We start from the raw sequence: 55430 nt of genomic DNA, 5'->3' as shown, positions 1-55430 counted from the left end.
GTGCCGGCCCGCGCCCACCGGGTCGGCGACCGTGATCACCTTGTCCGGGTCGCCGGTCAGCCGGACCGACAGCTCGATCTCGCCCCGCCCTGAGGCGTCCAGCGCCAGGTCCACGGGGCAGGGGAGGTCCGCGCCGACCACCTCTCTCGACGGCTCGGCATGCCGCAACAGCACCTGCCCCACATGATCGAATCTCTGCCGGAACAGACGCCCCCCGCCGACGCCCCACCCGCTCCCAGCCGACTGATGCAAGACCCTATTGCGGCCCAGGCCGAGTACGGGCCGGCGTGGCCAGCTCTGAGGGATCTGGCCGGTGCCCTCAAAACAGCGGCGGCGCAAACACAAGACCCAGAGGAAGCCGACGGCAGCGCCTCGTTCGTCTATACCTCCGGCACCCCCGCCGCCGCCGACGCTCACCAGGATCTTCCGACCTGGCCATTCGAGACCGAGCAGCCCTCGTTCCCTCCCTGGCCGGACGGTCAGCCTCCCTAGGAGCAGCCCACGCCTCCGAGCGCTCCTGGTATGACCAGGCCTCCGGCGGCGGTCACAACCTCGCGCACCCCGGGGCGCCTAGATCACCGCGCTCAGCGGCTCAGGCCAGGCCCGCGGTCGACGCCGCGCACAGGCGGCGGCCGGTAGGGCTGCTGGCGAGCGCGTTCGCTCTGCCGGCCGACGGCCGGGCGCACGGGGCCATCGCCGTAGCCGGAGGCCTCGCGCTGACGTTGGGCGTGGTCGGCGCGGGCGGCACACTCGATATCGCGCCGGTCGGGCGGCAGGCCGGTACGGCGTCGGCGTTCGTCGTGCACGGCGGCCAGTTCGGCCTGGGCAGCCTGGTGCGCCTGCCGGGCCCGCCCGGCGCGCTGAGCGGCGTCGTCAACGTCGCGTGCTCGTGCCCCGCGCCGAACATCTTCCAGATCGCGCTCGAGGTCCAGGTGGTGGTGCCAGATCAGCGGCCAGGTGGTGACCGGCGGGGCCAAGGCGGCGGCCTGCTCGGCGGCCGCCTCCAGCGCCGGGCTCTGCTGCAGCAGCAGGGCCACGCGCTCGCGCGCGGCGGCCAGCTCCTCGCACAGCTGGGGTAGCGCGATCTCCAACTCGCGGCGCCGGGCCCTGTGGGAGGGGCGCAGGTGGCCCAGCCCGTCCAACTCGTGCTGCAGGCGGTTCTCGCGCTGGACCAGCCGGCGGATCTGCTCGCGGCCGTCGGCCACGTCCTGGCGGGCCTGCTGTAGTCGGCGGGCGGCCTGCTCGGCGGCCTGGACCTGGCGCGCCTGCTCGACCAGGCGGGCCCGCTTCAGCAGCGCGGCCTGCTCGGCAGGTCCGCCGCCGTCGCGGGCGTAGAGGCGCGCCTCTTGCTCTGCGGCCTGTATGGCGGCGGCCGCCGCCGTGACGCGCTCGCCCAGCGAACGCTGGCGGGCGGCGAGCTGGCCGTCGGTGAGCAGACCAACCCCGTAAGGGCTGCGGGTCAGCGCCAGCAGCGCACCGGCTCGGCGGACGGCGGCCATCGCCTCACGCTCGGCGTCGGCCAGCTCTCGACGGGCCTGTCGCAGGTCCTCGCCATCTGGGTCGGCAACCACCGCAGGAGGCTCGACGCCATGCTCGATCTCGTCGCCGCGCTCGGATGCGGCGCGTTCTGCGTGATGGCGGGCGATCGGCTCGGGCTCAGCGGTGATCAGCCGGTCGGCGCGGTCACCGCGCAGGGTGGCGGCATAGGCGGCGACGGCGCGCTGCAGCTCGACCTCATGCCCTTCCGGCTCGCCGAGGCGGGCCCGGTCGGCGTCGCTCTCCAGCAGCTCGCGCGGCAGATACAGGCAGGCAGCCTCACGATCGCGGCTCATCGCCGCGTACAGGCTGTGCGGGTCCAGCCCGTACCCGTAGACCAGGGCTCGGTCGAGGGTGGCGCCCTGGGTGGCGGCCACCGTCATGGCGGTGCTGTACCCGAGCCCGCCGGCGGCGATGAAGCCGGGGTCGAGCCACTGCTGTTCCAGGCGTGGTCCGTCGGCGTGCGGGGCGCGCCATTCGACCAGTACCCGCCGCTCGTCGTCGATGGCCAGCACCCGGCCGCGGTAGCCGTTGAGCACGTCGGCGCCTTGGCCGCGCCGGGCCCGGTAGTCGTTCTTGTGGACCCGCACATGATCGCCTACCGCCAGGGCGAGGGTGCGGCCGCCGGCCGCCGGCCTGCCGGTAGCACATGTCCGGGCCGGTGATCTCACCGGCGGCGCGCCGGACCGCGCGGGCCGCGCCGTTCAGCCGGTCGACGTCGGCGTTGCCGCCGGCCAGCAGCGCCAGGTCGGCCAGCTCGGCGTGCACGTCGCCGGCGTACGCGGCGCGGGCCTGCTGCCAGTCGGCCAGCATCGCGGCCAGGGTGTCCTCAGCTGTGCGCCCGGCGTGCACGCGCCCGGTAGCCCTCCAGGTGTGCAGGGCCTGCTCGCGCTGCCCGGCCCGCCACAGCCGCAGGGCGGCCCGCTCGCCGTCGTCACGCTGGCGCCGGTTCTCCTCCAGCACCGCTCCGCCGACCTGGCGGTGGATCGCGGCGAACGCCCCGCCCACGCCGACGGCGCGTAGCTGGACCGGGTCGCCGATCAGCACCACCTTGGTGGCCGTGCGTCTGGCCTCGCTCAGCAGGGCGGCCAGCTGCCGGTCATCGACGATCGCGCCCTCGTCGACCACCAGGACGTCCACGCCGTCCAGGCCGGGCCCGCCGGTGATGCGCCGCAGCCAGGTGGCGACCGTGCCGGAGCCGATGCCGGACTCGGCGGCCAGCCCCAGCGCGGCCACCGCGGCGGTGGCCGCGCCGGCGACCACCAGGCCGCGGCTCTCCCACGCCGAACGGGCGGCCGCCATGATGGTCGTCTTTCCGTCGCCGGCCACGCCGATCACCGCCTCGACCGCGTGCCCGCCGCGCACCAGCCGTTCCAGCACCGCCCGCTGCGACGGCGACAACGGCAGGCCGGTGCCGGCCTCGAAGGCGCCCAGCGCGAGCTCGGCGGCCGTCTCGTCCACCACGGCCAGGCCTGCGCCGTACCCGTCCCGGGCGGCCTGCAGGGCCACCTGCTCGGCGCCGGTGACATCGAGGGAGGTGTAGCGGGCGCCGTTGGTCAACGTGGCCGCGCCGGCCGCGATGCCCAGCGGCACCACGGGGCCGTGCTGCAGCACCCGGTCGGTCAGCGCGTCGGCGTCGGTCAGATCGGCCACGCCGTCGGGTAACGCCTCCAGCACCTCGGCCAGCACGTCGGCCCGGGTCACGATCTTGGTGTGGCCGGTCAGCCCGTCATCCGGCCGCCAGATCCACTGCGCGATCTCCTCCGGCGAAGGCCGCTGCGGTAACTCCGCCGCGGCGCCCACGCAGGCGGCGGTCAGCCGGGCCAGCTCGACACCGGCGGCGCGTGCCTGCCGCCGCCAGGACATGCGCGCGTCCACCGCCCCGGCCGGGGCGCGGACGCTGCCCTTGTCCTCACGGGTCTTGGCGCCTGCCGTCTTGCGCTGCGCGGTACTCGCCGCCGCGACGTCCTGGACACCCATCGCGTCCAGCAACTCGGCGGCGGCCTGGTCGCCGCGCTTGGAGAACAGCGCGCGCAGCTCGGCGCCAATACCGGATATCTCCCACGCGCCGGTGTGCGCGTCGCGCTTCCACACGGTGCCGTATCGCTCGGTCAGCAACCGGCGCAGCCGGGCCTGCACCAGCGTGCCCGCGGCCTTGTCATGGCGGTACAGGTCCCGGCCCCCGTCGCCGAACACGCCCCACTTGCCATCGACGCCGCGCACCATGTTGGCCAGCACCACATGCGCGTGCAGATGCGGGTCGCCGACCTGCCCGCGCACCGGCCGGGCCGACCGATGCCACATCACCCAGCCCATCAACCCGGTGCCCTCGACCCGCTCGCCGAGCGCGCCCTCGCCCTTGTGCCCGCGGATGCCGTAACCGGCCCATTCCTCGACCGCGGCCACCGTGTCGGCCACCGCCTGGGCGAAGGCGTCCTCGATCCCGCGGGCGAGCTCGTCGTCGGCCAGCCCGTACAGCACCGACACGCTCTTGGGCAGGTCCAGCGTCAGGTCATAGCCGCGGTTGCCGACCTGCACCCGCGAGTGGCGGTGCGCCCGCGCGGCCTGCAGCCGGTCGGCGTCATAGAGCGCCTCCAGGTCGAGGCCGGCCACCGTGGCCAGCCGCTCGGCGTCGCCGATCGGGATCCGGTGCGCCTCACGCTGCCGCTCCACCCCGCGCTGCAGCCGGCCCGCCCGCGCCACCGCCCACTTCACTCTCGCCAGCAGCTCCGCCACGGTGACGCTGGCGTCGCCTGCGGCCTGCTGCAGCGCTTCCAGCAACGGCATCGCGGCCAGCTGCGACAGCGGGTCGGTGGCCTTCTTCGGCTCCACCAGCCGCTCGCCGGTACCCGGGTGGCAGCCGTCCATCAACGCCCGGGCCGCCAGGTGCTGCTGGGCGGTCAACGGTGCGCCCGCCGCCATGCCCTCCACCCCGAACTGGGCCAGCCCGGCGCCGATCCACGTCAGGCCGCGCCCGGCCTCCTGCTCACCGGTGAGCTCGTCTCCCGTGCCGTCGTCGGCCAGCCGGTAGCCGACCTGATCGCATCCGGCGCCCTCGCGAAGCCGGTAGTCGATCTGCGCCGGGGATGGGCCCAGCACGGTGACCCACGCCATGCCGGATCACCCCCTGCGCCCTGACATGCAGGTTCTCGGACTTGCGTATCGCGCCGGCGATACCTGGATTCTTACATCGATCTTGGCTCTGATTTGATGATGACCCTTGTGGGTCAGAAAGTGGCAATCCTGAATGTCCGATGTGTTGAGCGACGAGTTTCTGTCAGTGGAAACGACAGGTTCTTCAGTGGCTCGCGACAAGTAGATGTCAGTGAGGGTGATACTCGGTCACTGCGCGCCTGGAGGCGAAACCGGGTGGCGTGCTGTCCGGAAGCCGCCTCGCGATGCGTGGGTGTCGGCCGACGCGCTGGGCCGGTGGTCAAGACTGAAACGAACATCGCCGTCCAGGCTGACGCGGTGCGGCCCGTGTTGCGCGACAAGCTTTTGTCAGTGACCGCGACACGTTAATGAGGTGGCTCCCGCCCAGTTTGTGTCAGTCGTACGGGTTGAGGTCCACACTGCCGCCGTTGCCCAAGTCCACCGCACCGTACGGCTGGGCGGTCGGTGTCCAGCTGGGGTTTCGGGTGAGCCCGACCGGAGGGGGGATCTGGCGCTGCGGTGGCTCGGTCTGATCCCAGCGCCGGATGCGGCGCGGTAACGCCTCCAGCTCCAGCAGGGGGCCGGCCGGCCGGTGGTCGAGTCTGGACGAGTCCGTCCGAGTCCCTGTTGGACGCCTCGGCTGCATGGCTTAGCTGACTCGCATGGCGGCCAACCGGCCCCGATACCAGGCAGGAGCCATGGTTTCAGAAGCTCAGCCGCTGGATGCCAGCGGCTGGAGAGAGGAGTTCATGTGCGTTCTCACCTACGCGCGACCATAGTCGTGGCGGCGTTCGCCACGCTAGCCACGGGTGTCTCGGTGGCTCCGGCAGCCGCTGACGGTGTGCGGACCGACCGGGCGGGTGTCTTTGGTGCGGCCCGCGTGGTCGGTGAGTGCACCGATCCAGGATTCGTTGGTGCCATTCGCTTCCGCAACCCGCTGGGACTGTACGACGTGGACTGCATCCGGCCCGAGAGCGTCCGCTATCCCGGGCCAGTCTTCGTCACGCACTGCAAACCCACCAACGGCGGACGACTCAACCTGCACATGCCCGGCGGCGAGGTGCTCGAATGTCCCGCCACCGTCTACCGGGACGCCATCGGGTACAGCGCCTGGGCCTGACCGGGCTCCATGCCGCCCACCCGCCAGGCATGGGAGGCGCTCCTGGCGCTGCCCAAGGCGGGCGCCACCCTGAAGTTCTGGAAGTCCGACCGGTGGGGCCGCTCAGCGGGGCACGTGCTGACCACGGTCAACGAGCTGCGCGACTGCGGCATCACCGTGGTGTCGCTGACGGAGAACTTTGATCTGGCCTCCAAAGGAGGGCCGTTTCATGTTCGCGGTCTTGGCCGCGGCCGGAGCCGCCGAGGTCCTCGCCCTCAACGTCGAGGACCTCGACCTGGAGCACCGGCACGCCCCGTCCGCTCCAAGGGCCGCTCGCGCAGGTAGTCGATACTTTCGGCGATGTCTGCGGCATTCCGGCAAAGGTGCGGTGAGCGCCCGGCACCGTCAGAGGCGATTCCAGGCAACTTTGTGACGACAATGACACCCTAAGTAGCTGAACGGGTGAAGCGCGTCGCTCTTAGAGAGCGACAGTTAAGGGGAACCGATATGCGAAAGATCATCGCCGTCGCCGCTGCCGTCGTAGCGGTGGCCGGAGGGCTTGCCGTAGGAAGTGCCGCGCACGCCGACGAGTGGGAAGGTCCGATCGATGCCTGGACCAGGTGGCCCATCGAGCGCGCCTATGCCATCTGCGACAGCACCGGCAGGATCGGTGTGCAGAACGGCGTCTACCGCACCTACAAGTGCGAAGAGGACGGCTTCTTCACCGTCTACCTGTACGTGCACCGCCGATAGGGGCGCGCCCGACTCGTCGCCGGCCTGCCCCGACACGGGCGGGGACGCGACAACGCCAGGCCGAGAACAGCGGTCCGTGCGTGCGCGCGCAGCCGTCGGGCAGGCGCAGCAGGTGGGCGGTGCCGGAGTCCCAGTAGACCCATTGGACGGCGCCCGGACCGCCACGGTGATCGTCAAAGGTCAGGACCGGGACATCCCCGCCGACCTCGGCGAGGGTCTGCGCGGTGGACGGCGGTGCGGCGCCGGCACGAGACCGGCCGGGCGGTGCTGGAGACGATCGAGACCAACGGCGGCCTGACCGGCCTGGTGGCTGAGCACGAGGCGCTGGCCGCCTTCCACGGTGATAACCATGCGATGGCGGACGCGCCGCTGATCCCGCCCGAGGCGGCGATCCTGGCGCACGCCTCCTCCTGCTCGGCCGGGCCGAGGTCGTCGCGGCGCAGCAGTTCCCGCAGCCGGTCGCTGTCCGGGCCGCTCTGGTGCAGCGAGATCAGGACGGGCAGGCCGTACACGCCTTCGCGCAGGTCGGTGCCGGGCCGCTTGCCGAGGGCCGACTGCGGCGCGATGACGTCGAGGGTGTCGTCGGCGGCCTGGAAGGCAAGGCCGAGCGCCCTGCCGCAGTGGCCGAGCGCGTCCACGTCCTGGGGCGGCGCGCCCGCGAGGCGGGCCCCGGCGCGGCAGGAGAGCTCGAACAGGGCGGCGTGTTCGCCGACGCCGTCGGCCTGTCGCCCAAGCGCTACCCGAACTGCTCAGCGTCCCGGACATTCGGCATCGCGACCGGAACCGGCGTGATCACGGCCACCCCAACGTCGTGGGCATCGGCTTCGGCCCGCCGACGCGCGGCGGCGAGGTGCAGGACACGCCATCCCTGCCCTGGCCCGTCGTGTTCGGCACCGGCCGCCCCAGCCGGACCTGGCGCCCAGCGGGCCCGCGCAGGTGGCGCCCACGGACGAACGCATCGAACGCGTCCGCAAAGCCCTCGCCCTCGGTCGCGCCGGCGGCCCCCACTGGGCCGATCTGGCCACGGCCACCGGCTACTACGACCAGTCCCACATGACGGCCGAGTTCCGTACGTTGATGGGCGTCACCCCGGCGCTTTCTTCCAGGGCCGCCTGCCCGCTCTCCAGCCCTGCTGACACACCGGCGCTCTCCGCCCTGGCGGGTGTGGCCGGCGGACCTGCGCTCACGGCCGCAGTTGCCCTTCCAGGGCCGACTGCAGCCGCGCGACCTGTTCCGGTGTGGCGCGTGGGGGCCCAAGGCTCCTGATCAAGGTGCGCACGGAGGCGCGGGAGTGGGTGTCACAGCCCGGCGTTGATCGAGCGCGAGTCCACGGGACCCGTACGCCTACTCTGACGCGCACCGGCCGATGGGACCGTTGTTCTCCAGCGCCCCGGGGACAGCGTCGATCTGCCGGCGCCGCGTCGGGCGCTGCCCGGCGGGTCGGCCCGGCGGCTCAGGGTCGGGAACGCCGGAACGCAGCGGGGTCTCGCGGACCAGACAGGCAAGGGCGAGGACGGCCGCACCGAGAACGACGGTGCCGAGAAGCATGGCGTGCAGGCCGTCGGTGACGGCCAGCCGTACGGCATCCGCCGTCTGTTCGGGGAGGCCCGGGAGCAGAGCAGGGGTGAGTTCGCCCCCCGTGGTGAGGCGGTCGGCTTCGGCCGGGCCCAGACGGGCGGCCAGTCCGTCCCCCATCCGGGCGGCGTACAGGGTGCCCAGCAGGGCGATGCCGAGCGATCCGCCGACGGTGCGCGCCAGGGTGAGTGTGCCGTTGGCGGCGCCCATGTCGCGGGGATCGGCGCTGTTCATGGTGATCAGGGTGGTGCTCTGCATCACCAGCCCGATTCCCGCGCCGATGGGGAGGGTGAGGGCTGAGGCGAGGGTGGCAGGGATGTCGCCGTCGAGGAGCAACAGGGCCGACGCACCCGCGGTCATGAGCGCCCCGCCCAGGATGGGGTGGATCCGGTAGCGGCCGTTGGCGCTGATGAGGCGGCCGGTGACCAGTTGGGCGCCGAGCGTGCCGAACATGAGCGGGAGCAGCAGCATGCCGCCGGCCGCCGGGGAGGCGCCCTGGACGAGTTGCATGTACTGCGGCAGGTAGTTCGTCACGGTGAGCATCACCGCGCCGACCAGGAGGCTGAGCATCTGGGCCAGGGTGAAGTTCCGGTCTGCGAAGAGCCTGGGCGGCATGATCGGCTCCGCCGTACGACGTTCCACGGCCACGAAGGCGACCAGGGCGAGCAGGCCGATCGCGCCGAGGATCCACGGGGTCCCGCCCGCCAGCAGGGTCAGGGCGACGGTGGCGGTGGTCAGCAGGGTCGCCCCGGCGTAGTCGATGCGGGGCCGGGCGCGTACGGCGGGCGGCACCTGGATGCGGGTGACGATGAGCAGCAGGGCCAGGGCGCCGAGGGGAAGGTTGACGTAGAAGGTCCAGCGCCAGCTCAGGTGGTCGGTGAGCAAGCCGCCCAGCAGAGGTCCGCCGACGTAGGCGACCGGCATGATGACGCCGATCATCGACTGCAGCCGCCCGCTCTCGCGAGGCGGGACCAGGACGCCGATGATGGCCAGCGCGCCGACCATGAGCCCGCCCGCGCCGAGCCCCTGGACGGCGCGGAAGACGATGAGCTGGATCATGTCGTGCGCCGGGCCGCAGAGCGCGGACCCCGCCAGGAAGAGCACGATCGAGGTGATGAAGGTGGGCTTGCGGCCGAACAGGTCGCCGAGTTTGCCCCAGATCGGGGTGGTGGCCGCGCTGGCGAGCATGTACGCGGTCACCACCCAGGGCAGCTGGTCCGGGCCGCCGAGATCACCGGCGATCGTGGGCAGTGCGGTGCCCACGATCAGGCCGTCGAGCATGGCCAGGAACATGCCGATGAGCAGTCCGAAGACGCCGAGACGGGACATGGCGGTTCAGGCCGCGTAGGGGCGGGCGGTCCTGGCCTCGCGCAGCGAGTGCGCCCACCAGGCGAGCCGGTCCAGCATGACCTCGGCCGCGGCGTCGGCGGCCGGGTCGACGGCCTTGCCGTCGCCGTCGAACTGCGCCCAGGGATGCTGCAGGCCGACGCTGTCGCGGATGGTCACGGCGTGCAGTTCGGCCAGGACGAGCCGCAGTTGCTCCACGGCGCGCAGCCCGGCGGAGAAGGCGCCGTAGGAGACGAACGCGACGGGCTTGGCGTGCCACTCGGTGTTGTGCCAGTCGATGGCGTTCTTCAGCGCCGCCGGGAAGCTGTGGTTGTACTCGGGCGTCACGATGACGAAGGCGTCGGCCGCCGCCATCCGCGGTGACACGGCCGCCAGCAGGTCCTTGGCCTCCTGCGTGGCGGGCGGCTGCCCGAGTACGGGGTAGACGGTCGGCAGCGGGGTCTCGATCAGGTCGATCAGGTCAGCGTTCATGTCCTCCCGCCGGGCCAGATGGTCCATGATCCAGCCGGCCACGGCGGGACCGAAGCGGCCATCACGGGTACTGCCGACAAGGACGGCGATCTTGAGCATGTCGTTCCCCCAATGTGTACAACGTATTCGCGAGAGACAATGTACGCACCACTGTGTACGTTGTCTACTTCTGATACGTTGTATCTGTTGCGCCTGGAAGGGAGGCCCTGACTGTGGCCACGGATGAGAACGTGTCGCTGTGGGAACGGCTGGAGCGGCCCGCCCCCACGCCCCGCCAGGTGCTGTCGCCGCAGCGCATCGCCACGGCCGCCGTCGCGATCGCCGACGCCGAGGGCCTGGAGGCGGTCACCATGCGCCGTCTCGCGGCCGAGCTGAGCGTCGCCCCCATGGCGCCCTACCGCCACGTGTCCGGCAAGGACGACTTGCTGGAGCTGATGGTCGATCACGTCTACGCCGGCCTGAGCCTGCCCGACGGCCTCGGCTGGCGCGAGAACCTGCGAACGCTCGCCGTGCGCACGCGCCGGCTGATGCTCGATCACCGATGGCTCGCCCAGTTGCCCCCGCAGGCCAAGCTCTCCCTCACACCTCGTCGGATGGCCGTGGCCGAAAAGGCCCTGGCGGCCCTCGACGGCCTGGGGCTCGACGCTGACGCGATGATGAGCGCCTTCCGTACCGTGGACGCCTATGTGCACGGCTCCATGAACTACGAGAGTGCCGTCAGCACCCTGATCGCCGAGCAGAACCTGTCCGACGGGGACGAACTACGCGACACCCTCGCCCCGTTGATGATGTGGCACATGCGAACCGGCCGTTATCCCACTTTTCAGCGGTACCTGCACACGGCCGCCCGCAAGGACGACGCCCAATGGCAGTTCGAATTCGGCCTCGACAGCGTCCTCGACGGCATCGCCGCCCGCCTGGGCCTTTGAGGCACGCGTCCACCGCACAGGAAGCCGAACTCGACGGACGCGATCAGGCAGGCCGGCCGCCGAGGAACCGATTTCCCGTTCCCGCTTGACCCTGCCCCTAGGGCAAGGCTCCACGATGTTCCGCATGAACAACGCACTGCACACCGTCGAAGCCCAGATCCGCGAGCAGGCCGCCACCTCCTGCGAGTCCGGCGACATCCCCGGATTCGTCGCCGGCGTCCACCACGCCGGCGAGCAGATCGTCGTCGCCCACGGCACCGCGAACCTCGCCACCGGCGCCCCGATGCGCGAGGACACCGGTTTCCTCCTCGGCTCCGTCACCAAGGTCCTGACCACCACGCTGATCATGCGGCAGGTCGACCACGGACTGCTGGACCTTGACACCCCGGTGGTGGCCCACCGCTCGGGTCGGCCCGACCGGACGCAAGGTAGCTCTGTGTAGTGATCGTGACCGCTCGTGTCATCAGAAATGACCAGTTCTGCGAGAGCTCGCGACCATCCGGCGAGTGTCCGGTTTGTCCTCGATCTTCGTTCTCATAACCTCTCGCAACACCGTCCTCTCAGAACAGCGTCCGCGCTAGGTTTTGCGACATGACCGAGTTCGCGGACCCCGCCGCCGCTGTCGAACAGTTCGGTTGCCCGATGCGTGAGGCGCCCGCGGGCAGCACCTGCCGGACACGGGGCGGCAAGGTCGCGCCCAAGTACCACACGCCTCGCTTCATGCTGGTGCCGCAGTTGCGTACTGAGTTGGAGGTGCGCACTCCCCCGAGCGTGGGCCCGGCCGCGTCTGGCAGGTGGGACCGGCCCTGGACGCTGTAGCGCCTGCGGCCGCGAGGAGGCCGACCCGGGTGGGCTATGCCCGGTGCAGCACGGCGCAGCAGGAGCTGGACAGTCAGCTCGAGGCTCTGAAGGAGGCGGGCTGCGAACCGATCTTCGCCGAGAAGATCAGCACGCGCATCAAGCTGCGGCCGGAGTTCGCCAAGGCGATGGACTACGCCCGCACCATCAAGCAGGCCGTCCCGCATCAGCGCGTGATTTTTACCGTGCATGAGATGAAGCGCCTGGGGCGGGGTGCCGCCGAGCTGCTCGCCATCGCCGAGGAACTACGCCGCCACGATATCGAGCTGGAGTTGCTGAGCGGCCCGCTGCAGGGCATCTACAACCCCTCAGGGCACGGGGCGGCGTTGTTCGCCTTCTTCGCCGGCATGGCCGAGTCCGAGCGGGAGTACATCCGGGAGAAGTCCCTCGAGGACCAGGCCTCAGCCCGCGAGCGCGGCCGGCACGGCGGCCGCCCCAAGGTGTTCGACGACGACATGATCGCCTATGCCCGGTCGCTGCGCGCCCGAGGCGTGGCGGTCCCCGACATCGCCCGCAAGCTGGTCATCCCCTCGGGCAAGAACAAGGGCCGGCATCTTTCGGTGGCCAGCATCTACCGGGTGCTGGCCGATGACGGCGAGGTTCCAGCCAGGAGCTGATCACCTCGCCGCCGGGTAGGGATCAGCCGGCCTGGTGGCCGACGGGCACCACGGCGATCGTCGCCTCGGCCGAGGATCCGGGCACCAGGAAGACCGTGTCGCCCGGTTGCGCCGAGGCCAGCTCGTGAGGATCGGCCAGATGGGCGCTGTGATAGAGGACACGACGATGCACGTCATCCAGGAGGATCTGCCGGCCACCAGGAGCGGTGGCGAGGCACTCGAGGAATGGCATGCAGATGGTGCGTTCGGGCCGGACTGCTACGAGGACGGAGCCGTCGTAGTCACCGACGCCTGCACACCTCGTGCGTCCAGGCCGCCTACGCCTCCCGCGACGCCACCCGCGTACCGACCATCCGCGCCTTCACCTGCTCGGTGAACTGGGCGAAGACTTCACTATGCCCTCGGGGAGGCGGACGAGTAGGCGGTGTTGCCCGACAGCGCCGTTGCGGGCATGGCCCGGACACTCCATCGGTTCGGGCCCAAGACAGGCGTGAACCATTTCGGTCTGGCGCGACAAGAGTACGTGTGACCGGCATACGCCAAGAAGGGGTCGACATGCATGACCCCATACGCGACGTCATCAAGGCTGACGATGCGACCCTCATCGAGAGGTCGCTGAACGAGCCGGAGACCTTCGCCGTCTTATTCGACCGGCATGCGCCGTACCTCCATGGCTACGTGGTCCGGCGACTGGGTCCCAGCCAGGCCGAGGACGTCGTGGCCGACACCTTTCTGACCGCCTTCCAGCGCCGGGGCGATTACGACAAGGCCCGCGCCAACGCCCGCCCATGGCTGTACGGCATCGCCTCCAATTTGATCGGCAAGCATCGGCGCACCGAGATGAGCCTCTACCGCGCCTACATCCGCAGTGGGGTGCATCCGGCGGAGGTGTCCGGCGCACCGGTCGAGGACGGGGTCGGCACCCTGGCCGTCAACCGGCCGCTGGCACGGGCGTTGCTGAAACTCAATCGAGCCGATCGCGATGTGCTGCTGCTCGTCGCCTGGGCCGAACTGAGCTACCAGGAGGTCGCGGACGCACTTGCCATCCCTGTGGGAACCGTGCGCTCACGACTCAACCGGGCCCGCACCCGGGTTCGTCAGGCACTAGAACGAGGAGCAGAATGATGGACGAGCTCAAAACCATGTGGGTGACTCCCCCGGGGACTCTGGACGACCTCGCCGGAGCGCGGCGGCGGCTGCTGGACGGAATGGACGGCCCGCCCGCGCGCCGGCGCATCTTCGGGGGAGGCCGGGCGATCTTCACTGGTCCACGGCTGCTGGTCGCGGCCGGCGTCGCGGTGGCCGTTGTCGCCGCACTGCTGCTGATCGGGGACGGCGAGCCCGCTTACGCGGTGGCGAAGAACCCCGACGGCACGCTGATCGTGACGATCAACGAGCTGCAGGATCCCGAAGGCTTGCAGGCCGCGCTGAACGCCCAGGGCATCAAGGCCGACGTCACCTACAACCCACGGGACAAGAAGTGCGCGTCCGGCCGGTTCGTCGGCGCGGACTATATGTATGGCTCGCCCAACCCCAAGAACTTGACTGCGGAGCAACGTAAGGAGTTCTACCGGCCAGAGAACTGGCGGTCCAGGGACGTCACCCGCCCCGTCTCCAAGGGCAAGTTCAGGATCTCCCCAAAGTTCATGAGGCCCGGAGAGACCCTGGTGCTGGAGTTCAGGCTCGGCAACGATCCGGGGGTCAGCTGGAGCCTGGGGGCCTGGCTGGCCAAGGCGGGTAGCTCCGTGCGGCCCTGCACGCTCGTGGATGAGGGAGGGCACGACAAGGAGCACGCCGAGGAAATGGCGGGAGGCTGACAGTGAGGCTCCTGCGGGACGACCATGGCCCCGCAGGAGTGCAGGCCCGCGCCGACCAACCGGTGTGCCAGCGCTTCTACTCACCGCAGTGGATCGGCGACGGCCTCCAACTCCAGGTGGCGGTTCATGTCAAGCTCGAAGCGCCCATACAGGTTGAGATGTGACCAGAACAGGGCGGTCAGCCCGCGCCGATCTGCCGGGCCCAATCTTTTCTTCCAGGCGGGATCGCGCAGCACCATCTGGATCAGGTGCGTGTTGAGGTAGGTGATGGCGGCGGCGAGGAGGTGCAGCGCCAGCGCCGAGACCTCGGCGTGCTCGCGGTCGTCGCGTTGGCCACCCACGAGCCGAACTTGCGCGAGTCGGATGCGCACGAGGTGCCCTCGCCCCACAGGGTCACATCACGCGCCGTCAGGGTGGCGTTGACGATCAGGCGGATCGCGCCGCGCAGGTTGTCGCGGTTGATGAACAGCCGGCGGGTGCGCCGCAGCGCCGCCTCGTTGTCGAGCTGGCCGGCCGGCAGCGCGGCCGCCGCCACCCCGCCGGCCGCCCGCTTGATCCCGACGTTCGTGCCTAGCCCGTATAGGCACAGCAGCAACCGGCGCCGCAGCACCTCCTCCTCGGTGACGGTGCGTGAGGCCACTGAGGTGAACGCGGCGGTGTAGCCGGTGACGTGGGCGACGTCCTTGAGCACGTCCAGCAGGTCGATCACGCCCCACCGGCGGGAGATCTCCGCCTTCAGCGCCTTCAGCCCGACCGGCTCCTCCTGCTTGTCCAGCGGCGGCACGCTGATCCACGGCTCGCCCTTCTTCCTCGTGATCGTCACCCCGCCGGTGGTGCCCTTGCGCAGCGCCGTCTCCAGCCGGTCCAGGGCGGCGGTGTGACGGCGTTGCAGGTCGGCGATGAACACCGCCGTGTCGCGGGGCTTGGCCAGGGCCTCGTAGTGCACGTCGCGGTTGTCGTCGAAGTCGGCCGGCAGGTCGGCCTCGGGGTTGCGCCAGGTCTTGCCACCCTCTACCCAGATCTCCCGTCGGCGGATGGCCTTGCGCAGCGCCACGAGCGCGCACAGCTCGTACGGGATGCGCTCGATGCGGCCGCGCTTGTCGGCCACCGCCTCCTGCCAGTCCTCGGGCACCACGTGCTCGATCGGCACCGTCTCGGCGCGGTCGTAGAAGACGGCCTCGGAGTCGGCGTAACGCTCCAGCAGCGCCAGCGCGTCCATCACCGGCTGGAAGGTGGTGTTGTTGCAGCGGAAGTCCAGCGCGCGCAGCAGCTTGGGCAGCCCGCGCCGGTAGTGCCGCGAGTAGGAGCCGCGCAGCTTGACCCGCACCCGGGTCTGGAACTCGTTCTCATTCGCCTTTGCCTCGGCGATGATGTCGGCCAGCGTGGTGGTGCCCACCACCGGGTAGATCGCCGTGCGGACGAGCTCCTCCGGCAGGTCCAGAGCCGCCTGGGCGAGTCGGGCCAAGATGCCGTGCTTGCCCTGCACCCGCCGGAACTCGCTACCAAGCTCTCTTTCGACCTTCCGCTCGGCCCGCACGCTGATCTTGTGCACGAGCTGGATCAGCAGCTCGACCAGGCCGTCGATCATCTCGGTCTTGCGCACCCAGCTCAACGCCGCCAGCAAGGTCAGCTTGATCGCCTCCGGCGCGGCGGCGAAGTCGGAGGGGTACATGCGCATCGCCCGCGCCCGCCACGCCTCCACGACCTTCTCCGAGGTCCCCTCGAACAGCGTCTCCGGCAGCCCGATCGTCTTGACCCGCTCCAGCTTGACGATCTCGGCCAGCAGCGTCTCCAGCTGCAGCGGCCCCGGGTCCTCCTTCAGCTCCTGCAAGAAGCTGTGCATCGCCGCGCCGCCGTCCCCGCCCTCTTCCTTGCCTTCGGGGACGGGATCGGGAACCGCGATCAAGTCCTCCAGCGCGGCGACGGCCGCGGCTGGCAAGCGCTGGACGGTGGTGGCGGTGAACTCCCGCTCGAACATCGCCTCGCCCGCGCCTGTCAGGCGCTCGATCTGCTTGGGGTGGGTGGTTCCACCCGTTCCTCACGGCAGCGGGCCAGCAGCGCCGCCCGCAGCCGCTCGCGCGCGGTCTCCACCGGGCATATCTCGCGCGCCAGCCAGAAGATCAGCTTGTCCTCGTCCGCCACCGTCGGTTCCCGGAATCCATGGAAGTCCCGGATCTGCGAGCGATGGTTGGAGGCCTGGCGGGAGGTGAACTCGTAGGCGGCATACAGCGCCGGGTCCACCTTGACCTGGCCCGCCACGTAGTCGACCGCGGGCTTGGGAACATCCTCCCGGCGCGGGAACCGGGCCTCCTGCTCGAAGAACTTCAGCATCAGGGCGAAACCCAGCCGCGTCGCGCCGGTCTTGTTACCCAGCAGCTGAGCTTCCGCCTCATCCAGCGTCCAGCACTCGATGAGGTCCTCCAGCTTCCACCCTCGTCGCATCGGCCGGGCTCCTTCCGCTCTGCTCGGTTGGACCCCAGCACGATGTGCCGTAGTCAGACAACTACTGTCCGGTACAGCGAAGGTGTGACCAATGCGTGCTGTTCCGGATATCTGACTCCTGGTTCGCCGCCCGAGTTGCCACCGCGGCCCGGACGCAGAGCCCCGGCCAAGGTCAGGACGAGGCGCCGGTGAGGAAATGCGCGATCGCCAACAGGGCCAGCACGGTCCCGGCGAAGGCGCCGGCGCTGGTGAGGATCGCCTCGGTCGGGCTTGAGCCTCCGGCAGACATCAGGAGGTAGGCGGCGAGTGCGACGACGGCCGCGGCGAGTGTGATGATCGCCGTCCAGACGGCGCGGATGGTCTTCATGGGTGCCCCCCGCGTGAGCGGTCGGAAAGATGACGTCCGTTCGGGCGGCGGGCGTTGCCCCGGTTCGGTCGTCCGTCGCCTACCGACGCACCGTAGGGGCGTACACTGAGAACGAGTCAAATTGCAATGCGAGCTTGTCGATATGCACAATACGCCGAGCGACGTGATCGCCGATCAGCTCCGTAAACACCGCAAACGACTGGGCCTGACCAGGGAACAGCTAGCCGAGGAGTGCGCCCGGCTCGGCGCCGACCAGCTGACCTTCGCCGCCCTGACCAATATCGAGACCGGCCGCCGCGATCGCACTGGCCGACGTCGCCGGGAGGTCACTGTGGACGAGCTGGAGGTCCTCGCGCACGCCCTGGCCGTACCTCTCCTGCTCCTCATCTTCCCGGTCGGCGAGCTGGACAAGATCCCCACCATTCCGCTCGAGCCGGCCGTTCACCCACGCATGGCCTGGAAGACCGCCACGGGAGCCGAGCCTCCCGTGCGCATGCACAGCGACGGAAGGCCCTACGCCGACCGCAGCACCATCGGCGGGCCCAACGGACCGTCCAGGCTGGAAGCCTGGCGCACAGTGGTACGGCCCATCGAGCTCTTCCAGCAGCTCTCCGACGAAACCGACCTCATGATCAAGGCCGCCGGTCGGCTGACCCACCTCGAACGGGTCAAGCAGGGCCATTCCACAGAAGCCCAGCATCTGCGAAAAGTCCGTGAACACCATCTGACCGAGATGGCCAGGTTGATCGAGACGATGATGGACAGCGGCATCCGCCCGCCCTCCTACGATCCGCAGACGGCGCGAGAGATTATCGAGACTGGACTGCTAACGCGCCCGAGCGCACTGCCGAGCCTGCCTGACTCCGCAGAGGACGCCTGAGCAGGCTGATCGTCGATTACGCAGTGTTACATTGCGTCCGGTCGTTTCGACCCGAGCGGTGGGCCCGAGAACGGTGGGGGAGTGGCGGTCGTGTCAGGGCGTCCAGGGGGTGCTCCGCGGACAGGGGCGACAGCGCGGCGGCCAGGGCTCGCCCGTGCGCTCTCTCCATGCGCAACTCTCCCCACCAGGACCAGGGGTTCCCGGACTCCCCGACAGATCCACGCGCGTACGTGAGGGAGCGTAGGGAAGCACTGAGGTTTGTGTATCTGGAGGGGCGATGGCGGTGAAGCCGGCCCTCGACTGCTGGTTTCCGTCCAGCAAGACCTGTTCGGCCTGCGGGCGGATAAAACCCACGCCTCACCCTGGCCGACCGGGTGTTGGCTGGCCGACCGCGGCTTCACCGCCTTCGGCGTGCCGCAGGCGGTGAGGGCCGCCGCGCAGAGCAGTACGGCCACGGTATGACGCACGAGGGGTGACTCCATGACGAAGAGGCATAGTGAGGCATAAAAGCCGCGATGGGTCGGACATGTCTATCAGGGCCAGGCCGCAAGCGGTGCACCGCCCCTGCACTACGCCGCAGGTCAGCGGCTCATGCCGGGTTCCATCGCGAGCGATGCCGTCGTACTCCGGACGGGAGGTGAGCCGGTCGGCGTGGATGGGTGCGCCAGAGCCGGGCCCCTGCGCCGCGGGGCTTGGGGCGTCGTTGGCTGCTCGCGTCTGGATGGGCCGAGGTGAGGTCCCGCATGACGACGATGGCCCGCGCGGCGCGGGGGCCATCGTCCGGGGTGATTCCCCTGGGTGCTGGTGGCAGCGGGCGGGCCGGTAAGGCGGGGTCTGCGCCGTCGTGGTGGCGTTTCGCCGCTGCCGTTCGCTGGGCCCAGGACCCTATCCGCCGAGCTCGGCGGGGGCGCCGGCGACGGGTAGGGCCTGGCTTGCCCGGCGTCAGGGGTCAGGCGCAGTCGCTGACCCATCGGTGGGAGTCGTAGTCGTTGTCGTCCATCCCGCCGTCGTAATACTCGCCCGGCAGGACGCAGAGATCCGCGCGTCCGTAGTTGACGTCGAGGAAGAGCACGACGTTGTCGGGCACTGTGGGATCTTGATACGACGGGGAGTGGTTGTAGACGGACTCGGCGTTGTCGTGCAAACCGTTGTCGTACCAGCTCGCGTCATTCGTTCCTCTGGGCCATCGGGCCGTCGGGAGGCCCGCCCACTCGTCACCGGCCCAGGCGCAGAAGTAGCCTGAGGCGCAGTCGCCGCGGGCGGCGCTGGCGGTGCCGGAGGTCAGGGCCAACGTCATCATCGCGAGGGGCAGGCCGATGGCCAGGCCCTTGACAGCCTTGATCATGAAACTTCCCTTCGATAGGTCGCGATGTCGCGGTTTCAGGAGTCGGCCAAAGCCCTTCTGGCTCGGGGCATGGCCTGCAGTTCGTAGGACTTCAGCGTGGTGAGCTCGCGCGCGAACCTCCTTTCGGTCTGTGTCTGGTATCGGTGCTTCAGGGGGCGCAGGGTGCGGGAGAAGCCGGTGGAGGTGGTGCACTCGGCTTCGGTCACGGCTGCGGCGATCTCTGCTGCCGGCGGCCGTACGCTGGTGGACGCCGGTTCGGTGCGGGTGACCAGTTCGCGTAGTTCGTCCGGTGAGGACGCGAGGTACCCGTGCTTGTGCACGCATCCGGCCCAGGCGGTGAGGCCGGCCCGGTAGCCGGGATCGGCGGTGACCAGGGTGAGGGTGTAGCTGCCGAAGTGATCGACGGTCCGTCGTGCCCGGTACCAGCCGGCAAGGTCGCCGTAGAGGGCACGTCGCGCCTCCGCGGTGCAGCCGTCGTCGGATGTCGTGAGCCGGCCTCGCTCGGGGAGGTCCACCACGAGTGCGCGATCCGACCCCATGAGCGTGCGGTACCAGGCTTCCCGCTGCTCGGGTGTCAGGTTCCGCACCTCGTCGGGGCCGGGGTCCGAAGCGGCTGCGCGGGATCCGGCCAGCAGGGTTCCGTAACCGTGCCGGCGAGCCCAGCCGACGTCGTCGAGCGGATAGCGCAAGTCCGGTTCCGTCGTCGGAGGGGGTGGCCGCTGCTCGGTGTAGGCGAAGCCGTGCCGGGCCATGCAGCGGGCGATCAGCCGTTCCGCGGCCTGGTGGAGCAGCTTCTCGTCGACCGCCGTGGCCGGACGGTCGCTGGGGACCGGCACCTGCCGGGCGGCTCCGCCATGGCTGGACAGGACCGCCCACCCGGCTGTGAGGGTGACGGCGAGGACGTAGGTGGCCTTGAGTGCACCCCGTCTCGGCCTCCTGGATCCGGGACCGGTCATTCTTCGTGCGGGCCCGGGATCGTGCCGGTCTTGTCCAGTCATGCGCCCGTACTCCTTGTTCGGGTTGGTCGTCCTGTCGGTGACGGAACAGGACCGTCACCAGGTGGCTGGACCGATGGGCGGAGCCTCCCGCCGTGCCACGATCGGTGTCCTTGAGCTGCAAGAGGAACGATGCCTGCCGCGGTCGGCGCCGGGCTGGTGAACCCTCACCGGGCCGCGGTCGCGTGAATCGGAAGTGGCTCGGCAAGGTCACGCCGGCACTGCTTCATACGGAGCTCGCGGAACCAGTCGGTCACGGTGCCCCTCGGCGCGGAACAGCTTGTTCGGGGAGATATGGTGCGCCGCCGCCTCGCCCAGGTTGTGCCGGATGAAGGCGTGGATCTGGGCCATCAGCGCTCGCCCCCTGATAGGGGCCGGCACAACCCTCTGCGCGTCCAGCGCGTTGGACAAAACCGCGGATGCAGGTGACCGGCCAACTGCAGTATGAACTGAGGCGACAACGTGCCCACGCCCTCGGCGCCAGGGATCCGTACGGCATGCGATAGATCCCGGGGCGGCGGCAGCATCGAGATGATCAGCGCCTGAGCGGAAGGATTCCCGGGCTCAACGGGTCAGTATCCTCTCACCCACAACTCGACGGTGCGCCACTCACCCGGACCTGGGACCGTGGTCCAGCAGTTGTACGTACGCCATGCTCCGTCGCGGATGCCCGCGATACCCGTGTTGACGCACCTACGGCAGGAGTCGGTTCCTACGAACGCACCGGCATAGACCATTCCTTCACCTGGAGCGCGCGTACATTCAACCGCTAGGGCGGAGACGGCCTGCTGGGAGTTTGGCGTGCGTTCTTGTGCCGCTGCCGGCAGGGTGGCTGCCAGTCCGGTACCCACGACGGTTAGGGTTGCCGCCGCCGTGATAACGAGCTGGGACAGTTTCATACGCATGAAATTTCTCCTTCGCCATCAATGGTTCTGGTGCCTGAATGACTTGACGATGTGCTGCCGGAGGCCGTCCTCGGTGCGCTCGCGGAAGCCGATGCCGCGTGCCGCCGACGGACCGGCATTCTGCGCAGGGCGAGGGCGCTACGACGCCTGCCGTCTCCCGTGGGACCCGGGAGCACCGCAGTCCCGCGGTGCGACGTACAGGCTCGCGGCGCGGATCAAGCCGGGCCGACGTCACAAAGCAGAAGCCTCAGACCTCCATCCACAGGTGGTACGGGCTGGCTGCGTTGCAGCGGGCCATGAAGACACCTGTTGGATTGATCAGACAGCGCCCGCTGCCGCTGTTTGAAAGGCGGAACGATGCAGCCTGCGCTGCGATACCGACTTCGCTCTCTCCGGTTGTCTCCGCTACAGATGCGGGAGCGGCGGATGCTGGGGCCGGGCCGAACAGGCGAACTTCCGAAAGGGTTGCTGCGGCTGTTTCCAGCGAGCTTGCTCATCGGTCTCCTTTGCCTGGACTCCCCGTTGGCCTTCCTTTCCCAGGTTGCTGGTCATCGCTGGACTTGTCCTTACGGCAGAGCGCACACCTGTTTAGTCTGCGGGCACTATCTCGCGTACTGCAGGCGGAACTCGCGTGGCGACATCCCGTACGCACTGCGGAACGCCTGGCTGAAATGCGCCGGGCTGGTGAACCCCCACCGGGCCGCGATCGCGTTGATCGGGTAACCGGCCAGATGCGGCTCGGCGAGGTCACGCCGGCACCGTTCCAAGCGGCGTTCGCGGATCCATGCGGCCACGGCGTGCCCCTCGGCGCGGAACAGCTTGTTCAGATACCGCAGGGAGATGTGGTGCGCCGCGGCGATCGCGGCCGGGGTCAGGTCCGCCTCGCCCAGGTTCGCTTGTATGAAGGCGTGGATCTGGGCGAGCAACGCGCGTCGTCGGCTGTTCGGCGGCACCGCGCTGTGGGCGTCCAGTGCGCCGGCCAGCGCGGCGGTCAGGACGTCGATGGTCAGGGTGGAGACCCGCATTGCCTCGGCCGGGCTGAACTCCTCCAGATGCCGGGCCAACTGGAGCAGGAACTGCGAGGCCAGCGCACCCATGCCGCGCTCACCCCGGATCGGCACCGAGTTGAGCTCGCGCAGGCCCCGCTCGGGCAGCGGCAGCAAGGAGCGCGGAAACTGCAGCGACAGCACTTGGCTGTCCCCGGGGCCCCTCGCCTCGAACCTGGTCAGATAGGGATGCGAACTGTCCCGGAGCATCAGATCCCCGACCCCCAGATCCGCCTGCCGGCCGGCTTGCTCCCCGATGGCGTGGCCACGGACGGTGCAGGTCACGAAGAAGGTCTCGGGGTCGCAGCGGCGGATCAGCCGGGGCGTACGCCGGATCGTCAGCGACGGCGCGGTGAGCAAGGTCGCCTGCACGAGGCCGAGCCCGCCAAGAGCGACGTGAGCTTGGAACGCGCCTTCCAGGCCTGGTTCGCAGTGCGCGTCCAGCGGCATCCACATCTTCGAGCTCATCTCGCGCCAGAAGCTGAGCCGCTCATGCGCCGGGACGGCGGCGAAGCTGACCACGTCCATGGCTCTCCACATCGAAGTATCCCTCCGGGGCCGACCCAGCATCACCGATCCGGCTCTCGCACACAACCCGCACGGCCCCGGCACTCGTTGACACAGCAACGGTTCACACCGGCACTACGTGGAGTGCGAGCAAGATCGCGTCACCTGACCGAATGAGCAGCTTGCCGGGTGGAAGCGGTGCGCTGTAGCGGTGACCGTCCTCGTAGGTGAGCCGCTGGTCGCGCTCGGGCCACAGCCGGCCGAAGTCGACGTGGGCCATCTGCAGCGGCTCCTTCTCCCAGGCGTAGGCCACTGGGCGGGCCACTCCGTTGAACGACTGCTCGCCGTGGCGACGGATCGACAACGCGCCATCGCGGCACAGGCCCAGCCGCCACGGCCGGTCGGTCCAGCCCTCGCCCAGGTCGGCGGCGCACACGACGGGCGGCTCCTCAGGCCCGTGGAGCCCAAGGTCGGCGGTCGACACAGGCCCGCTGCCGGGCCAGAACGCCTCCTCACCACATGAAGTCGGCGATCAGTGGCATGAGCAGGCTTTCACTCCCACGGAGACAGGCAGGGCAGGATCATCGTGCGACGGCGTACCGCGCGGCACGCACCATGCTCAGCTGATTGCATCACCGGCTCCAAGAAGGTGCCGTCCGTGGGCCTTCACAGCGCGTACAGCGATGGGAGGCGGAACATCCTCGTACTCACGTTCGGCTACTGTCCTAGCTGCACTGTCCGGAAAAAGGACAACCGGAGTACCAGTGCAACTGATCAATATAGATCATTTCCACACTCATCAAGCAGGAGGCTATGCTCGGAGGCCACGATATACAAATGAATTCACGTGGGGCACGCTGGCTGTTATCGGCTGCCGGAGTTGCTGCAGTCGCAGCAGTCGCACTGAAGACCAATCCGGAACAAGAGAGCCCTCTTTCTGATCTTGTCGCCGTCGTTTCCGGAGTCATAGCGACTCTGTTGGGGGGAATTGCGGCTTTCCTTGCTTGGCGCCAGGGAAAGCCAGCGGTGTCGGATCTTCCCGCCGCGGATCAGGTACTAGCCGAGCAAGTAGAGCAGCAGTGGCGCGATGAAGCACGCCTGCTCCTGCTGGGCAACCCACACCCGATCCCGGTGCAATGGCAGATGAGTATCGACCGCACATCGATGAGCCAGTCGCACCTGATTAAGAAGGGCGAGCTTGTCTTCAGCGGCAGCAACGACGACATGCCCACCCTCGTCGAGCAATTTCGTGCGCTGAAGCGTCGACGGTTGGTGATCACAGGGGGGGTCAGGCACGGGCAAGACCATGCTGGCAATCCAGATTCTCCTGCAACTGCTAAGCACCCGCAAAGCGGACCTAACAGCCGCTGCCGACGACGGGGTTTGTGCCGGTGCCGGTGCTGTTCCCGATCAGCGGCTGGGACATCGACCAGTTTCCTCTCCTGCAGGACTGGCTTGCGGATCAACTCTCGCGGAACTACCCAGCGCTGGCGGCAACCAAGAACGGTCCTGACGCTGCCACGAAGCTGGCCAAGGGCTGACACATCCTGCCGATTTTGGACGGCCTGGATGAAGTGTCGGAGACAACGCGAGCTCGCGTCATCGACGCGCTCAATATCTCACTCTCGGACCGTGATCAGCTGATCATCACCAGCTTGAAGCGAGAATTCTCCACAGCCGTCAAGAAGGCGGCGCAGCCGCTCCACGCTGCCGCACACATCGTTCCCAAACGTCTCACCCCGTAGGCAGCCGCCGACTACCTGCGAGCCTGCCTGCCAGCATCCCCGTCCGACGCCTGGCAAAAGATTCTGACCGCCTTGGGCAGCGGCATCACTCCCGGGCTGAGCGAGCTTGCTGCCACTCCGCTGGGCTTGTGGCTGATCCGCAGCGTCTTTATTGCCCCTGGCGCTGATCCGGCGCCCTTAGTCGGACATCTGGGCAACGACGCGACTGCCCTGCGCAGCTACCTAATCGACCGAATCACTCCCGCTCTTATCGCCAGTCGCCCACCGAGTAGGGAACTCGCGGACCACTTCCGCCCACGCCACGAACTCAATCCGGCCGCTACTCAACGCTACTTGGCCTACCTAGCCCGCCAGTTCTCCGCTACTCGTGACATCGCCTGGTGGCGAATTGCCCGAACCAGTTCCTGCCGCCTCCGGCTTCTGATTCAGTTCACAGTCGGACTGATGATCGCGCTTTCGTTTGGAGGGGTCGTCGAGTACTTCGCCTCCCACGATGGAATGCACTGGATTGGAATCGTTGGACTGGGTGCTGGTGTCCTGGGCTGGATGGGGGCCAGCACCTGGGTTGATGATGCTCCCGGCCGGGCCAGCCTTCGCCTGCGCGGACGAACAGAGGGCCAGCAGTCGCACTTACGGTCGGGGTCGTGACCGGGTTCGCGTTTGGCTTTGGGGTTGGATCCGGGCCCGGAGCACATCACGCCTGGCTGACCTGCACCATTGTCCTCCTCCCGCTAGCCATCAGGCACCGATTGCCCTGGCGGGTCATGGACTTCCTTGAAGACGCCCACCGGGTCGGTCTGCTACGGACCGTCGGGCCGATCCACCAGTTCCGGCACGCTGTCTTGCACGACCACTTCGCGGCCTTGGAACAGGGCCATCGAGTCTCCCCACCCTGCGTGGTCCCAGGATCGAGGCGGTCAGCTCGTTGGTCTCGGCCACGTTCAGCGGCGGCAGGACGAGGTGGGCGCTGCTCACGTCCACACGGCGCCGCGCCAGGATCGCCCTGATGCCCGGACCGGCCCCCTCCCCGCGGAAGGTGAGGACGAGCGCGAGTCCCAAGGGCGGGTCGGCCAGCAGATAGCCCAGGAACGCCACCGTTTGCTCATCGGCCCAGTGCAGGTCATCCAGCACCAGCACCACCGGTCCGAGCGCCCTGAGCAGCTCCGCCAGCCCCCGGAAGACCCGGTGCCTGCGGCCGGAGGATCCTCCGGCAGCTCGCCGCGGCCGGCAGGCGGGAGGCCAGCTCGGGAAGCAGCGGACGCAGGGCGCCGGTCACCGGCGACAGCTGCGCCCGGTCCAGGTGCTCGGCGGTGCCGCGCAGCGCGTCGAGGAGGGGGCCGAGGGGGAACGGCTCGGCGAGCGGGCCGGCCGTCGTCCTCGGTCTGCGGTTACATCAGCATCATCCATGGCTGGTGCTATTTGAAGCGGCCCTTATGTCGGTTTGTCACCCCGGGCCCCACCGGCCACCTCCGGAGCGCCAGGATGCCCCTGGCGCTCCGGCGCGCTACAGCGGGCGCGAGCAGGGGACGCCGCCGCCTGCGTGGTTGATCAGATCCTGATAGACGACGCTCTTGACGATCGGAGTGTCGCTCTTGACCGTCTGGACGACCTTGCCGTTGCGCTTCAGCTCGAAGACGGGGGTCGTCCCGGGCACCATCGGCGCCTTGAAGGACACTATGCCCGGTCCGGTCACCTCCTTGGTCTGGACGTTGGCGCCCTGCGTGATGGTCAGGGTGCCGGCCTCCTTGACGAAGGCGAGCAGTTCGACGTTGTCGGTGGCCGCGTCACCATAGGGGATGGCGATGGGGCCGATGGTCTGCTTGGAGGCGTCGAACGGCGCGTCGGTGCGGTGGCTGCGGTGGAAGTAGTACAAGGCGTCCCGTTTGACGCTGGGCTCCTTGCCGGTCTTGAACCAGGTCGTGTAGTAGGCGATGACGTCGGCGGGCGCGTAGCCGCGCTTCACCGATGGGGCCAGCCACGACTCAGCGTAGTCGTTCCAGGTGAGCAGGTTGACGATGTCGGCGTCACCTTCCATGGCCTTGACGAAGGATTGCCGCAGGGTGCCGCTGTTGGACGGTTCCCAATAGCGTTTGTCGCGCGGGCGTACGTCCTCCAGGGCCGCGGGGGCCATGTAGAGTCTGCCGCGCTTGGCCGCCTCGATGCCGGACTTGCGGTAGCCGTCCGTGGAGCTCTGCCAGCGGACGCCCCAGGAGGAGTAGCCGGCCACGGAGTCGTTCCACTCGGTCTTGCCCGAGCCGCTCCAGTCCAGGAAGATCGGTACCAGCACCGTCTTCATGCCCTGGGCGGCCAGCTTCTCGCGCAGGGCGTCCCACCAGGCAGGCGTCTGACGCTCGGGGTAGAACGGCGCGAGCGGGATCGTCCCGTCGGGCAGCTTGTACAACGACGGGTGTCCCTTGGCCATCAGGACGTCGGAGATCACCTTGTCGGGCGCGGCGCCCTTGGTGGTCGGGAAGTCCGGGCTGAGCATGATCCGGAAGCCGGGGTCCACCGCCTTGGCGGCCGCCAGCATCTTGGGGAACTGGTTGAAGCGCTGGTCGCTGGTCGAGGTGTGGTGCTCGTAGATGAAGCCGTCCAGGCCCATCGCGATGGCCTGGCGTACCTCGACCTCGAAGTCCGCCTGCCGCCAGTCGCCGGAGCGCACCGGGCGGGTCAGCGGCCGGTCACGGGAGTGGCCGCCCTGGCCGGCGTACATGCCGTTGGAACCGGCCGGGTCCAGCCACGAGGCGTACTGGTCCTTGGCCGGATCCTTGTTGTCGATGGACAGGGGATAGGGCGGGAAGTAGAAGGCGAAGACCTTCTTGTCGTAGGAGCGCAGCGTGGAGGCGGCCGGCTTGTCGAACGGCAGGCAGGGCATGCCGCCCGTCGCCGTCGGGGACGCGGTGGGGGACGCGGTGGGGGACGCGGTCGGGGACGCGGTCGGGGTGGGGCTGCCGGTCGGGGCCGGCGTCGGGGTGGCGGCGGGGGTGTAGGTGACCTTGAGGCTCGGTCCCTTGCCGGTCGTGCGCGAGGAGTACAGCACCGCCACCGGGCCCTTGGACGCGGTCAGGCCGAAGGAGTAGGCGCCGTTGCCGGTGTAGGCCTTGCTGACGTCCAGGTCCGCCACCGTGTCGGCGGTGAAGCCGGTGCGGGTGGTCAGCGCGGTGCCGAACGCCGGTCTGGTGGTCCAGGAGGTGGTGGTCCGCGACCACGTGCCGGTGACCTTGTGCGCGCTGACGGTGGTGTCGGTGGTGCGGGTCGCGCGCACCTGGAGGGTCAGCTTGACGTTCTGGGCGTCGGCCGGGACACCGGAGACCTTGAACCGCATGAGAGCCCGGCGCTCGGCGTTGGTGGCGTCGTTGCAGGTCTTGACGCAGACCGACATCCACTCGGCGCTGCCGTAAACGGTTTCCGGCGCGGCCTGACTGATGAACACATCGTCGGCCGAGGGCACCACGACGCTCACCGGTGCCGCCGAGGCCGACGCGTTCGCCGCGCCCGCGCTCAGCACGCAGGCCAGGACGACGAGGACGGCAGGTGCCGCCCGTCGATGGGTTGACAAAGGGCCTCCAGTCGGGGGGTTCCCTGGGGTGAATGTTGATCACCTTAGCCGTCCCTTACGCGACCTTGGCGACGAAAGCCACCTCTTTGTCAGGTCCATAAATGGCTGTTTGCGCGGTGAATCCGATTGGATCGGGCCATGTGTCGACATGTGATCGTCCGGTCACGCGTCCGGGGCCGCCGCCAGGGAACGCCCGGGGGTTCCTGCCGTCGCTGCGGCGTCGAGGCGGCCGATGGTCGGCTAGTGCTGCGTTCCTCAAAGGGTGTGGGATTGCCTCTGGCCAGGAGCCTTGAGCAGGCGGATTCTCATGGCAGGAGGATTACGCCATGCCGAAGATACTGTTCGCGCGAGCCCCGTGCGATGAGAGGGAAGAACGCACTGTTCGCCGGTTGGTTGGTGCCCGGCACGCTCCCGGTGACTGGATCCAGCGCGCCCGGATCGTGGTGGCCAGCTGGGACGGGCTGAGGGTGCCGGCAATCGCGGCCGGACCGGGCTGTAGGGGCTTCCCCCTCCAACGCGGACACCGGTTTCATGCAGCAGCCTTCGGGCTATCTGTCGTCTTCTCGTAGGCGATTGGGCTGAGGTGGCCCAGTCGGGAGTGCCGCCGGACCGTGTTGTAGCGAGTGATCCAACCGAAGACGGCCAGGCGGGCGGTGCGGGCGTCGGGCCAGCCGGGCGCGCCCTGCAGGGTCTCCCTCTTGAGGGTCGCGTTGAAGGACTCGGCTGCGGCGTTGTCGGCGCTGGTGCCGACAACGCCGCGCGAGCGGGTGACGCCGAGCCGGCGGCAGGCCCGCGCGAACTCCCGAGAGCAGTACTGCGCCCCGTTGTCGCTGTGAAACACCGCGCCATCCAGACGGCCACCCCGGGTCTGTGCCGCTGCCTGTAACGCGTCGACGGTGGAGATGCTCGATGCGCTGATCGAGCAAGGACTGCGGCCTCCGCTGGTCGTGGCCGATGCGGGTTACGGCGACAGCAGTCAGTTCCGCGGCGCCCTGGACGAGCGCGGGATCGGCTACATCGTGCAGGTCAAAGGCGACGCCCTCGCGCACGCCCCAGACGTGGTCGCAGTGCCCCGGGTCTGGTCCGGCCGAGGCCGGCCTCCCACCCGGACCGGCCTTCGTTACCCCGGCACCGCCGTCAGCTTGGCCGCACACGTCCGGGCCGCCGGCCGCGACGCCGCGGTCACGCTCACCTGGCGCGAAGGCTCCAAGGGAGCTATGAGCTCGCAGTTCGTCTTCCTACGGGTGCGTCCGGCCGGGCACTGCATCGCCCGAGAGGCGGATGGCACTCTGCCTGAGCGGTGGCTGATCGCGCAGTGGCCCGACGGCGAGAGCGAGCCGGTCAAGTACTGGCTGTCCAGCCTGCCTGCCGATACCGAACCAGCCGACTTGATCCGGTACGGCAAGATCCGCTGGCGGATCGAGCACGACTACCGCGAGCTGAAGACCGGCCTGGGGCTGGACCATTTCGAAGGCCGGTCCTGGACCGGCTGGCACCGCCACGTCACCCTCGTCACCGCCGCACACCTGTTCGTCACCATGCTGCGACTCGACCCAAAAGCGGCTGCGCCGGTCTGACCCTCTACAAGGTCATCCGCGAGTTACAACTGCTGCTCGCGACCTGGACCGGCGCATGCCCTACCTGCAATCGAAGGCTGAAACCGTCACGCCGCAGCAGGCACAATGCAGACCTAACAAAGCACGACTAGAGCCTGTCTCGAAGTGTTGATCAACGGCGTGTCATAGCCGGACACGCAGAGAGGTCTCCGGTAAGCGGTTCGACCTCACCGATGCGCAGTGGGCGCGGCTGGAACCGCCGCTGCCGGTACCCGGGAGCCAGGTCGGCCGTCGCAATGGAGCAAACGGCAACTCATTGACGGGATCCGCTGGCGGGTACGGGTCGGGGCGCGATGGCGGGACGTGCCAGAGTGTTACGGCTCCTGGCAGGCGGTCTACAGCCTGTTCCGCCGCTGGCAGCGCGCCGGCCTGTGGCAGCAGATCCTCACCCGCCTGCAAGCCCTGGCCGACGCCCGAGGCCTGGTCGGCTGGCAGGTCGGGTGGACTCCACCGTCTGCCGGGCCCACCAGCACGCGGCCGGCGCACCCCGGCACGGCGAACGCCAGGCTGAACCACCCGGCGGACTGCAGTCCGAACCCGCCGATCACGCCCTGGGACGTTCCCGGGGCGGTCTGTCGACCAAGCTGCACCTGGCCTGTGAGCAGGGCCAGCGTCTGCTTGCTCTGGTGGTGACGGCTGGGCAGCGCGGCGACGCGCCGCAGTTCCCCGCGGTCATGACCGCTATCAAGGTGCCCCGTCTCGGGCCCGGCCGCCCGCGCACCCGGCCCGAGATCGTCCGGGCTGACAAGGCGTATTCCTCCCGCGCGATCCGGCAGCACCTGCGCGCTCGCAAGATCCGGTGCACGATCCCCGAGCCGGCCGACCGTATCGCCGCCCGGCAGCGGCGTGGCAGCCGCGGTGGCCGCCCGCCGTCCTTCGATGCGGCCGACTACCGCGCCCGCTCAGCCGTCGAGTGCGGCATCAACCGGCTCAAACGCCACCGCGGCATGGCCACCCGTACGACAAACTCGCCGTCCGCTACGAGGCCGGCATCCACGTTGCTGCCATCAACGACCGGCTCACGATCCTTTGAGACACGGCCTAGCACCACACGTTGACCCAGGTGGCCAGAACATAGGGGTCCAGCGGTACCACCGAGTTCGGCGGGACATAGTCCCAGTTGCCGCCGTTGTAGTAGACGGTGAAGCCATTTCCATGTGACTGGGCCCTTGAGTAATAGTCGCGGATGGGGTGGCCGCCGCAGCCGTCGAAGTTGTAGACGCGTCCCTCGTTGCGGTTCGCAGTCAGTAATATGCAGGCACGTCCGTAGTTGCAGGAGTAATCCCAGAAGTCCCCTTGCAGTTTGGCGGAGGATTCCGCGGAAGCGCTCGCTGGGCCGGCAATGGCAAGCGCGCCTATCAGGAAAAGCCCCGCCGTCACCGTATTTCTGATCCGTGGCATCTCGCCCCTTTCTGCTTGCCGCAAGGCTAACCCGGGCAGTCGCAACAATCAATTACGAATTCAACAGTCGGGTGGGGTCGAATGCCGGCGCTATTTCGGCATTGGGCTGCTTGATCAGCAAACTCATGTGGAGCGCGGGTGTCAAGGAGCCGTGACCCAGAGGTTCCCGGGGCAGCCGGCCGGTGACCTGTTCGCTCCAGGACGTCCTGGCCGACCCCGAATGAGTTCAGTTGCCCAAACCCGCCGACCAGCGCGGGCTGACCCCGCTGTTCTGGCAGCACGTGCAGCCCTACGGCGAGGTCCGCCTGGACGTGGCCGAGCGTCTTTGACTCGGTGGCGCTGGGCCGGCTCCGGAGGCTGGCAGCCCGAACCAGCTTCCTGATCGTGAAAGAGGCCGTCGCGCGCACGCCTGGCAGGACGGCGCGAATCAAGCCCGGGCCAAGACCCCTTCGTCAGGTGGTGGGCCGTGCCTTTCTCGTCCGATCACGTCCTCCGAAGTGCGGGCAGGGGCGCTCGGCGTCAGCGTTGCCCGCGACCAACTCGGCCCGCTCGTCTCCCGCGCCGTCCACGGCCACCGCCCGGCCCGGATCAAGCGCTCGGATCAGGAGCGCGCCGTGCTCATCTCCGAGGAGGAGTTCAACGAGTACCTGCGCCTCAAGCACGAGCGCGAAGCCGCCGGCCTACGCGAGATGATGGCCGCCGCCGCCCACCGTGGCGACATCGCGATGACCGTCTACACCTCCCGCGACCAGGCGTACGCCGACCTCGGGTCAGGCGGCGCCCGGCTCGTGAAGCGTCCCGTTCACTTCGCCCAGGGCGTCAAGGAGACCCTTTTTTTTCGGCGCTCCTCACTCTGCGTGCGTCCATCGTGGACGTGCTCCTGGACCTGGGCGACGATCCGACACCGCCGACCGCCCTGCCGTACGCAGACATCCCCGGCGCCTACGAGATCGTCACGGCGGCGTTCCGGGGCATCTACACATACGGACCGGAGTCAGGGCTCGAACACGTGTCCGTGTGGGTCCTCCACGTCGATACCTGAGAGCAGCGAAAATCGCTGAGAGCGCCCAGGAGCCCCCTCGTCGCTTCTGGCTCTTCGCCTGGCCAGGTGAGCGCCGCCGTTGACGGCGCCACCGCCCTCTGGCATCGCGTGCGCATGCGTTCGCGGCATGGACTGGGCGACGACAGCGGCAGCCCCCTGTGATGCCGAGCACCTGTATGAGGCCCTGTGTGACTGCACGAGACCGGCCATGAGGAACTGGCCTGCCGCGTGCCCGCCGCGTCGCGTACGCCTCATCCCCGGTGCCACTCCGCGGGGGGTGAATCCTTCGGCGGCAGGGGCGCGGTGGACGATTTCGACGTCGATGCCGAGGGCGGCGCCTCTTCGATCAGCGTGGTGCGGTAGCCGCCGTCGACCCAGGCTTTGGCCACGGTGGGGTGGGCGGTGGCCAGATGGGTGAGCAGGTGGGTGCCGGTGGTGGTGTCCTGCACGCTCGCGGCGGTGACCAGCGTGGCCAGCAGCAGGCCGAGGGTGTCGGTGGCGATGGAGGGTTTGCGGCCGACGATCTTCTTGGCGGCGTCGATGCCCTGGGTGGCGGTGGGCGCGTTGGTGGAGGTCTTGATGCTCTGGGAGTCCATCACGCAGGCTGTGGGCTCGTCGGTGCCGCCTTCGGCGGTGCGGACGAGCTGGCGTGACAGGCCGGTGAGCTGGGTGAAGATGCCGTCGTGGCGCCGGTCGGCGAAGTTGCCGTAGACGGTCTGCCAGGGTGGGTGTTCACGCGGCAGGTAGCGCCAGGGGATGCCGGTGCGGTCGACGTAGGGGATGGCGCGCAGGTCGTGTTCGGGCCGGCGGCCGATGCGCAGGCTGTTGCGGGCGCGTTGCTGGCGCCAGGCGGTCAGGGTGGGTTCGATCAGCGCTGACGGTGACCGACTCTGCCGACCGGGTAACGGTAGGCTCCAGCTTTGACCTGCAGTCTCACCCTGGCCAAGGCCCTGGGGCAGATCTGGCAGGCGGCGGTACCCGGCTGAAAGGTGAGCGCACCCGTGATGTCGGTGTGATCCGCTGCGGCCAGTGCGGTGAAGGCCGCGCAGGTCGCCGCCGACGATGCGTGGCGGCACCGATTCCCCTTCCACGCCCGCCGCAGGCTGCGCGGCTTTCGACTGCTCGCCACCGACGTCCCCTGGAGCGTAGGGGCGGGCGCGAGGATCGAGGGGCCGATCTTCGCGCTGCTCCTGCTGATCACCGGACGGTACGCGACGCTGGACCACCCCGCAGGCCCCGGGCTCGCCCGGCTGCGGCAGGAGGTCCCGCCGGAGCGCCGCGGACGAGGTCAGTACCGCCAGGCGTACACACCGTCGAGGTCCGGGGTGTCCAGGGTCCACACCAGCAGGCCGCCGTCGTCGTCGAGCTGCGGCCTGATGCCCACGTACGGCAGCGAGCTGATGCTGGGGATCGTCACGGTCGGCCCGCCCGCGCCCAGGTCGTAGATCTTGTACCGGGTGCGGGTGCTGCCGCCCGCGTCGTACAGCTCGCTGTAGACGACGACGCGGCCGCTTCTGTTGATCGCCTCCGGATCGACGTTCGACTTGCTGGAGATCAGGATGTCGCCCGCCACGATGCGGCCGGCGTTGACGGGCTTGATGACCAGCCGTGCGGCTGGCCAACGACACCGAGTGGGGACTGGTCGGCTACGTGTTCACCACGGACCTCGACCGCGCCTTCCGGCTCGGCGAGGCGCTGGACGTCGGCATGGTGGGCGTCAACACCGGCCTGGTCTCCAACCCTGGGGCTCCCTTCGGCGGCGTCAAGCATTCCGGCCTGGGCAGAGAAGGCGGACGAGCCGGGATCGAGGAGTATCTGGAGAGCAAGTATCTGGCCATTCCCCGTTCCTGATGGCACCGTCAGACCGCGGCGCAGGAGCCCCCTCGAACGGCCAGCGGGCGAGCCGAGCTGAAACCAGGAAGCTGACTTCCCAGTTCAGGACGTATATGGCGGCTGGTGCCACGTCGGTTAACGGCACCCCAGCTCGGCGATCGCGGGCAGGTCGGTGGCGGACAGCGGCTCTACGTCGCCGAGTCAGCGCAACGCCGCGGAGTGGGCACAGCGCTCATGAACGCGCTGTTCGACTTGGCAGCCAAGCACGAGTGCAGCAGAGTCGAATGGACCACTGACACCGGCAATCGCGGGGCGCAGTACTTCTACGACGAGCTCGGGCAGGAGACGTTGCCGACGAAGCTGTTCTACCGAGCATCCCACCCCGCCCAGCAGGCGAAGCTGGGTACGACGCGCGGACGGCAAGCAGGCACGGAACGCTCTGGCTGACGCCGACCGAGTAGCTCTTGATCAGCGTGTACGAAGCGGGGCACAATCCGTGTGCGATGGGCAGGGCGCGGCCCATCGCACGCACGAGAGCTGTATCGCTCCCGGCCTGGCGAAATGCCTTGCCGCTGGCGTCATCCGGGACAGAGAAGGGTCCGTCCACTTTCTATGCACCGATCTCACCATCGCCGGAGTCGCTGCCCCAGCGGGTGAAGCGATCCTGGCCCCCTACAGCCTGCTCGGCCGAGACCCCTCCCAGCACGCCGCTGACGCCGGCGCGTTGAGCCGGGGTCGAGAGCCCAGTCGCCACCTGGCGCATGCGCCGGCGGCTCCCATGTCTGTCCGGGTGCATCGCTGGCCCGGACGGATGTCCTCGTCGCACACCAGATCCTCACAATTGGTTACGACGAGAGGCACGTTCTTCGCTAGAGATCGCCTTGGCGCTATGCATCGATCTCTGTCAGCCGTCGACTGAGACCGGATGCGCGGTCGGGCGTCCGCAGGCGGCCAGCAGGAGCGCGGAGCTCAGGAAGCCGGCTCGCCGATCCGGACGACGGCGGTCAGGCCGCCCGTTCCGACGGCGACCCCGCCTCCGAGCGCGCCCGGTAATCTGGCGGCCTGGCCGCTCTGCCCGTGCAGGGCGTCGGCCCTGACGCGGCCGGCACCTCAAGCGGGGCTCGCCGTTCCCGCTCGGGGCCGTTCGCCACGTGACGTGCTTCGCCTCGTGAGCGTCGGTCAGAACGTGGCGATCGGGTTGACCGGGCTGCCGGACGTGCCGGCGAAGCGGACCGGCGCGACCGCGAGGTGGAAGTCCCACTGGCCCAGCTCGGCGGCCGTCGCCCAGCACGCCTCCAGGTCGCAGTTGTCGACCAGCCACAACCCCATGGCCACGAGGCCGACGGCGTGCACCGGCATCAGCACGTCCTCGTACCCCGACGGCTGAACGTCCTGGGGGGTGTCGGCGGCGATCAACGCGACCTGCCGTTCGTGCAGCCACGGCAGGCAGGACGCGTGCCAGCCGGCCTGCCGGAAACCGCCCGGCTCACCGGCCTCGCGGCGGGCGCGGCCGTAACCGGTGCGCAGCAGCACGGCGTCGCCGGGCCGCACCCGCACGCCCTGGCGCCGCTCGGCCTCCTCAAGGTCGCCGGGGACGACGCCCTCCCCCGGTTCCAGCCACGGCCCGCCGCGCGCGCCGGCGACGTCGAGCAGCACACCGCGCGTGAGGATCCCGTTCGCCGCCGCCGTGACGGCCGCCCACGACGAGCCCGTCTCGGCGTCGACCAGCGAGTGGGGCCGCCCGTTGTACATGGTGCCGTCCCAGAAGATGTGGCACGGCGAGTCGAGGTGGGTGAGGCTGTTGCCGTGGAAGGTGAGGCCGAGCCGCTCGGAGGAGAACCCCCAGCGCCGGTCCTTGTGGAAGGCGGCCGGCATGTTCTCGGCGCCCGGCATGTCGGCGCTGCGCGGGCAGGCCGTCGTCGACCGCTCCATGTCCTTTGGTACGGCGACCTCCCACGCGCACGACACGCTCCTGCCGTGGCGCACCGCCCGCGCCGCGGCCAGCCGGACGTCGTCGGTGATGTGGTTGAGGGTTCCGAGCTCGTCGTCGTCGCCCCAGCGGCCCCAGTTCGACAGCGTGTCGAAGTATCCGAGCACGTCGTCCTGCGTGGGCATCGGTCGGCCTGCCGTCATCGCGCTTTCGGCTCCTCGGGTCCACGCGGCCCGAGGCACCGGAGGCGGGGTGTCCCGCCTTCTCCTTCGGCCTGCCAAAGGCCCGCTGACCCGGGATGCTACTGGATCATCCACGGACGCGCCGCCCCGCCGGATCTGTGTTCTCGCCGTGATCCACGACCGGAATGATCTCCCGGCATGAAGAAGTACGTGATCTCCGGCGTGGTCGCCGGATTCGTCCTGGTGCCGTCCGTGCCGGCGCTGGCCGCGCCCAACGATCCACTGGCCGCGCTGCGCGCGCAGCTGCGCGAGGGCAGGGGCGTGACCGTCCAGCAGCGGACGCCGGGCAGGGACACGACCTCGCTCACCCGCGGCGGACGACTGCAGTTCGACAAGCACGGCATCGCCGGCTCCGACCTGACCGCCAAGCTGAGCTTCCCCGGCAAGGACGAGACGGCCGACGAGTTCGATCCCCCCAAAGAGGAGAACCAGGCCACCTCGCTCGACAAGCCGGAGCGGACCGTCCGCATCGGCCGTACGTCCTACGTCAAGGGCGGGCCGATCGGCGCCGCGCTGCCCGCCGGCAAGACCTGGTACAAGCAGTCGCCGGGCTGGACGAGCGGGATGACCGCCATAGAGGGCGACTTCATCAACCCGGCCGAGCTGAGCACGCTCAAGGCCATGCTGAGCCATTCCAAGCGCAGCGGCAGTACGTACAAGGGGAGCATGACCGTCAAGGAGCTGCTGCGGGTCTCGGCCTGGACGCGCGCCACCCTGTGGTGGAAGCTCGCCTCCGGCGTCAAGGTCAACTGGACACTCACCGTGACCCCCGCCGGGCTGCCGCGCACGATGAGCACCCGGCTCTCCAGCCCCAAGGCGGGTCTGGGCCCGGTCACCATGGAGACCACCTACTCCGGCTGGGGCGCCAAGGTCTCTATCAAGGCGCCGCCCGCGTCGGAGACGACCACCGAGCTCGACTCCGACAAGGCCCTCCTCCGGCTGCCCCCGGCCCCCAAGCGCTGATCCCGCCGGATCGGACGTGCCGCGCCCCCGCCAGGCCCTGGCGGGAGTGCGGTGGTGGCGCCGGCACGGGAGGTCAGCCGCAGAAGGTGGTCCAGGCGGCGCGGCTCGCCGGGTCGCGCAGGCGGTAGTCGCCGGTTGACCAGTCGAGGTCGAAGTAGAGCGCCCACAGGGTGCCGTGCCCGTTGAGGTAGGCGGTCATCTGGTCGAGCCAGGCGCCGCGGCCAGTGCCGTCGTCGCCGGTGGCGATGTGGCTGCCGAGCTCGGCCACGCCGTGCGGCAGGTTCTCGGCCTGGTTGACGGCGTAGGTGCAGTCGAGCAGGGCGGCCGGAGCGAGGTACTGGCCCTTGGCGGCGGTGGAGTCGTAGTTGTAGACGTCCCAGGCCAGCGCGGCGAGGTGGCTCCAGGCCTGACGGTAGGCCGCGGCGGTGAACTCGCCGTTCCTGATGTTGTCCTCGGGTTCGTGGTAGAAGGTCCAGTGGATGTCCTGGTCGGCCGGCGCCGCGGCGAACCAGGCGCGCATCGCGGCGTCGTGGGTGCCGGTGACGATCGCGGCGGGGGCCGCTTTGAACGAGATGACCATGGGGCGCTTGCCGGCGTTGAGCTTTCCGGGCCAGGGGTCGGGCAGGCCGCCGTAGAAGACGCGTACCGCCTTCAGGCCGCCGAACAGGGAGTCCTCGCGAGCCAGCGCCTGCTGGTAGGTCTCGCCGGACTCGGCGGCGAAGGGCGCCCCGCACAGGGACGGCTGGGCGTAGCTGACGATCAGCCGGGGGCCCAGGTCGCCGGCCTCGCGAGCGGACGAGCTGTGCTCGGCGGTCTCGGCCAGCTCGTTCAACACGCCGACACTCATCCCACCGGTGGGGTGGGTACGGAACCGGTACAGCAGCAGGGCCGCCCATCAGTGAGTCACCACGGGTCCGGCCGCTGTACGCCAGAAGCAAACCGCGTGGCGTACAGGCCTGACCTCAGCGCTTGCGTCGGCGGGCCGCCGGGTCGTGCTCGGCAGGTGATGAATGCCTCGCAAAGCTCCTGGCAACCTGCGCCTGAAACCAGAAGCGGTGAGGCTGGAGTACCTGTTCTATCGACCCTTGATCACGGCGTCACTTGCGCGAGTTCCTCAAGCTGCTGGACGACCTTGTCGATCGGCGCAGAAGCGTCAATCTCGACAGTGGAGGTAGCCCTGAGCAGCGGCTCCACGTTGGCCAGGTCGCGCAATACGGCCTCACGTTCCTCAGGGCGCTTGCCGAAGGGGTTGTTGGTTCGCCTCGCGATGCGGGCGAGCATGATCTCGGCAGGAGCGCTGAGTAGTACGACATGATCGAATTGCGGGTAGAACCGACCCTGATTGGACTTACAGCCAGCCACGAAGAGGGCGCCCGCACCGTGGTTGGTGAGCAGGTCGCTGATGGCCGTCTCCCGCCACACCCAATCAGTGGATCCGTCCGGCAGGGTCACCCAGTGGCTCCACTGATCGGTGTCAGTATCGACAGCGCGATGACCCCGGGCCGCCAGCATCTCTGACGCGGTGGACTTACCGGTGCCCGACATCCCTGTGACCAAGATCTTCGCCATCAGCCGAGGCTACCGAACCGCTCCGGTCTCGGTCGGCTTCATGTCGTCCACGTTGGCGATCTGCTGACCTCGGCTATGGGTCTCCGCAGTCCCAGCAACTCGGAAATGAAGCCCGCTCGGCTCACTCTGCTGGCCGCCGCCAATGATCACCATGTTGCGTCGACCCCTCGAATACACCACTACGAAGGAGCCGGGGCTCTCCGTGCGCAGCTCTCCCCACCAGGAGCAGGGGTCCCGGACTCGCCCGACATGTGCACGCGCGCGTACGTGAGGGAGAGTATCGAGTGAATCTCTGGCGTCATGCCTTGCTGGTGGGCATGGACACTGCCTCGGTACCACCGGCCTGAGCGGGCGATGGCCATGGGTTCACGGGAACCGGGTGTCCGCGTGCGGCCTGGCCTCGCCGCCTCCCCGGGATGCGCTTGGGGAAGCGGCGCGAGCTGTCGAAGGGGTTGAGCGTAAGACCGCGGCGTTCGATGCTTAGCAGGTCACCGCTTCGGGAGCATCGACCGGGATCTCCGGCATGGAGTTGACGATCTTGGTTTCCAGTACCGCGCTGGCGTAGCGGAGTACCTCCGTGCCACCGCGCGGCGGCTCGGACAGGAATCGCGAGCCGAGGAAGCGGTAGGTGCCGGGTTCGAAGATCAATTCGGCGCGCTGCCATCCGTCTGGGCCCTGATATCTGATCGAGGCGCCGACGCCCTGTCGCCCGGCCAGGTCGGTGAGGTCGGTGCGCATGGTGGCGGTGGGCATCTTGGACAGCGCACCGAGCACCGCCGCACGCAGGCCGGGACCGGGGAAGGGATTTCCGGCCAGGGTGACGAGACGGCTCACCACCGTGTGCTCGACGAGCCGCTCGATCTGGTCCTTGCTGGGTGGTGCCGCGCCGGGCTCGGGCCGTTCGTTCTTGACCGAGGCATCGGCGTCCGCGCGAACCCGGGCGAGCAGTTGGTCCGGGTCTGCGGGCAGGTTGCCTTCACTGGTCGGTGAGAGCACGTTCACGGTGCACGGCCCGGCACGCTGGAACTCGACTGTGCCCGGTGTCTCCACACTGGTCGGGACCTGGCCGGTGTGCGTGCGCAGCTTGCCGTAGGTGAGGCGGGTCAGCGCACCGTCGGGGTCGGCGGCGGGAATCCAGTACTCGCGGTTGATCTCCTGAGTGGCCTCAGAACGGCTGTCGCGACCCAATGCGAACATCCTGCTCTGGTCCGTGCGGTTGACGTAGAGAATCTGCCCCGGCCGTGGCGCCTGTTGCCGACCGGCGGCCGCAGCCGCCTCCTGAAGCAGTTCCGCCGCGTTGGCCGGGGTCGCACCACCGTCGGCACCAGTCAGGAAAGCGACTGCGGCGACGGCTGCCGCCAGGCCGACCGCGGCCGTCCTGAGCAGGAGGCGGTGCTTGGCTGAACCGGTGCGAGGTGTTCGTTCCGCCACCGCCTCAGCTGCGAGCAAGTGCTTCGCCTTGGCGGTGGCCGTGGCGGAGGGGCCGGGCAGCGTGTCGTGGAGCGTCTTGATCTCCTGCAGGTCATCGGTCATGACGACTCCTCGATGGTGATGGACGTGCGGAGTTTCCTGCGGGCCCGGTTGAGCCGCGAGCCGACGGTGCCGCGCGGGACGCCCAGCGCCTCGGCGATCTCCTCATAGGTGAGCTGAGCGCAGGCCACCAGCAGCAGCACGGTCCGGTCGCCGGGCGAGAGCCCAGCCAGACCGGCGGCCAGGCGCGGCCGTATGACGGCAGCCGCCACCCGCTGGACCACACGCTCGTCGTGGCTCACGACATCGGTGACCTCGGCGCTCCTGGCCAGGGCGCGGTACCTACGGGCCTCGGCACGCCGGTGACCCTCCACCAGATTGGAGGCGATGCCGTACAGCCAGGCGCGGGCATCGGAGCGGGAGAGGTCGTAGCGCGCACGGCCGCGAAAGGCCCGCAGGAACGTCTCTGCGGCGATGTCGTCCGCCGCCGATTCTCCGAGACGGAGATGCACGTAGCGGTGGATGGCCTCGTGGTGCCGGTCGAACAGCGCACCGAACCGCTCAGGACGGCGTAGTGACACCTCGATGAGCTGTGCGTCGGTCTCAGCGGTTGGCGGAGCCGACTGCGGAGGGGGAGCTGGCATGCCTGCCCTTCGGAGAAGAACCATGGACACGCCTACTTCGCCGTTCCGCTGATTCGTATTCACGCTCAGCAGATCATTCCTACACCTGATCTTCTGCACTCGGCTTCCGCTGGGCCCGAGGGCGGACGCGACGGCCCGTGGCGGCGTCCTCCTCCCGAGCGTGGCCCCCAACCCCAAAGTGGAGTGATCGTCGCAGGTCACCCGAGGTGACGGCGTCTTGCCGCAGATGCGGGTTTCGGTCGGGACGGCAGGGGATGAGTCCGGCGACTTGTGCCGCGATAACAATGGCGGGGGCGTTTCCGCAGGTCGCGATGCTTGCTTTTATGTCAAGGACGCCCGGGAGCTCCCGGATACTCAGTGCTACTTGGCGGCTCCGGACATGCTCGGGAGCGGAGAGCCTTCTCGGTGATCTCGTACCCTGCGCGGCCGGCGAGCACGGCTCTCGTCACACTGATGCTCCACCTGTTTGTGTGCGTCAGGTCTCCCTGGCAGCGCGCCTCTTGGGACCATCAGCACCGACCGAGCGAAGATCTCTACGCGGAAGCGGTGTGCCATGACCACCCCCTGCACAACAGCGATCCGCCCCACATGGGCCCCTATCGGCTGCACGCACGGCTCGGCGGGGGCGGGATGGGACAGGTGTTCCTGGGCCGTTCCCCGGGCGGGCGCCTGGTCGCCGTCAAAGTGGTGCGCCCGGAGCTGGCCGGCGCCGCTTCGCCGCCGAGGTGGACGCCGCCCGCAAGCTCGGCGGGTTCTACACCGCCCAAGTGGTGGACGCCGACCCCGACGCCCCCCAGCCGTACCGGCCACCGCCTACATCCCTGGTCCCTCCCTGCACCAGGCCATCGACGAGCATGGGCCGCTTCTCCTGGAGTCGGCCGCGGTGCTCGGCGCCGGGCTGGCTGGCGCGGACACGGTCATGGTTCGAAGGTGAGGGACTGCAGGCACTCGGGACAGAAGCCTTCGGCCACGCTCGGCTGGGCACGCGACCAGTGGTCACGTCCGGAATTCTCGGTATGGGGACGGGAGACGTCCAATCCGTCATGACTCATGCGATTGTGTCGCAGCTGCCGCCACGGCGTCGGTGAGTGGGGGCGTGGGAGCCTCGCCCGCAGGTGGTGGCCCAACGGTCGGCGCGAGCAGGGCTGGCTCGTGTTGCACATGGTCCGCCCCGGAGCCGGAGCCGGAGCCGGGGGTGCGCGGATCGTGCGGCTGAGTCTTGGTGGGGTCTGCGATGGGCTCGTCGGCGGTCCGGCCGGGGCCGGGAGGAGGTTGCTGGGTGAGCAGTTCGGCGAGCCGATGGACGGCGTGCTCGTCCAGCTGCGCCTCGCCGCGGTCGTAGCGCTGGGTGGTGACGGGGGAGGCGTGCCCCAGCAGCTTCTGGACCTTCTCCACCGGGACGCCCATGGCGAGCAGGAGCGTGGCGGCGGTGGCGCGGAGCATGTGCGGGGTCAGCTTGGCCACGTCCAGGCCGGCGGCACGGGCGGCGCGGCGTAGCGCGGTCTGCTGCCGCCACCGGTCGAAGCTGCGGCCGTCGGCGCGCTGGAGCAGCAGGTCGTTCGGCTTGCGGCCGGCCGTCAGCGGCCGCAGCAACGCCATGGCCACCTCGGGCAGCGGCACCACGATGACGGCGCCGCCCTTGAGCCGGAAGCGGATCACCCAGTGGCCGGCCGAGCGTTCCACCCGTCCGACCGTCAGGCTCTCCAGCTCGCCGGCGCGCATGCCGGTGATGGTCAGCAACGCCACCGCGGCGGCGTCGGCCGGATGCTCGGCGGCGATCGCCTGGGCGCCACGCAACAGCGCGGTGCCCTCGGTCAGATCGAGGGCGGGGGTCGTGCCGACCTTGCCGACCTCGGGCGCCTCGACCCACTGGGCCGGACTGTGGCCGATCACCTGGCGTCGGGCGGCATAGCCGTACAGCGATTTGAGGTTGGACAGATGCCAGGCCAGCGTGGCCGGGGCCAGCGCCTTGCCGCCGCGGTTCAGGCCGGCGGCGGCGCCGCTGCCGGTGCCGAGCTGGTCGAGGTAGGCGACCACGACGTCCTCGGTGACCTGCCACAGCCCGGCGCCCGGCGCGGTCAGTGCCCACCACCGGACGAACTTGGCCACCACGGCCAGACGGTCGCGGCGGGTGGCGGCGGTCTTGCCCGCGCGCAGCCAGGCCGCCACGGTCGGCCAGCCGGCCCGCTGGTGCGTCGCCGGGTCGTCGTCGCGGGGCAGCGCGTCGATGAGGTCGACGTCGGCGCCGGGCACCTCACCGCCGTCACGCGGCCGGCGCCGCGGACGCAGCCCGGCGATGTCGCCGACCGAGGCCACCAGCGGCGACGGCGGTGGCAGCGGTGGCTCGCCCGCCCGGCCTAGCGGGCCGATGGCTCCGCCGCCGTACCCACCGGAGCCCGCGACCGTCGCAGCGGCAGGCGGGACGGTGCTCGTACCGGGACGCCACACCGTGGTGGGAACGAGCACCTCTTCTCCGCGGCCCATCTGCTGTCCCGTCATGGGCGGCCTCCCGACGTTCGGCCTGCCGGGCCGTCCACCGCATCGGCATTGGGCTCGCCATGCCTGGCCTGGCCTGGCCCCGGCGCGGCCGGCTGGGCGGCCCGGCGCTCCAGGGGTTCCTCCAGGTCGCACACCAGCGGCGGCCAGGTGGTGGTGTCGGGGCGGATGGCCTCGAGCGGGAGCTGGCCAACCAGCACGCTGAGCCGGGCGCGGATGTGGTGCGGGCCGGCGACGGCCCGCCGGCGCGCGCACAGCCGTAGCGGATGCGCGGTGTCCGGCTGGTCCAGACGGCAGGACATCCGGCGGCCGCCGAACATCTGCTCGGCGGCGTCCAGGGTGTGGGCACCGCCCCGGGTGTCGCCCTCGGTGGCTTGGATCAGCTTACGGATGTCCTCGTCGCTATGGGCGGTCAGACCGGTGTCATGCCGATTTGGGGATATCCGCTGGCCCTCGTACGGCCACGAGCGGAGCTCCACCGCTCTGTCCAGTGCGGGGGTGGGGTGCCCGCGTGTGGCGCTGGCCTGCTCTGGGGCCTGGTCGTGTGCTGCCATGGACGGTTCATTCGTCACGTGCTCAGCCTTCCGCGCCGTTCGGCGGATACGTCGGCGGAGTCTCCACCACCGGCTCGTCGGGACGGGTGAGGTGGGGTTCCGTCGGGGGCGGCGCCGGCTCGATCAGGCCGGCCAGCCGATCGAGCGCGTCCAGCCGGTGCAGCTTCTCAACGGCGTGTAGCAGCCGGCGGGTGTCGCCACTGAACACCGTGGCGTCGGCGTAACGCAGTTCCTCGGTGAAGGCTTCGCGCACGGTCTGCCGCTCCAGAGTCAGGCCGTGCATCAGGGAGCGCCGGTCCGCCGCCGGGTGGCTCATCCGCGACTCCTCAGTCCCAAGGGCCTCTCCGCGCGGGAAGCCTGGCTGCGCCGGACCTTCCGACAGCCGACGATCATCGTATCTCACACAAGCTGAATTGTGTGAGATGTTTGCGTATGGCCATGAGCCGTATCCGTATCCGTTGACACGGCTACGGATACGAGACGGATACGACTTCGATATAGTCCCTGCATGGGTGAACGTGAGGAGCTGGCGGGGCCAGCAGCGCAGGGCGCCGGGGATTCCATCGCGGGACAGCTCGGGTTCACTCCTGCGGGCGAACCGTCCGATCCCGCCCCCGTGGCGGAGCAGGCGGACGGGGAGGGTGTGCCGGAGCCGCTGCCCGGCCGGGTGGAGGAGGCGGTCGCCGCCGAGCGGGCCGTGCGTACCCGCGCCGCCGGCCGACGGGCCTGCCGGTACTGCGGCGGCGCCCTGCCGCCGGGCAAGCGCGCCGACGCACTGGACTGCAGCGCCGATCACCGCACTCGCTACCACCGCGAGCGCGTCCCGGCCGAGACCGCCGCCGCCCGTGACAGCGGAGAGGTGCGCCTGGAACAGGCCCAGGCCGTGCTCGGGCCGCTGGCCGACCAGATCGCCGCCGTGGCGGCCGGGCTGCGCGCCGACCTGGAGCAAGCCGTCGCCGACACGATCGCGCAGGCCCAAGCCGCCCGCGCCGACGCCGCGCAGGCGCGCCGCGAGAAGAACGAGGCCGACACCCGTGCCGAGCTGGCCGACCGCCACGCCCAAGCCGCCCGGGAAAACCAGGAGGCCGCCGAGCGGGAGCAGCGCCGCGTCCGGCAGGAGGCCGACAGCAAGGTCGACGCGGCCAAGGCCGACGCCCGCGACGCCTGGGCTCAGGTCGCCGAGCACGAACGCGCCCGCGGCGCGGCCGAGCAGACCCGCGACGACGCGCTACGCGAGCGGGAGCAGGCCCAGACGGAGCAGCAACGGACGGCCGCCCTGCTGGAGGAGGCCCGGCGCGAGCTCGACCGGCTGCGCGCTGCGGCGGACGCGCACGCCCGGCTCGCCGAGACCCTGCGGGCCGCGGCCGCTGATGCCGACCTCGCCCGCGAGCGTGCCGAGCACGACAGCCGCCAGGCCCAGGCCCGGGCCGAGACCGCCGAAGGCCGCGCCGAGACCGCCAGGCAGGAGGCGGCCGAGGCGCGTTTGGCCCTGGTCGCCGCGCAGGGAGAAGCCGCCGCCGCCGCGCGGCTGCAGGCCCGCGCCGAGGACGAGCTGCGCCAGGCGGCCACCGACCGCGATCTCCAGCGCGAGCGCGCGGTGGCCGCCGAACAGCAGGCCCGCGCCGCCCAGGCTGAACGTGAACGCGACGCCGAACAGGTGCGGGAACTACGTGAGCGGCTGGCCGCCGCCCAGACAGCTGCCGGGCTGGTGCTGCCCGACCTGGCCGACCTCGGCGACGGCGTCCGCGGAGTGAGGCTGCCCGAGACCGGCATCGTCGTCGCCCGGCACCCGGACGGCGCCGTGGTTCTGCACCACGAAGACCGGCAGATCCGGCTGGGCGACGGCAAGCACGCTCCCGCGCACGGCCGCGCCCTGGCCGCCGGTCTCCTCGCCGTCTCCGCAAGGGTAGGCACACGCATCTAAAACACCGCTGGTGTGGGTTGCCGCGCGTGCGGTCTCGTCTGAGCGCTCACCGTCCTCGTGTCCGGGACGGTCGTCCCGGACCGGGGGGGCTCAGTGAGGGCGTGCTCCACCGATCGGTCAATCGGCTCCACCACCTGAACGGTCGCCCGAATCCACCGCCCACTCGGAGGATCGGGGCGATCCGCGCGGGGCGCCTCCGTTGCGACGCTGGATCCCGTCGGTGGGCGCCAAGGCGCGTGGGAGGCAAAGCCCGGGGCGCTGGACATCGGCGGATCGCCGCCGATCTGAGCCGTCCACGGTCCGGGGCTGACTGCGGCGATTCGCCGTATTGGCCGGGGCGGGTGCGGGCTGTCTTCACCACGGTGCTGGTGCGGGGGGCGGGCAGCACGCAGTTGGTCCTTCCCGCGGCGGCGCCGACTAAGTTCGCCGACGCGGTGGTCGCCGCGCGGACGGGAGGAGCGGCGGAGGTACATTGCGCATCTCGACGATCTCTGTGTGGCGTATCCGGCATCGACATAGCGCTCGGTCGGAAGCAAATCCCGCCGCTGGAGTCCTTGATGGATTGAGGCCGTCATGGCCGTGTCCGCGTCGGTCGTCGCCACATTCGTGATCAGATTCGGCGGTGAGCTCGCGTCGCCGTCCCCGCCGCTCCTGCTGAAGCCACAGGTTTCGCTGATGTGCACCTTGTATCCGTTCCAGAACACGTCCGCTTTGGCTGCCCAGCGCACCAGCCGTTCTTGCGCTCCAGCCGGACAGCATGCCTTCGACGCAGGCGCGGTCACCCCCACAGAACCGGCGATGCAGGCTTCAGGCGCCGCTTCGCCGATGAGGTGAAGGCTGTGCCCGTAAGGTGGGCGGCTTCTACACCGCCCCTGTCGTGGACGCGACCCCGATGGCAACCCGCCAGGGCTGGCCACCGCCTATATCCCCGGCCCCACCCTGCACCAGGCCGTTGCCGACCACGGCCCCCTGCCGATGGAGCCCGTGGCCGTGCTCGGCGCCGGCCTGGCCGAGGGGTTGGACGCCATACATGCCCAGAACGTGGTGCACCGCGACCTCAAACCCGCCAACGTCATCCTCACAGCGGACGGCCCCGCCTCATCGACTTCGGCATCGCCCGCGCCGGATCCGCTGACGGTGCCTGGGCCGGTGGTGGACTATCGATCTCTACCAGTCTCGAAGGCCAGCAGGGCTGAGGCCTGCATGGGCCTCAGCCCTTGACCGCGCCACTGGTCAGGCCACCGACAATGAAGCGCTGCAAGAACTGGAACAACACAAGCACAGGCAGCGCTCCGACCAGCGCGCCGGCGGCGAACAGCCCCCAGTTCTGGCCGAGTTTGTCGGAGACGAGCTGGTACAGGCCGACGGCGAGCGTCTGCTGGTCGGGGTCGGTCAGGACCAGCCCAGCGATCACGAAGTCGTTGAGCGTCGCCACGAAGGAGAACAGTCCGACGACCACCAGGATCGGGGCGACCAGCGGCAGCAGCACGCGGAAGAACACCTGCGCGTGCGAGGCGCCGTCGATCTGGGCGGACTCGTCCAGCTCCCTGGGGACGGTGTCGAAGAAGCCCTTCATCAGGTACGTGTTCACGCCCAGCGCCCCGCCCAGGTACACCATGACCAGGCCGAGCCTGCTGCCGAGGCCGATGGCGGGAAAGACGTCCTTGAGCGCCGACAGCAGCAGGAAGATCGCGACGTAGGCCAGGAGTTGCGGGAAGAGCTGGACGAAGACCAGGACGAGCAGCCCGGCCCTGCGTCCGGTGAAGGTGAACCTGGAGAAGGCGTAGGCGGCGCACGCGCCGAGGAAGACCGCCCCGGCGGCCGTCGTCAGGCCGATGATCATGGAGTTGGCGAACCAGCTCGGGAAGGGGTGCAGCGGGTCGGTGAAGAGCGCCAGGTAGTGCGCCGGGGTCGGCTCGGTGAACAGGTCGTTCGAGCCGGTCAGCGTGCCGCTCGGGTTGGTCGAGGCGGCGAGGACGAACAGCAGCGGGAACAGCGCCACGGCGACCGCCGCCACGCCGACGGCGTGGCGCCACCCGTACCTGAGGAACCAGCGGCCCATGTCAGCTCCCCTCCAGCCGGCGCGCCCTGCGGAACCCGGCGAGCGAGATCGCCGCGATGACGGCGAAGATGAGGATGGACACCGCGCAGGCCAGGCCGTAGTTCCTGGCGCTCCCGCCGAAGGCGAGCTTGTAGACCAGCGAGATGAGCAGGTCGGTGGAGCCGATGTCGACCGGTGAGGACGCGTCCCTGGGGCCGCCGCCGGTGAGCATGTAGATCACGTTGAAGTTGTTGAAGGTGAAGGCGAAGGTGGCCACGAGTACGGGCGCGGTCGCGGCCAGCAGCATCGGCAGCTTGACGTGGCGCAGCACCCGCCAGGGATTCGCGCCGTCGAGCTGCGCGGCCTCGGTGAGCGCGGGCGGGATGGCCTTCAGCGCGCCGGTGCAGATGAGGAACATGTAGGGGAAGCCGATCCAGACGTTGACGGCGAGCACGCTGAGCTTGGCCAGCCAGGGGTCGGTGAGCCACGGCACGTGCCCGCCGCCGAGGAGGACGGCGTTGACGAAACCGTGGTCGGAGTTGAGCAGCCCCTGCCAGAGGATGGCCGCCATGAAGGCGGGGAAGGCATAGGGAAAGACGATCAGGGAGCGGTAGGCCCGGTGCCCGCGCAGTCCCGGCCGGTCCAGCACCAGCGCGAGGCCCAGCCCGAGGGCGAACATCAGCCCGACCGACAGCCCGGCGAAGGCGAAGGTCCAGCCGAGCACGCCGAGGAACGGGCCCCTGATGCCAGGATCGGTGAGGACCGTGCGGAAGTTCTCCAGTCCGACGAACACCTTCCAACCGGGACTGAGCGCCCTCCCGTCGGGCGCCACGAACCGGCCGCGGCCGTCGTCACGATAGACGGTGCCGGTGGGGTCGGTGACGGTGCCCGCGCGTTCGTCGTAGCGACGCGTCGAACGGTAGGTCGCCACCGTCACGGCGTCCGAGGTGCGCAGGCTGCCCTGGCCCGGCACCGGCACGCGCAGCGCGGTGATCTCCGCCTGCCGGGCCACGACCTCGGCGTACGTCAGCGGCCGCCACCCGTCCGGGTCCGCCCCCGGGATCAGCGGCTGCGCGGCGGAGCCCACCCTGCCGCTCACCAGGAAGCCCAGCTCGCCGCCCCGCTCGACGATCCGGACCTGCTGGACGGGCGATCCCGGCACCCTGACCTCGCTGGCGGCCAGGATCGCGGCCACCGCGTCCTGTTTGGTACCGTTGTGGCCGTCGCCGTAGTTGGTGAAGGCCGCGTAGCCGGTGTAGAGGACGACGTACACCTGGTAAAGGAGCAGCAGGACCACGCCCGGCGCGAGGTACTTTGCGGGGACGCGCTGTTTGCCGAGGTAGATGACGTTGATCGCGAGCGTGCCCGCCAGCATCGCGGCGAACGCCCACCACGAGCGCTGACCGGCGAGCGCCACCAGCCCGTAGACCGCGAACGCGTCCACCACGCTCAGCACCAGCGGCTTCACGTACCTGATCATCGGTCAGTTCGCGATCTTCGCTCGGATGCGGTCGGCGGCGTCCCTGGTCAGCTTCGCCGGATCGCCGTCCCCGGTGATGATCGCCAGTTGCGACAGGCCCCAGTCGCCCCAGACCGCGTCCATGGCCGGGACGTTGGGCGCGGGGCTGCCGGCCAGCGCGGCCTCGGCGAATCCGGTCAGCACCAGGTCGCCGCGCAGCTCCTCGCGTACGGAGGTCAGAGCCGGCGGCCGGCCACCCGCCGCGTACATCTCGCGTTGCGCGTCGGGGGTGGCCAGGAAGTTGAGTAGGAAGTCGTTGGCCAGGATCGGGTTGGCCGACTTGGCGCTGACGTAGAAGCCCTGCACGCCGACGAACGGCCGGGCGGGCTGATCGCCCGCCGGGGGCACCGGTTCGACGGAGAAGGCCAGGCCGGACCTGGCCAGCGCGGGCGCGTCCCACGGCCCGGTGACCAGGTACGGGGTGCGGCCCTCGCGGAAGGCGTCGGTGGCGATCTCGCCGCTCAGCGATGTGGAGATCACCTTGGCTTCGGCCAGCCGGCGCAGGTAGGCGGCGAACGCCAGCCCGCCCTTGTCGTCGATCCCCAGCTTGCCGCCGTCGAACACGCTGGAGCCGAAGGATGTCTGCAGCGGGTAGAGGTGGTAGGGCGAGCCTGCCTTGGGGTCGACGGGCAGCCCGACAGGGAAGTCTGCCTTGCCGTCGCGGACCAGCTTCTGGCCGGCGGCGACCAGCTCGCCGAACGTCTGCGGTCGTTTCGGCGCGAGCTTGGTGTTCCGCAGCAACGCCACGCTCTCGATCGCGTACGGCAGGCCGTACGTCTGGCCTTCGTAGCGCATGGCGTCGAGCGCGAGCTTCGGGAAGGCCGATGCGGTGGCGCCGAGGTCGATCGGGGCGACGACGCCGTTCTGGACGAGCTTGCCGAGCCAGTCGTGCGGTCCGGCGATCAGGTCCGGGCCCTGGCCGCTGGGCGCCTGGGAGATGAAGTCGTCGCGGAGGCCGCCCATGCTCTTCTGTACGATCTTGACCTGGACGCCTCTTGCCTTCTGGAAGGCTGCAGCCAGGTCCTGCAGCGGCCTGGCGCGGCTGTCGTCAGCCCAGACGGTGAGGACCGCTGCGGCCTTCGCGGCGGGGGTGGGGGTCGCGGGGGTGGCGGTGGCGCAACCGGCGGCCAGCAGGGCCAGGCCGGTCACAGCCAAGATGGTCGTGCGCATGTGGGTGCTCCTCATGAGCCGTCGGTGCCTTGGTGCGGGTCGTGCTGTGCGGCGGGGTCGCTCCAGCCGCAAACGTGGACGACCAGGCGGCGGTCGCGGTCGTGCCTGAGCGGTTCACTGACGGGCAGGCCGTCGGAGTTCAGCCCATCGCATCGCCAGCCCCTGCCGACCGAGCCGTTGAGCCCGAGCCCCCGGGGCAGCCGCCAGACGCCGTGGTGCATGCCGGGCGCGATCTTGGTGGTGACCAGGCCGGAAAAATAGACGGTGTCGCCTTCTGGGGTGCCGGCGGGGGTGATGACCGTGACGTCGAGCGTCGCGGTGGGCTCGCCGTCCACGACGGACAGCTCGCGTTCGACGGTCAGGCCGCCCGTTGTGGCACGCACCCGCGCGAGGCCGGGCGCGGTGGGAGTCAGCAGGGCGGCGCCTGTCGGCTTGAGCAGGGGCTCGGGATTCCAGGAGAGGCCGACGTCGAGCGCGGAGTACGCGCAGCCGTCGGCCCGCAGCGCGAGCGGCGCGACGTCCACGGCCTGGCCGACCGCGGCCACCTCGGCGTCCCCGTCGGGGGCGAAAGCGGCCAGCTCGACCGGCGGTCCCTCCGTCCCGAACAGGTGCAGCAGCGCGCTGGCCGCCCGGATCGCCCACGCGCTCTCGTGATGCGGAGCCGCCGGGTCATGCCGGTAGCGCAGCTCGGCGTCCGGGCGGTAGCCGAGCCCGATGAGCTGCTCGGCCAGTTCCCGGGCGTGATGGACGGTGATGAGGCCCTCCATCCCGCCGATGTCCAGCCACACCCGGCGCGGCCCCCGTTCGGTGAAACGCCGGTAGACGGGCGTCTCCTCCAGCGTCTGCGGGTCGACGAACACCAGGAACGGCGACATGATCGCCGCCAGCCCGAACACCTCGGGCCGCCGGAAGGCCAGGTGGTAGCTGACCAGGCCGCCCATCGACGAGCCCATGACCGCCGTGCGCTCGGCCGCGCCGGTCACCGCGTACCGCGAGCGGATCAGCGGCATCAACTCGTCGATCAGGAAGTCCTCGTAGGACCGCCCGGCGAGCCTGCCGTGCGGGTCGCGGGGGTAGGGCGCGACGTGGGAGTACTCCGCGCCGCGAGCGTCGCCCGCGTTGGACACCCCGACCGCGACCAGCGGCGGCAGCGTCCCTGCGGTGATCAACGTGTCCAGCGTCTCGTCCAGGCGCCAGCTCGGCTCCAGCCCGGCCGCCGCGAACACGTGCTGCCCGTCGTGCAGGTACACCACTGGGTAGGGGCCATCCGCGGGGTCGTAGCCGGGCGGCAGGTAGACGAAGACGTCACGCGCGTTCCCGAGTGCGGCGGAGTGGACGCCGCGCAGAATGTCGATCACGCTTCGAGCTCCCAGACGTGGAAGGCGGGCCCGTCGGCGGGCATGGGCGATCCCGGCCGTAGGTCGGGGCCGCCGGTGAGGCTGGCTCCGGCCGCGGGGGCGCGGAACGGTTCGTGCGCGGCCCTGCTGATCTGGACGAGCAGTGTCTGCCCCGGCGCGGCCCGCTCGTAGACGAGGGTGTCGGTGTCGGCGTGCAGCCAGCGCATGCCGCCTGTGCGCAGGGCCTCGTGCGAGCGGCGCAGCCCCACCAGGTCGCGGTAGAGCCGGTGGGTGCCGTGGTCCCAGCGGGCTGTGTCCCAGGGGAAGGGACGGCGGCCGTCCTCCAGATGCACCCCCTCGACCCCGACCTCGTCACCAGCGAAGATCATCGGTAGACCCGGCAGCGTGAGCAGCAGCGCGGCGCCCAGATGCTGGTGCTCGCGCCCGGCGATCGAGCGGAACCTGGCCGTGTCGTGCGAGTCGAGCAGCGTCAGATTGTGGATGTAGGCCCGCCACGGGACGAGCGCGGCGTAGCGGCGCATCACCTCCGCCACGTCCGCGCCGCCGTACTGCGGGATCGGGCCGGGCACGCCCCAGAACTCCGTGGAGCGTTCCCGCGCCAGCCATGACCAGACGGGCCGGGCGAAACCGGCGTAGGACATCGTGCCGTGCCAGCCGGTGCCGCGCAGTGAGCCGGAGGCGTCGAACTGGTGCTCTGCCAGCAGCAGCGCGTCGCCCACTGTGGCTCGCGTCAGCCTGGCGACCTGGTCGTTCAGATCGACCCCGCCGTGGCGGCCCGCCGATTGGGCGACGTCCACCCGCCAGCCGTCCAGGCCGAACTCGTGCAGGTAGCGGGCGATCACCGAGCCCGGCCCGTCGTAGAGGCGGCGGCGTAGTGTGGCGGAGCGGTGATCGAACTTGGGCAGCGTCCTGACGCCGGCGAAGGTGGCGTAGTCGGGCCCGTCCACGTAGTAGAAGTCCTCGCGTACAGGACTGCCCTCGGCGAACCACTCGTGGCCGTCGCCCGAGTGGTTGAGCGTGATGTCGCCGATGACGCGCATGCCGCGGGCGTGGGCCGCGTCGGTCAGCGCGCGCAGCGCCTCGTCGCCGCCGAGCAGCGGGTCCACCCTGTCGAAAGTGGTCGCGTCGTAGCGGTGGTTGGAACGGGCGGGGAAGAACGGCGTCAGATACAGCAGGTTCGCACCCAGGTCGGCGATGTGGTCGAGGCGGTCGGCCACGCCCCACAGGTCTCCGCCGTAGATCTGCTGCAACGCGCCGTCCCTGCCCCAGGGGATCGGATCGTCCCAGTCAGCCCGCCGTACCCAGGCGGGGTCGGGCCCATGGTCCCTGCCTGAGCGGGCGAAACGGTCGGGGAAGATCTGGTAGATGACCGAGTCGGCGGCCCACGCGGGCGGGGGCGGATAGGCGGTCAGCATGAAGTCGGTGGTGTCCGGCACGTCCAGCGGCGACAGCCCGGCAGCGGTCAGCCACAGCGAGCCGGTCGCGGTCCGCAGCAGGAAACGGTAGCCGCACTCCGGGTTCACCATCTCGACCGTGGCACGCCACCAGACCTCGGAACCCGTGACCCGGTCGGCCGTCGCCTCGGCGAACCGGGGCTCGCCGTCCGGCGTGGTACGCACGTGGACCTGCCGCACGTCCAGGTCGAGCGAGGTGCGCACGAACACCTGAACGCGATCACCGAGTGACGGCGACGAATCGCTGACGTACAGCGGCGACCCGTCGTGGTGCGCCCGGGTGTTGCAGAGTGTTCTTCGATGCCCCATGCTGTTGATGCTCCAAAATGCGCTGTTCACCTGGTCAGATGTGTCGCGAGCTTAGGAGCCGCGAAAACAGCGCCGCAACACTTCGAAACATGTTTCACCGGATTCTCGAAGGGTCCCCCCATGCCTCGACCATCTGTGCGGACGATCGCCACCCGCGTGGGAGTCAGCGCCGCGACGGTCAGCAGGGTGCTCAACGGCCGGCCCGGCGTCTCGGAGGAACTGCGGGCCAAGGTCCTGCGGGGCATGCGGGAACACGGCCTGATCGCGCCCGCGGCTGAGCCGTTCGTCGGCATCATCGTCCCCGAGTTGGACAATCCGGTCTTCCCGCTGCTGGCAGGCGCCATCGAGGCCAAGCTCGGCGGCCACGGCGTCACCGCGCTGATCGGCAGCTCCACCGCCAAGGGCCCGACCGAGCTCGACTACATCTCCGCCCTGGTACGGCGGGGCATCCAAGGCCTGGTCCTCATCTCGGGGCGACACGCCAACCCGGCCGCCGACCACAGCTTCTACTGGCAGCTCCACCAACAGCGCATCCCCATGGTGCTGGTAGGCGGCCAGGTGCCCGATCTACCGGTCTCCACGGTCACCACCGACGAGGCGGCGGGCGCGGCGATGGCGGTGGCACACCTGCGCGAACTCGGCCATGAGCGGATCGGGCTGGCCGGCGGGCAGGGCTATCTGCGGCCCTCGCAGAACCGGCTGACAGGCTGGCGGCGGGAAATGCGACGCTCGTTCGGCTCGGTGGACGACACGCTGCATGTCGAGTCGGACTACTCGCTGACCGGCGGTCACGCGGCCGCCCGGCGGCTGCTGGCAGCCGGGGCGACGGCACTGATCGCAGGGAGCGACCTGATGGCGCTGGGTGCGGTCGCGGCCGTCCGCGAGGCCGGGCTGGCGGTGCCGGGCGAGGTGTCAGTCGTCGGATACGACGACTCCTACCTGGCCGTGCACGGCGACCCGGCGCTGACGACCGTACAGCAACCGGTGGAGGCGATGGCGGCTGCGGTGGCGACGGCGATGTGGCAGTCGCTGCAGGGATATCACGCCCCACACGTGGATCACGTTTTCGCGCCCCGCCTGGTGGTCAGATCCTCGACGGGCAAAGCCCGCGACCTATAAGCCCGCGACCTGGTCCGCGACCTCGGCATCCCTGGCCGAGCCGCCCGCACCGCCGCTCTTCGGCAACTGGTTCTCCAAGCCCCTGCTCCAGTCATTGCACAGGCCCTCGGCTTCCACGACAAGACCACCACCCGGCTCGCCTCCGAAGCGGGCGGGACATGGAGCCGCTACGCCCCAAACGATCACGTTCAGTGAACAGAGCAGAGAGAGGAACAGGAACTCAGATCACACGATCATCGATCTCTGCCAGTCGCGGACCCGAGCGGGGGCTCAGCCGAGATATACCGATCCAGCACGTCAGCCCCCGGCAGGCCATGGACAGGCGAAACCGTCGGACTGGCCAGTTACGGTGAAGGCGGTCGCGTTCAGCCCGGACGGCAGGCTCATGGCCGGCGGCAGCGGCAACGTGTCCGACAGCGGCGGCACGGTACGCGTCTGGGACGTGCGCTCCCGCAAGAGCGGGGTGTCCTTCTCCAACCCGTCCGGCTCGGTCACCTCGCTCGCCTTCAGCCCCGACGGCCGCATGCTGGCCACCGGCAGCCGCGGCGGCGGCGCCACCGGCTCCGTACGGCTGTGGGACGTCGCCACGGGAAAGCAGGTGGGCACGCCCTTGGCCGGCGGCATCGCCCCGGTCACCTCGGTCGCGTTCACCCCCGATGGCGACTTCCTGGCCGCCAGCAGCGCGAGCACCGGCTCCGTACGGCAATGGCACGTGGCCACCCGCCAGCAGATCGCCTAGTGTTCTGAGTCGTTAATTCGATTAATAAATAGGTACGATGTCTGCATGGCGAAGCGTGGCAGACCTCGACGGCCCTTGCTTGTCAGCGAAG

The 55430-nt window shown here is 69.8% G+C and carries 54 protein-coding genes and 4 pseudogenes (1 of these 58 running past the window's edge); 23 read left to right on the top strand and 35 right to left on the bottom strand.

From position 1 onward, the window contains the following. The 3 genes from AB0J46_RS49225 to mobF all read right to left on the bottom strand — a co-directional run. Positions 1–174, bottom strand: the beginning of a protein-coding gene (locus AB0J46_RS49225) for a zinc-binding dehydrogenase (RefSeq protein WP_364343499.1). Its footprint begins 174 nt before the window's first position; only the first 174 of its 348 coding nucleotides appear in the window; the start codon lies at positions 172–174; the stop codon falls past the left edge of the window. A gap of 410 nt (positions 175–584) precedes the next feature. Beyond that, positions 585–1919 (bottom strand): hypothetical protein, encoded by a 1335-nt coding sequence (locus AB0J46_RS49220; RefSeq protein ID WP_364343496.1) that lies wholly within the window; start codon positions 1917–1919, stop codon positions 585–587. Continuing rightward, positions 1816–4650 (bottom strand): MobF family relaxase, encoded by a 2835-nt coding sequence (gene mobF / locus AB0J46_RS49215; protein WP_364343494.1) that lies wholly within the window; start codon positions 4648–4650, stop codon positions 1816–1818. Before mobF ends, AB0J46_RS49220 begins: the two co-directional genes overlap by 104 nt. 991 nt (positions 4651–5641) lie before the next feature. On the opposite strand from mobF, the gene AB0J46_RS49210 reads away from it, so the two are divergent. From AB0J46_RS49210 to AB0J46_RS49200, 3 genes are all read left to right on the top strand, one after another. Beyond that, positions 5642–5809, top strand: a complete 168-nt coding sequence (locus AB0J46_RS49210) for a hypothetical protein (protein ID WP_358005075.1) — start codon at positions 5642–5644, stop codon at positions 5807–5809. Positions 5810–5818: 9 nt separating this feature from the next. Further along, positions 5819–6133 carry a recombinase family protein gene (locus AB0J46_RS49205; protein WP_364343492.1) on the top strand — a complete coding sequence of 105 codons (315 nt, stop codon included), beginning with the start codon at positions 5819–5821 and terminating at the stop codon, positions 6131–6133. Positions 6134–6295: 162 nt separating this feature from the next. Further along, on the top strand, positions 6296–6541 hold the full coding sequence (locus AB0J46_RS49200; protein ID WP_364343490.1) for a hypothetical protein: 246 nt from the start codon (positions 6296–6298) through the stop codon (positions 6539–6541). Positions 6542–6714: 173 nt separating this feature from the next. Here the strand turns inward: AB0J46_RS49200 and AB0J46_RS49195 are convergent, their stop codons facing one another. The 3 genes from AB0J46_RS49195 to AB0J46_RS49185 all read right to left on the bottom strand — a co-directional run bounded on the left by AB0J46_RS49195 (position 6715) and on the right by AB0J46_RS49185 (position 10033). Next, positions 6715–7236 (bottom strand): polyprenyl synthetase family protein, encoded by a 522-nt coding sequence (locus AB0J46_RS49195; protein ID WP_364343523.1) that lies wholly within the window; start codon positions 7234–7236, stop codon positions 6715–6717. Between the two features lie 649 nt (positions 7237–7885). Further along, positions 7886–9445 (bottom strand): MDR family MFS transporter, encoded by a 1560-nt coding sequence (locus tag AB0J46_RS49190; RefSeq protein ID WP_364343487.1) that lies wholly within the window; start codon positions 9443–9445, stop codon positions 7886–7888. A 6-nt stretch (positions 9446–9451) separates the two neighbouring features. Then, the gene (locus AB0J46_RS49185; RefSeq protein WP_364343484.1) at positions 9452–10033 is read right to left on the bottom strand and encodes an NAD(P)H-dependent oxidoreductase; all 582 of its coding nucleotides are present in this window, start codon (positions 10031–10033) and stop codon (positions 9452–9454) included. Positions 10034–10146: 113 nt separating this feature from the next. Here AB0J46_RS49185 and AB0J46_RS49180 point away from each other — a divergent pair, with 113 nt between their 5' ends. From AB0J46_RS49180 to AB0J46_RS49165, 4 genes are all read left to right on the top strand, one after another. Then, complete coding sequence (locus tag AB0J46_RS49180; RefSeq protein WP_364343481.1) at positions 10147–10863, top strand: TetR/AcrR family transcriptional regulator C-terminal domain-containing protein; 717 nt, start codon at positions 10147–10149, stop codon at positions 10861–10863. Positions 10864–10987: 124 nt separating this feature from the next. Beyond that, positions 10988–11305 (top strand): serine hydrolase domain-containing protein, encoded by a 318-nt coding sequence (locus AB0J46_RS49175; protein WP_364343478.1) that lies wholly within the window; start codon positions 10988–10990, stop codon positions 11303–11305. Positions 11306–11454: 149 nt separating this feature from the next. Next, entirely contained in the window at positions 11455–11682 is a 228-nt protein-coding gene (locus AB0J46_RS49170) for a hypothetical protein (protein WP_364343475.1), read from the top strand. 29 nt (positions 11683–11711) lie between these two features. Further along, a complete protein-coding gene (locus AB0J46_RS49165; RefSeq protein ID WP_364343472.1) occupies positions 11712–12338 on the top strand; it encodes a recombinase family protein in 627 nt (208 codons plus the stop codon). Between the two features lie 22 nt (positions 12339–12360). Here AB0J46_RS49165 and AB0J46_RS49160 read toward each other — a convergent pair whose 3' ends face one another. Then, complete coding sequence (locus AB0J46_RS49160; RefSeq protein WP_364343469.1) at positions 12361–12510, bottom strand: hypothetical protein; 150 nt, start codon at positions 12508–12510, stop codon at positions 12361–12363. 383 nt (positions 12511–12893) lie between these two features. Here AB0J46_RS49160 and AB0J46_RS49155 point away from each other — a divergent pair, with 383 nt between their 5' ends. Beyond that, a complete protein-coding gene (locus AB0J46_RS49155; protein ID WP_352326681.1) occupies positions 12894–13463 on the top strand; it encodes an RNA polymerase sigma factor in 570 nt (189 codons plus the stop codon). Next, positions 13460–14155: a hypothetical protein gene (locus AB0J46_RS49150; protein ID WP_364343466.1), complete on the top strand. Its 696-nt coding sequence runs from the start codon at positions 13460–13462 to the stop codon at positions 14153–14155. Before AB0J46_RS49155 ends, AB0J46_RS49150 begins: the two co-directional genes overlap by 4 nt. Positions 14156–14235: 80 nt before the next feature. Here the strand turns inward: AB0J46_RS49150 and AB0J46_RS49145 are convergent, their stop codons facing one another. The 4 genes from AB0J46_RS49145 to AB0J46_RS49130 form a co-directional block, all read right to left on the bottom strand. Next, the gene (locus tag AB0J46_RS49145; protein ID WP_364343463.1) at positions 14236–14496 is read right to left on the bottom strand and encodes a Tn3 family transposase; all 261 of its coding nucleotides are present in this window, start codon (positions 14494–14496) and stop codon (positions 14236–14238) included. After that, complete coding sequence (locus tag AB0J46_RS49140; protein WP_364343460.1) at positions 14400–16133, bottom strand: Tn3 family transposase; 1734 nt, start codon at positions 16131–16133, stop codon at positions 14400–14402. Before AB0J46_RS49140 ends, AB0J46_RS49145 begins: the two co-directional genes overlap by 97 nt. Before the next feature lie 17 nt (positions 16134–16150). Next, on the bottom strand, positions 16151–16597 hold the full coding sequence (locus tag AB0J46_RS49135; protein WP_364343457.1) for a DUF4158 domain-containing protein: 447 nt from the start codon (positions 16595–16597) through the stop codon (positions 16151–16153). 172 nt (positions 16598–16769) lie between these two features. Continuing rightward, a complete protein-coding gene (locus tag AB0J46_RS49130) occupies positions 16770–16964 on the bottom strand; it encodes a hypothetical protein (RefSeq protein ID WP_364343454.1) in 195 nt (64 codons plus the stop codon). Positions 16965–17127: 163 nt separating this feature from the next. Between AB0J46_RS49130 and AB0J46_RS49125 the strand changes: the two genes are divergently transcribed. Continuing rightward, positions 17128–17844 carry a helix-turn-helix transcriptional regulator gene (locus AB0J46_RS49125; protein WP_364343451.1) on the top strand — a complete coding sequence of 239 codons (717 nt, stop codon included), beginning with the start codon at positions 17128–17130 and terminating at the stop codon, positions 17842–17844. 949 nt (positions 17845–18793) lie between these two features. Here the strand turns inward: AB0J46_RS49125 and AB0J46_RS49120 are convergent. The 5 genes from AB0J46_RS49120 to AB0J46_RS49100 form a co-directional block, all read right to left on the bottom strand. Continuing rightward, positions 18794–19189, bottom strand: a complete 396-nt coding sequence (locus tag AB0J46_RS49120) for a peptidase inhibitor family I36 protein (protein WP_364343448.1) — start codon at positions 19187–19189, stop codon at positions 18794–18796. A gap of 35 nt (positions 19190–19224) precedes the next feature. Next, positions 19225–20187 (bottom strand): hypothetical protein, encoded by a 963-nt coding sequence (locus AB0J46_RS49115; protein WP_364343445.1) that lies wholly within the window; start codon positions 20185–20187, stop codon positions 19225–19227. 1504 nt (positions 20188–21691) lie between these two features. Continuing rightward, the gene (locus tag AB0J46_RS49110; protein WP_364343442.1) at positions 21692–22663 is read right to left on the bottom strand and encodes a helix-turn-helix domain-containing protein; all 972 of its coding nucleotides are present in this window, start codon (positions 22661–22663) and stop codon (positions 21692–21694) included. A gap of 103 nt (positions 22664–22766) precedes the next feature. Further along, entirely contained in the window at positions 22767–23126 is a 360-nt protein-coding gene (locus AB0J46_RS49105; RefSeq protein WP_364343439.1) for a hypothetical protein, read from the bottom strand. A gap of 572 nt (positions 23127–23698) precedes the next feature. Beyond that, entirely contained in the window at positions 23699–23938 is a 240-nt protein-coding gene (locus tag AB0J46_RS49100) for a hypothetical protein (RefSeq protein ID WP_364343436.1), read from the bottom strand. 95 nt (positions 23939–24033) lie between these two features. Here AB0J46_RS49100 and AB0J46_RS49095 point away from each other — a divergent pair, with 95 nt between their 5' ends. Together AB0J46_RS49095 and AB0J46_RS49090 are read left to right on the top strand one after the other, a co-directional pair. After that, a complete protein-coding gene (locus AB0J46_RS49095) occupies positions 24034–24183 on the top strand; it encodes a hypothetical protein (RefSeq protein ID WP_364343433.1) in 150 nt (49 codons plus the stop codon). A gap of 15 nt (positions 24184–24198) precedes the next feature. Beyond that, positions 24199–24387: a hypothetical protein gene (locus AB0J46_RS49090; protein WP_364343430.1), complete on the top strand. Its 189-nt coding sequence runs from the start codon at positions 24199–24201 to the stop codon at positions 24385–24387. Between the two features lie 762 nt (positions 24388–25149). Here AB0J46_RS49090 and AB0J46_RS49085 read toward each other — a convergent pair. The 3 genes and pseudogenes from AB0J46_RS49085 to AB0J46_RS49075 all read right to left on the bottom strand — a co-directional run. After that, positions 25150–25581, bottom strand: a pseudogene (locus AB0J46_RS49085) (AAA family ATPase); the annotation flags it as partial. 310 nt (positions 25582–25891) lie between these two features. Beyond that, on the bottom strand, positions 25892–27946 hold the full coding sequence (locus AB0J46_RS49080) for an endo-1,3-alpha-glucanase family glycosylhydrolase (RefSeq protein ID WP_364343427.1): 2055 nt from the start codon (positions 27944–27946) through the stop codon (positions 25892–25894). A 529-nt stretch (positions 27947–28475) separates the two neighbouring features. Beyond that, positions 28476–28838 (bottom strand): annotated as a pseudogene (locus tag AB0J46_RS49075) (integrase core domain-containing protein); the annotation flags it as partial. A 10-nt stretch (positions 28839–28848) separates the two neighbouring features. On the opposite strand from AB0J46_RS49075, the gene AB0J46_RS49070 reads away from it, so the two are divergent. Continuing rightward, entirely contained in the window at positions 28849–29523 is a 675-nt protein-coding gene (locus AB0J46_RS49070) for a transposase (protein WP_364343520.1), read from the top strand. 229 nt (positions 29524–29752) lie between these two features. Beyond that, a pseudogene (locus tag AB0J46_RS49065) lies at positions 29753–30595 on the top strand (IS5 family transposase). 8 nt (positions 30596–30603) lie between these two features. Here the strand turns inward: AB0J46_RS49065 and AB0J46_RS49060 are convergent. After that, on the bottom strand, positions 30604–30963 hold the full coding sequence (locus tag AB0J46_RS49060; protein ID WP_364343424.1) for a hypothetical protein: 360 nt from the start codon (positions 30961–30963) through the stop codon (positions 30604–30606). An 868-nt stretch (positions 30964–31831) separates the two neighbouring features. On the opposite strand from AB0J46_RS49060, the gene AB0J46_RS49055 reads away from it, so the two are divergent. After that, positions 31832–32005: a hypothetical protein gene (locus AB0J46_RS49055; RefSeq protein ID WP_364343421.1), complete on the top strand. Its 174-nt coding sequence runs from the start codon at positions 31832–31834 to the stop codon at positions 32003–32005. A gap of 251 nt (positions 32006–32256) precedes the next feature. Here the strand turns inward: AB0J46_RS49055 and AB0J46_RS49050 are convergent, their stop codons facing one another. Continuing rightward, a complete protein-coding gene (locus AB0J46_RS49050; protein WP_364343418.1) occupies positions 32257–33081 on the bottom strand; it encodes a transposase in 825 nt (274 codons plus the stop codon). A gap of 212 nt (positions 33082–33293) precedes the next feature. Next, on the bottom strand, positions 33294–33578 hold the full coding sequence (locus AB0J46_RS49045) for a hypothetical protein (protein WP_364343415.1): 285 nt from the start codon (positions 33576–33578) through the stop codon (positions 33294–33296). Positions 33579–33610: 32 nt separating this feature from the next. Here AB0J46_RS49045 and AB0J46_RS49040 point away from each other — a divergent pair. After that, positions 33611–33856 (top strand): annotated as a pseudogene (locus AB0J46_RS49040) (aldehyde dehydrogenase family protein); the annotation flags it as partial. A 105-nt stretch (positions 33857–33961) separates the two neighbouring features. Continuing rightward, positions 33962–34285, top strand: a complete 324-nt coding sequence (locus AB0J46_RS49035) for a GNAT family N-acetyltransferase (protein ID WP_364343412.1) — start codon at positions 33962–33964, stop codon at positions 34283–34285. A 732-nt stretch (positions 34286–35017) separates the two neighbouring features. Here AB0J46_RS49035 and AB0J46_RS49030 read toward each other — a convergent pair. Beyond that, positions 35018–35971 carry a cyclase family protein gene (locus AB0J46_RS49030; protein WP_364343409.1) on the bottom strand — a complete coding sequence of 318 codons (954 nt, stop codon included), beginning with the start codon at positions 35969–35971 and terminating at the stop codon, positions 35018–35020. A 177-nt stretch (positions 35972–36148) separates the two neighbouring features. Here AB0J46_RS49030 and AB0J46_RS49025 point away from each other — a divergent pair, with 177 nt between their 5' ends. Then, a complete protein-coding gene (locus AB0J46_RS49025) occupies positions 36149–36973 on the top strand; it encodes a hypothetical protein (protein ID WP_364343406.1) in 825 nt (274 codons plus the stop codon). Between the two features lie 73 nt (positions 36974–37046). Here AB0J46_RS49025 and AB0J46_RS49020 read toward each other — a convergent pair whose 3' ends face one another. The 7 genes from AB0J46_RS49020 to AB0J46_RS48990 form a co-directional block, all read right to left on the bottom strand. Beyond that, positions 37047–37808 (bottom strand): hypothetical protein, encoded by a 762-nt coding sequence (locus AB0J46_RS49020; protein WP_364343403.1) that lies wholly within the window; start codon positions 37806–37808, stop codon positions 37047–37049. Between the two features lie 254 nt (positions 37809–38062). Beyond that, the gene (locus AB0J46_RS49015) at positions 38063–38542 is read right to left on the bottom strand and encodes an AAA family ATPase (RefSeq protein WP_364343400.1); all 480 of its coding nucleotides are present in this window, start codon (positions 38540–38542) and stop codon (positions 38063–38065) included. Between the two features lie 480 nt (positions 38543–39022). After that, positions 39023–40075 (bottom strand): CU044_5270 family protein, encoded by a 1053-nt coding sequence (locus AB0J46_RS49010; protein WP_364343397.1) that lies wholly within the window; start codon positions 40073–40075, stop codon positions 39023–39025. Further along, positions 40072–40656, bottom strand: coding sequence for an RNA polymerase sigma factor (locus AB0J46_RS49005; protein WP_364343394.1), 585 nt, complete (start codon positions 40654–40656; stop codon positions 40072–40074). Before AB0J46_RS49005 ends, AB0J46_RS49010 begins: the two co-directional genes overlap by 4 nt. A 1041-nt stretch (positions 40657–41697) precedes the next feature. Continuing rightward, the gene (locus tag AB0J46_RS49000; RefSeq protein ID WP_364343391.1) at positions 41698–43155 is read right to left on the bottom strand and encodes a tyrosine-type recombinase/integrase; all 1458 of its coding nucleotides are present in this window, start codon (positions 43153–43155) and stop codon (positions 41698–41700) included. Then, on the bottom strand, positions 43152–43706 hold the full coding sequence (locus AB0J46_RS48995; protein ID WP_364343388.1) for a hypothetical protein: 555 nt from the start codon (positions 43704–43706) through the stop codon (positions 43152–43154). The genes AB0J46_RS49000 and AB0J46_RS48995 overlap by 4 nt, the downstream gene beginning before the upstream one ends. Positions 43707–43728: 22 nt before the next feature. Beyond that, complete coding sequence (locus tag AB0J46_RS48990) at positions 43729–44022, bottom strand: hypothetical protein (RefSeq protein WP_364343385.1); 294 nt, start codon at positions 44020–44022, stop codon at positions 43729–43731. Positions 44023–44214: 192 nt separating this feature from the next. Between AB0J46_RS48990 and AB0J46_RS48985 the strand changes: the two genes are divergently transcribed. The 3 genes from AB0J46_RS48985 to AB0J46_RS48975 all read left to right on the top strand — a co-directional run bounded on the left by AB0J46_RS48985 (position 44215) and on the right by AB0J46_RS48975 (position 46851). Then, complete coding sequence (locus AB0J46_RS48985) at positions 44215–45630, top strand: hypothetical protein (RefSeq protein WP_364343382.1); 1416 nt, start codon at positions 44215–44217, stop codon at positions 45628–45630. 573 nt (positions 45631–46203) lie between these two features. Next, positions 46204–46464 (top strand): hypothetical protein, encoded by a 261-nt coding sequence (locus tag AB0J46_RS48980; protein ID WP_364343526.1) that lies wholly within the window; start codon positions 46204–46206, stop codon positions 46462–46464. Positions 46465–46539: 75 nt separating this feature from the next. Then, on the top strand, positions 46540–46851 hold the full coding sequence (locus tag AB0J46_RS48975; RefSeq protein ID WP_364343517.1) for a hypothetical protein: 312 nt from the start codon (positions 46540–46542) through the stop codon (positions 46849–46851). On the opposite strand, the gene AB0J46_RS48970 is transcribed toward AB0J46_RS48975, so the two are convergent. Genes AB0J46_RS48970 through AB0J46_RS48950 form a run of 5 tightly spaced genes read right to left on the bottom strand, consistent with a single transcriptional unit; the run spans position 46841 to position 53481 of the window. Continuing rightward, on the bottom strand, positions 46841–47692 hold the full coding sequence (locus AB0J46_RS48970) for a sugar ABC transporter permease (RefSeq protein WP_189652656.1): 852 nt from the start codon (positions 47690–47692) through the stop codon (positions 46841–46843). The genes AB0J46_RS48975 and AB0J46_RS48970 overlap by 11 nt on opposite strands. Before the next feature lies 1 nt (position 47693). Then, entirely contained in the window at positions 47694–49151 is a 1458-nt protein-coding gene (locus AB0J46_RS48965) for an ABC transporter permease subunit (RefSeq protein ID WP_364343379.1), read from the bottom strand. Positions 49152–49154: 3 nt separating this feature from the next. Beyond that, positions 49155–50360, bottom strand: a complete 1206-nt coding sequence (locus tag AB0J46_RS48960; protein ID WP_364343376.1) for a maltose ABC transporter substrate-binding protein — start codon at positions 50358–50360, stop codon at positions 49155–49157. A gap of 11 nt (positions 50361–50371) precedes the next feature. After that, on the bottom strand, positions 50372–51718 hold the full coding sequence (locus tag AB0J46_RS48955; RefSeq protein WP_364343373.1) for an alpha/beta hydrolase-fold protein: 1347 nt from the start codon (positions 51716–51718) through the stop codon (positions 50372–50374). Further along, complete coding sequence (locus AB0J46_RS48950; protein WP_364343370.1) at positions 51715–53481, bottom strand: glycoside hydrolase family 13 protein; 1767 nt, start codon at positions 53479–53481, stop codon at positions 51715–51717. The genes AB0J46_RS48955 and AB0J46_RS48950 overlap by 4 nt, the downstream gene beginning before the upstream one ends. Positions 53482–53601: 120 nt before the next feature. Here AB0J46_RS48950 and AB0J46_RS48945 point away from each other — a divergent pair, with 120 nt between their 5' ends. Together AB0J46_RS48945 and AB0J46_RS48940 are read left to right on the top strand one after the other, a co-directional pair. Next, positions 53602–54600 (top strand): substrate-binding domain-containing protein, encoded by a 999-nt coding sequence (locus AB0J46_RS48945; protein WP_189652661.1) that lies wholly within the window; start codon positions 53602–53604, stop codon positions 54598–54600. Between the two features lie 349 nt (positions 54601–54949). Beyond that, positions 54950–55339 carry a hypothetical protein gene (locus tag AB0J46_RS48940; protein ID WP_364343367.1) on the top strand — a complete coding sequence of 130 codons (390 nt, stop codon included), beginning with the start codon at positions 54950–54952 and terminating at the stop codon, positions 55337–55339. Positions 55340–55430: the final 91 nt, after the last annotated feature.

Origin of the sequence: Nonomuraea sp. NPDC049758 (genome assembly GCF_040674635.1) — a bacterium.
Taxonomy (GTDB): Bacteria; Actinomycetota; Actinomycetes; order Streptosporangiales; family Streptosporangiaceae; genus Nonomuraea.
Note: the sequence above shows the minus strand (reverse complement) of the source record. Positions and strands in the feature narration are given on the sequence as shown.

Excerpts from the sequence above, each read along its gene's own strand:
- mobF (WP_364343494.1), bottom strand. The coding sequence starts at position 4,650 with ATGGCGTGGGTCACCGTGCTGGGCCCATCCCCGGCGCAGATCGACTAC.
- AB0J46_RS49185 (WP_364343484.1), bottom strand. The coding sequence starts at position 10,033 with ATGCTCAAGATCGCCGTCCTTGTCGGCAGTACCCGTGATGGCCGCTTC.
- AB0J46_RS48985 (WP_364343382.1), top strand. The coding sequence starts at position 44,215 with ATGGGTGAACGTGAGGAGCTGGCGGGGCCAGCAGCGCAGGGCGCCGGG.
- AB0J46_RS49130 (WP_364343454.1), bottom strand. The coding sequence starts at position 16,964 with ATGAAGACCATCCGCGCCGTCTGGACGGCGATCATCACACTCGCCGCG.
- AB0J46_RS49140 (WP_364343460.1), bottom strand. The coding sequence starts at position 16,133 with ATGTTCGAGCGGGAGTTCACCGCCACCACCGTCCAGCGCTTGCCAGCC.
- AB0J46_RS49175 (WP_364343478.1), top strand. The coding sequence starts at position 10,988 with ATGAACAACGCACTGCACACCGTCGAAGCCCAGATCCGCGAGCAGGCC.
- AB0J46_RS49010 (WP_364343397.1), bottom strand. The coding sequence starts at position 40,075 with ATGACCGATGACCTGCAGGAGATCAAGACGCTCCACGACACGCTGCCC.
- AB0J46_RS49060 (WP_364343424.1), bottom strand. The coding sequence starts at position 30,963 with ATGCCACGGATCAGAAATACGGTGACGGCGGGGCTTTTCCTGATAGGC.
- AB0J46_RS49155 (WP_352326681.1), top strand. The coding sequence starts at position 12,894 with ATGCATGACCCCATACGCGACGTCATCAAGGCTGACGATGCGACCCTC.
- AB0J46_RS49205 (WP_364343492.1), top strand. The coding sequence starts at position 5,819 with ATGCCGCCCACCCGCCAGGCATGGGAGGCGCTCCTGGCGCTGCCCAAG.
- AB0J46_RS49190 (WP_364343487.1), bottom strand. The coding sequence starts at position 9,445 with ATGTCCCGTCTCGGCGTCTTCGGACTGCTCATCGGCATGTTCCTGGCC.
- AB0J46_RS48950 (WP_364343370.1), bottom strand. The coding sequence starts at position 53,481 with ATGGGGCATCGAAGAACACTCTGCAACACCCGGGCGCACCACGACGGG.
- AB0J46_RS49120 (WP_364343448.1), bottom strand. The coding sequence starts at position 19,189 with ATGATCAAGGCTGTCAAGGGCCTGGCCATCGGCCTGCCCCTCGCGATG.
- AB0J46_RS49000 (WP_364343391.1), bottom strand. The coding sequence starts at position 43,155 with ATGACGGGACAGCAGATGGGCCGCGGAGAAGAGGTGCTCGTTCCCACC.
- AB0J46_RS48945 (WP_189652661.1), top strand. The coding sequence starts at position 53,602 with ATGCCTCGACCATCTGTGCGGACGATCGCCACCCGCGTGGGAGTCAGC.
- AB0J46_RS49110 (WP_364343442.1), bottom strand. The coding sequence starts at position 22,663 with ATGGACGTGGTCAGCTTCGCCGCCGTCCCGGCGCATGAGCGGCTCAGC.
- AB0J46_RS48965 (WP_364343379.1), bottom strand. The coding sequence starts at position 49,151 with ATGATCAGGTACGTGAAGCCGCTGGTGCTGAGCGTGGTGGACGCGTTC.
- AB0J46_RS49030 (WP_364343409.1), bottom strand. The coding sequence starts at position 35,971 with ATGACGGCAGGCCGACCGATGCCCACGCAGGACGACGTGCTCGGATAC.
- AB0J46_RS48980 (WP_364343526.1), top strand. The coding sequence starts at position 46,204 with ATGGCCGTGTCCGCGTCGGTCGTCGCCACATTCGTGATCAGATTCGGC.
- AB0J46_RS48970 (WP_189652656.1), bottom strand. The coding sequence starts at position 47,692 with ATGGGCCGCTGGTTCCTCAGGTACGGGTGGCGCCACGCCGTCGGCGTG.
- AB0J46_RS49150 (WP_364343466.1), top strand. The coding sequence starts at position 13,460 with ATGATGGACGAGCTCAAAACCATGTGGGTGACTCCCCCGGGGACTCTG.
- AB0J46_RS49115 (WP_364343445.1), bottom strand. The coding sequence starts at position 20,187 with ATGACTGGACAAGACCGGCACGATCCCGGGCCCGCACGAAGAATGACC.
- AB0J46_RS48990 (WP_364343385.1), bottom strand. The coding sequence starts at position 44,022 with ATGAGCCACCCGGCGGCGGACCGGCGCTCCCTGATGCACGGCCTGACT.
- AB0J46_RS49200 (WP_364343490.1), top strand. The coding sequence starts at position 6,296 with ATGCGAAAGATCATCGCCGTCGCCGCTGCCGTCGTAGCGGTGGCCGGA.
- AB0J46_RS49025 (WP_364343406.1), top strand. The coding sequence starts at position 36,149 with ATGAAGAAGTACGTGATCTCCGGCGTGGTCGCCGGATTCGTCCTGGTG.
- AB0J46_RS49070 (WP_364343520.1), top strand. The coding sequence starts at position 28,849 with ATGCTCGATGCGCTGATCGAGCAAGGACTGCGGCCTCCGCTGGTCGTG.
- AB0J46_RS49170 (WP_364343475.1), top strand. The coding sequence starts at position 11,455 with ATGACCGAGTTCGCGGACCCCGCCGCCGCTGTCGAACAGTTCGGTTGC.
- AB0J46_RS49005 (WP_364343394.1), bottom strand. The coding sequence starts at position 40,656 with ATGCCAGCTCCCCCTCCGCAGTCGGCTCCGCCAACCGCTGAGACCGAC.
- AB0J46_RS48995 (WP_364343388.1), bottom strand. The coding sequence starts at position 43,706 with ATGGCAGCACACGACCAGGCCCCAGAGCAGGCCAGCGCCACACGCGGG.
- AB0J46_RS48960 (WP_364343376.1), bottom strand. The coding sequence starts at position 50,360 with ATGCGCACGACCATCTTGGCTGTGACCGGCCTGGCCCTGCTGGCCGCC.
- AB0J46_RS49135 (WP_364343457.1), bottom strand. The coding sequence starts at position 16,597 with ATGCGACGAGGGTGGAAGCTGGAGGACCTCATCGAGTGCTGGACGCTG.
- AB0J46_RS49015 (WP_364343400.1), bottom strand. The coding sequence starts at position 38,542 with ATGGCGAAGATCTTGGTCACAGGGATGTCGGGCACCGGTAAGTCCACC.
- AB0J46_RS49220 (WP_364343496.1), bottom strand. The coding sequence starts at position 1,919 with ATGACGGTGGCCGCCACCCAGGGCGCCACCCTCGACCGAGCCCTGGTC.